The sequence below is a fragment of the Kocuria sp. cx-455 genome, assembly GCF_057707085.1.
Map to the genome: position 1 here is coordinate 1 of NZ_JBYIPM010000008.1, position 57,322 is coordinate 57,322.

Consider the following 57,322-nt stretch of genomic DNA (forward strand, 5'->3'; position numbering starts at 1 on the left):
CACCGGCCGGCCAGTGTTGATCACCAGCTTCACGGCCTCGTCCTTGTACTCAGGAGAGAACTCCCGACGCTGTCTTCCCATGATGAACATCTTCTCTTACAAGGTGTCCACCGCCCGGGGTCAAGCCAGTGCGGGTGAGGAGCCTCGCGGCGACGCGGGAGTAGACGCCGGGGATGGTTCTGCCGCCGTGTTCTTCCAAGGTGAGTTGGCCCTTCAGTGTGTCGAACGCGGACTCGACTCACCGTCGGATACCGCCGAGTTTGCCAAAGCGCGGCTTCTTGTCTTGGCTGACGCGCCCTGGGTTTGTTGGAGACTCCTGACCTTGGAAACGAGGATGGGGTTATGTCGAAGGAACTGGCGAACGGGAAGCCGACGACGCGTCGCTACTCGGTCGAGGAGAAGGCCGCCGCGGTGCGGATGGTGAGGACGCTGCGCGCGGAGCGTCGAAAGCGGCAAGCCCGTGGCGGCGATCTGTCACGGGCCGTGGACGCTGATCGAGGCCGGTGTGGTCGAAGGCCGCACCTTGACGTCCTTCCCGAGCGTCCGCACGGACCTGCGCAACGCCGGTGCTGTCGTCGTCGACCAGGACGTCGTGGTGGACGGGGACCTGATCACCAGCCGCTCGCCCGACGACCTGCCTACGTTCTGCGATACGATGGGGGCGAAATTTGCGAGCAATTCGACCCAGGAAAAGGTGATGTCATGAGCGTGACTAAGGGACTGCTTGTCAGGCTGGAGGCCCTGCCCGGCAAAGAAGACGAGGTCCAGGAATTCCTCGGCATCGGGCGAGGGCTCGTCGAGGAGGAACCGGCCACCGTCGCGTGGTTTGCGATCCGTCTCGGCCCGTCCTCCTTTGGGATCTTCGACGTGTTCCCCGATGACGCTGGCCGCGACGCGCACCTGTCCGGCGCGGTTGCCACCGCTCTCGGCGAGCAGACCGGCAAACTGTTCAGCGAGCCCACGATCGAGAAGTTGGACGTCCTGGGCTCCAAACTTCCCGCCTGACACCACAGACCGGGAGTACTGGCCCAGAGAGGAGGGGTCGTTGCGCGCGGTGACTTCGGGCTTACACAGCCCGCTGACGTCGTGGCAGCGGCCCCTTCTCTTGTGGCCTATCGCTAATCACCAACAGATCGAGGAACCGCGATGACAGGAACTGACAACGGCGTTGCCACGACGCGTTCACCCGAGGTAGCAGTGATCGGGGGCGGGATCGTCGGTCTGTCGACGGCGTACGCGCTGCAGGAGCAGGGCGTGCCGGTGCGCTTGTACGAGGCTGGTCTGCCCGGGACGGGTCAGTCCGCAGGCGAGTCGCGGATCTTCCGGCATGCCCACGACGACCCGCGACTCGTCGCTTTCGCGCGCGAAAGCCGCGGCGTATGGGATGAGTGGGCCGAACACTTCGACGTCGAGCTGGTCTCATCAGACGGTGTCCTGGCGATCGGAGACAGCGCCCTGGCGCGGCTGCGGGTGCTCGATCAGGTCGGCGGCGTGGAAGCGCACGAGATCGACGCGGCCGAGGTCGCCCAGCGGATGCCGCTGCTCGCTGGGTACTCGGGGCCAGCGGTGCTCGACGAGTCGGGCGGCGCGATCCGCACCCGCGCCGCGATCACGGCACTCACGGGTGCCCTCGCAGACGCGGTCACCATCGGTGAGGTCATCTCCATCGATCCCCGCGCCGACGGGACGGTCGAGGTGCGCAGCGTCACCGACCGGGCTGTCTACTCCAAGGTGGTCGTGTGCGCCGGCCGCGAAACCGCCCGCCTGGCACGCAGCGTCGGCCTGTCGCTGCCGGTTCGCCTCGCCGCACACGTACGGCTGACCTTCGACGTGAAAGCCGCCGCCCCGGCACGAGTCGCGTGCCTGCAGGACAGCAGCGGCGTCTTCGGCGAAGTCGGCGTCTACGCGACGCCGCTACCGGGCAACAGCAGCTATTCGGTCGGACTCAGCGACACCGTCGGCGTCCGCGACGACGGTACTTTCATCGACCCGGCGGCGATTCGAGCGCTGGACGAACGCGCACGCGAATACGTGACACGGGCGCTGCCCGGTCTCCACCCAGAGCCGCGCGACTTCCTCCACTGCTGGGTGACCGACCTCCCGTGGAGTGAGGACGGCGTGGCCGTGTGGGAGGCAGGCTCTGTCTTCTTCGTGGCCGGTCACAATTTGTTCAAGCAGGCACCTGCGCTGGGTCGCGCTCTTGCCCGGGCTGCGACCGGCGGCGGTCTCCGCACCGAGCTCACGCCCGAAGCGCGCCTCGGCGAGGCCCAGGGCTAGCCCCGGTCTTTCATGACGGCGGTCGGGATCGTGTCGGAGCCGTGTAGTCGAGTGCGCCCGTGTGCGGAGTGACTGCGGGTACGACGACGGGCTGGCTGGCGCTGTCGGGCTGCGGTTCTCCGGGTGGTGATGTCGGGGGGGGGCGGACGAGCTAGCTCAGGCCGGTTGCGGGATGGCGGCGATGTTCGTGAAGACCGCGACGATCGCGGCTGCCCAGGGCCACGACTCCGGGATCCTAAGGCGACGTCGGCGTGCGCTGTGAGCGAGTCGGGTGGGCACGTGGAGGAATCGGTAGCGCAGCGCCTTCGGCTCGCAGGTTGCCAACGTGGCGGCGGAGCCGATGCATCCGAGCAGGCGGGTCCACGCGGTTAGGTCGGCCCCAATCTGGGTGATCATCAGCCAGGTCTGGTTGATGTTGAACTCCCGCGACGGAATCCGCCCAGGCCGCTGTCCTTGGCGTGGCGGATGCGGTCCTCGACCCGTGCATGGGCCCGGTGCCGGGCCTCGAGAAAGGCGAGCTGGCCGGCCGTGGTGTTGGTGACGAAGGCTTCGTAGCGCCAGCCGTCGCGTTCCTCGAACAGAGACAGTTGCGCGCCGGGGTGGGGGCGTTCGCGACGCACGATCACCCGTATCCCGGCTGGCCACTTGGCGAGAACCTTCGGGTCGATGAGGCCGGTCAGCTCGGCGACGTCGCCGCCCTCACGAACGCCGCCGTCGGCATCGAATGCTGGGGGGGGGACCAGAAGGGGACCACGAAAAACGACCGCCGGACATGATGAAGCCCAGCTGAGAAACCTGCTCTCACCTGGGCTTTTACGTCGGTCTGAAGCGCCCTGGGTTTGTTGGAGACTCGTGACCTTGGAAACGAGGATGGGGTTATGTCGAAGGAACTGGCGAACGGGAAGCCGACGACGCGTCGCTACTCGGTCGAGGAGAAGGCCGCCGCGGTGCGGATGGTGAGGACGCTGCGCGCGGAGCTCGGTGTCACGCAGGGAGCCGTGCAGCGCGTGGCGACGCAGCTTTGGTTACGGGGTCGAGTCGGTGCGGATGTGGGTCAAGCAAGCCGACATCGACGACGGCGTCACCCCGGGCGTGAGTAGCGCTGAGGCGCAGCGGGTGCGTGAGCTCGAACAAGAGAACCGGGAGTTGCGGCGGGCGAACGAGGTGCTCAAGCGGGCCGCCTCTTTCTTCGGGGCGGAGCTCGACCGCCACTACCGGAAATAGTCGTGTTCATCGACGCGAACAAGGACGACGTCGTGGACGCTCGCCGGCTCGGAGTCGAGCTCATCTGCAGACTGCTGCAGGTGGCCCCGAGCAGCTACTACGCCGCCAAGACCCGTGCGCCCTCGACACGTGCCGTGCGGGACAAGGAGTTGATCCCACTGCTGGTTGAGCTCTGGGAGAGCAACTACCGGGTCTATGGGGTCCGTAAGCTCTGGAAAGCCGCCCGACGCGCCGGGATCATGATCGGCCGAGATCAGACCGCCAGGCTGATGCGCGCCGCAGGGATCGAGGGCGCCAGACGGTCGAATCGAGTGAAGACGACGCGGCCGGATTCGGCGTCGGCGCGGCACCGGGACCTCGTGAAGCGGGAGTTCACCGCGACGGCACCGAACCGGCTCTGGGTGACCGATCTGACGTTCGTGCCGACGTGGGCAGGTGTCGCGTATGTGTGCTTCATCGTCGACGCGTTCTCCCGCATGATCGTGGGGTGGCGGGTCGCGTCGCACATGCGCACCGAGATGGTTCTCGACGCGATCGAGATGGCCCGCTGGTCCAGAGGCCACCATCACGCCGACCTGCGGTGTCACGGCGACGCCGGGTCTCAAGGCGGATTCAACTGGTCGTCGCAACACCTCGTGAGAGGGGTGTGTGATGGGTCGTCGTCAGCAGGCCGCGGACCGGGCTGTTCGTCCGAAGTTGCGGTCGCCGGGGCATCCAAAGTTCCAGCGGCCGGTCGAGGCGGCCTTCTGGAGAGCGATCGCGCAGGGACTGCGGAGGCCTCAGCGGTTGCGGGCGTGGCGCAGGCGGTCGGAGCACGGTGGTTCCACAACGCTGGGGGCATTCCACCGTTGGACCTGGACTTCACCCCGTCGAGCCGCTACCTCAGCTTCGCCGAGCGGGAGGAGATCGCGATCCTGAACGCCCAAGGCAACGGGGTTCGCGACATCGCCCGGGCGCTCGGCCGGGACTCGGGCACGATCAGCCGCGAGCTGCGCCGCAACGCCGCGACTCGGGGCGGGACGGGGGAGTACCGGGCATCGGTGGCGCAATGGAAGGCCAACATGGCCGCCAAGCGTCCCACACAGGCGAAGCTCGTCACCAACCCGCGGCTGCGTGAGTATGTCGAGCAGCGCCTGTCGGGCAAGGTCTCTCGCCCGGACGGCACCGTGGTCGCTGGACCGCAGCCGCCGCGGTTCACGGGCCGCAACAAGCCCCATCGCAAGGACAGGGCCTGGGTGCTGGGCTGGAGCCCGGAGCAGATCAGCAACCGGTTGAGGCTCGACTTCCCCGATGATGAATCCATGCGCATCAGTCACGAGGCGATCTACCAGTCACTGTTCATCGAAGCCAGAGGCGCTTTGAAGAAGGAACTCGTCTGGTGTCTGCCCACGGGCCGGGCGCTGCGGGTCCCTCGAGAACGATCCCGTCGCAAGACCTGGGCCCACGTCACCGAGGGAACGTTGATCAGCGACCGCCCCGCCGAAGCCGACGACCGCGCCGTCCCGGGACATTGGGAGGGCGAGCTGCTCATCGGGCTCGAGCGCTCTGCCATCGGGACCGTGGTGGAACGCACGACCCGGTTCACGATGCTGGTCCACCTGCCCCGCGAGGAGGGCTACCAGTTCAGGGCATCTATCGAGAACGGTCCGGCACTGGCAGGCTACGGCGCGATCACCATGAAGAACGCACTGGTGGACACGATGTCGACTCTGCCAAAACAGTTAGCACGCTCGGTGACCTGGGACCGCGGCAAGGAGATGTCGGCCCACGCCCTGTTCACGGTCGAGACAGGGACCCCGGTCTACTTCGCCGATACCGTCTCACCCTGGCAACGCGGCACGAACGAGAACACCAACGGACTACTGCGCCAGTACTTCCCCAAGGGCACCGACCTGTCCCGCTGGACGGCAGAAGACATCAACGCCGTCGCCCACGCCCTCAACAGCAGGCCCCGCAAGACCCCCGGCTGGAGAACCCCTGCCGAAGCCTTCAACGAGTACCTACAATCAACCCAACAAGCCGGTGTTGCAACCACCGGTTGAACCCCGTCAATTCACGTCCATCCGCTACGGCGAACGCCTCGCGGAGATCGGCGCGACCCCCTCAATCGGGACCGTCAGCGATTCGTATGACAACGCCTTTGCCGAGACGGTGAACGGGTACTACAAGGCCGAACTCGTCCGCGGGCCCGCCCGCACAGGGCAGTGGAAGACGGTCGAGGACCTCGAACTCGCGACGCTCGGCTGGGTGCACTGGCACAATACGCAGCGCCTCCACGGCTAGCTCGGTGACGTCCCGCCCGCCGAGTTCGAGAACGCGTTCTATGCTGTCCCCAACGACCGCAATCTGCTGGTCGGAATCAAATAGCGCGAGTCTCCATCAGACCCAGGGCGCGTCAGGACGCAACTCCGGTGAGATCACCGTCTGCAGTCACCAAGGACTGGGGGCAGCAATCATCCCGGGGCCTTCCGGCCTGCACACCCACATCTCCTATGAAAAAGGTAACGGGGGGAAGTACCGCACTGCGCAGGAGGACATCGGGGGCCAGTTCCTGCCGTTCACCGCCGCGACCGACTGGGACGACACACGCCCCGAGGCTTCGTTCCCCGCCATGAGATCCAGTGACGGCCCTGCAGCTATGTTCAGCAGTTTCCGGGAAATCTTCTTCGGCACCGCCCCGGCCAGGTGTCCGACATCCTCGATGGTCACCGTAGGGAGCCCTTCGAGGCCGAGATGACGTGCTTAGGTCCGATGCTGGGCCACGAGCTCACCGGGCTGCCATGAGTGGCCTTCTCCCTCTCGCTCCTGGGTTTGTCCAGCCGGCAGATTCCTCTTCCGGGCCTCCCCCTCACCGCGGGAAAGAAACTGATCGGACGGGACGCCGCCCTGCGCGCCCTGATGGACATCACAGTTAACCGCGCGATACGACGTCTGCACAACGAGGTACGTCGGGCCGTCGGGCTACCGGCGACCTCCGAGCTGGGCAAGGACCCGGCCCTCGCCCGGCAGCTGGTGCTGTGTCAGGGGATGCCCGAGCTGGAGCCAGCCCGACCGGATCTGCCCGAGCACCTGCACCATGTCGGGGACGCCGCCGCCGGCACGCGCACGGTCGAGCCCGCCCGGGTTGGTTGGAGCAGTCCCAGCCGCCCGGTTGTGCCCGTGTCCGAGGGTACGCTCGGACGTTGTCACGACTCGCTGGTGACCCGCACACTCGCCGGGTACGCGATCCGCTCGGGCTGGGTAGCGGCTGATATGAGCTTGACCGCCACCTCGGGCCCGACCAGAGCCAGGGAGCAGCTCAGTCCGTATCGGGATCGGTGAGCGGCGCGTGCCTGGCGCGGTCCGAGGTTCTGGTGGGTGCGACCGCACATGTGGCACAGCGGCCGGCCATCCACGACGGAGAGCATCCCGTAGAAGCCGACACCGTCGGAGTCTCCGAGACCGGACGAACTGAGCGCCACTGTCGTGCACCCGTACATCCAATTTCAAGCTTTATTTTTGGAGTCCGGTCTAAGTGCAGCCTTTGTGACTGATCCGGAAGCCACGTCGGCAAGAGCGTCGTTGACGTCGTGCAGGGGGTAAACGGAGAGAATAGAGGCCAAATCGTGGTTCTTAGCAAGCAGGGGAAGCGACTTAACGTATTTAACGTAATGGGCCGGAGCAAACCCCCATGATCCGAACATCTTTAGCTGCTTTCTGGTAATCAAATGCGGGTTGATGGGCGTAGCCCCATGGTCTGTGTATTGGCCCAACACCAATAGCTGCCCATTCGGACGTGCCAGGTCGATGGACTCGGCCACAGCTGACGGAACACCGGCACACTCGATGACCACATCGGCCCCTCTGCCATTTGGGGTGAGCTTTAGGAACGCGTCCAAACGTTCCGAAGCCGTTGGGTAAGCATCCATATCAACACCCGCATCTGCAGCCGCTATTTGTAGCGCCATCTCAATGCGAGAGGTGGGCCCGCCGAGTATCACGACGAGTGCAGCACCCATAGCTTTGGCATACATGGCTGATGCCAAACCAACGGGTCCAGCGCCCTGAACGGCCACGACAGACCCCGGTTCAATCTTAAGGTTCTCGACCACTCCATGGATTGCCGTTGGGCCGGCGCACCCCAAGGTGATGACTTCCTCGAAACTTACCGATTCCGGGATCTTGATGATCGTTGTCCCGGCCTCCAGCGCCATCATTTCGGCCCAGCCGCCCTTCAGGTGAGGGGCGTCTGAAGCGCGACGATTGATGCCATAGATCTTCCGGTTCAAGCACAGAGTAGGTTCCTTCAGTACTAGACACTCATGACAGGAGCCACAGGGGATATTATTCGCCCATGCAACCCGGTCGCCTACCGCAAGGGATTGTCCTTCAACGTCTGTTGTGAGGTCATCGCCTAGGTTCCGAATCCAGCCCACGGCTTCATGCCCCATCGCCAGGGGCAACGGGACGTTTAGGTGTCCCGTTCGCAGATGAACGTCCGTTCCACAGATTCCTCCTAGGGCCACCTCGACGATGGCGCCTCCAGGAGAAGGACGGGGTTCCGGAAAGTCCTGCAAGGTGAGGGGTCCGTTGATTTCTTCAAGAACAGCAACTTTGGGCAAAGGATTTTCCTTACGATTAGGCATGGGTCTGATCTTTCCTAATGGGCAGGAAGGACTCATGTGCATGGCTTTGTATGATGCTGGAATTTGTAAGTGTAGATACTGCTAGCGTCCGCCGCTACTTTTAATGGATGAGTCGGTAGATATCTGAGGGCTCGGCTCCTGATGCTTTCTGCTCAATGCGATTGCCACGAACCCCACAAGTGCCGCAATGGAGACATAAAGTGCGATTGATATCCACGATCCTGTGTTCTGAAGTAAGGATGCGGCGATTAGGGGAGCTGGCGCCGAGGTCACGATGCCTCCGATCTGATATGCCAGCGAAGAACCGGTAAAACGGACCTCCGGTTGGAAGAGTTCAGGGATGAAGCTGGCGACAACGGCATAGGCTGTGGCGTGTGCAATCGGCAACGCCAGAATCATCGCCGCGAGAACACCCAAAGGCTGTCCGGTGTTCACCAACCAGAAGACGGGAAAAACAAGGACCGCAACCATAACGGCGCCGGTCAGCATGATCTTCTTTTTACCTATCCGATCCGCGATGACGGCCACCAGTGGGATGGTGAAAACCGCAATGGTCGACGCAACAATCAGGGCCACAAACACGGCATTCCGCGACAGTCCGACATGTCCTGGCCCATAACTTAGCAGATAGACCGAAGAAATATAGAAGATGATGTTCGGGGAGGCCAGTGTAAAGATACCGAGGATCAGAGGCCACCAAGCTGTTCGCAGAAGTTCGAACAAAGGGATACGAACTTCACGCTTGTCGGCTTTCATTTGCAAGAACTCAGGGGATTCTGTAATGCGCAGACGAATGAACAGACCCACCACGATTAGCGCGGCCGAGATCCAGAACGGAACGCGCCAGCCCCAGGAGTGAAAGGCAGCCTCGTCCATCATCTGCACGAACAGGAAAATTGTCGAGGACAGGACAAGGGCCGCAGGCACACCTGACTGTGTCCAGGACGCGTAGAAGGCTCGCTTGTTTTGCGGAGCATGTTCAAGGGCCATGAGGACGGCCCCGCCCCATTCGCCGCCCACGGCTAGTCCCTGAAGAAAACGTAGGGTCACGAGAAGAATAGGTGCCCAAATACCGATGGTGGCATAGTTTGGCAGGAAGCCCACTAGGAACGTCGAAATACCCATGAGCATTAGCGACCAAATGAGAATTGTCTTGCGACTCACCTTGTCCCCGAAGTGGCCGAAAATAATGCCACCGAAGGGACGGGCGATAAAAGCCACGGAGAATGTGGCAAGCGAAGCAAGCGTCCCCGCTGCAGGGGACAGGGCGGGGAAGAATTGCGCGTTGAGAACCAACACCGCGGCCGTGCCGAAAATATAGTAGTCGTACCACTCGATGGTGGTTCCGATCATGGAGGCGCCGGCTACGCGCCTCATCCGAGCACGCTCGGATTGCTTAGTCGTTGTCATCGGTCTCTCCGCATCCGTAACGTGATGTAACTCACCATGCCGTGTAGCTTGGATCACATGTATGATGACTTGCATGTAACGTGTAAGTCAACCTTCGTGCACTAAGTTACTAGTACCGGTTCGTGCCTCTGACGTCTTGGAAGGATCCGTTCCTCATGAAGCCATCAACTTGGACAAGCTTGTCCGCGCCCCACGGTCAGATCGAGGTCCCGACGGGGCTCTTCATCGGCGGAGAATGGCGCGTTGCGTCGAACAACAACACCTTCGAAGTTCAGAATCCGGCCGATGAGACGGTCATCGCTGCAGTGGCAGACGCGTCACCGGAGGATGCGTTGGAGGCCCTGAGCGTGGCTACCAGCGTCCAGAAAGAGTGGGGGGCGACAACCACCCGTCACCGCTCGAACATATTGCGTCGCGCCTACGATCTGCTGATCGAGCGCAAGGAAGACATCGCCTGGGTCATGTCCTCGGAGATGGGTAAGCCCCTGGCTGAGGCCCGCGGTGAAGTACAGGTTTCTGCCGACTACATCCAGTGGTATTCCGAGCAGGTCCCGCAGCAACGGGGTGGATATAGCGACGCCCCAAACGGTGGCTACAAAATCATCACCACACACCAGCCAGTGGGCCCGTCCTATCTCGTCACGCCGTGGAACTTCCCGCTGTCGATGGGTGCGCGTAAAGCTGGTGCTGCCCTGGCCGCTGGTTGCACCGTCCTCATCAAGCCCGCAGCACTCACGCCGCTCTCGACCCATATGTTTGTTCAGCTCCTCCATGAGGCGGGAGTTCCCGAGGGCGCTCTTAACCTCATCACGACCAGCTCTGCCTCCCGACAGTCGAAGGCCCTTATGTCTAGGCCGACGTTGCGTAAAATCAGCTTCACGGGATCGACGGCAGTCGGCACGACATTACTCAAGCAGGCTGCAGACCACGTGATGGCCTCATCCATGGAGCTCGGCGGAAATGGACCCTTTGTCGTACTCTCGGATGCTGATCCAGTCGAAGCCGCGAGTGGGGCAGTAGTAGCGAAATTCCGAAACGCAGGTCAAGTGTGCGTCGCGGCGAACCGAATCATCGTGGAGAAGTCGGTGGCCCCGGCATTTCGAGAGGCTTTCTTGGCCAAGGTTGCCCAACTTAAGATCGGCCCGGGCACCGAAGAGGGTGTTGATATAGGCCCCCTTGTTGATGAAAACCAGCGCAACAATGTACGGAAGTTGCTCGAAGATGCCATCGGTCAGGGTGCGGTGGTCTTAGCAGGCGGCGAGACTGCACCCGGGGCCGGCTACTTTTTACCACCAACCGTAGTCGCTAATGCCTCCCTGGATTCTGCGATTGCCACCAACGAAATATTCGGGCCGATCGCGTCTATCTACGAAGCGGAAAGCGACGATCAGGCGATCGAGATCGCGAACGGTACGCCGTTTGGGCTGATTTCTTACCTCTACACCCGCGATATTAATAAGGCGATTCAGGCAGCGGAACGCCTCGAAAGCGGAATGGTTGGCATTAATCGTCCCGTAGTCGCAGACCCAGCCGCACCGTTCGGTGGCATCAAAGCCTCCGGGCTTGGAAAAGAAGGCGGTCACAGCGGCATCGAGGAGTACCAAATTGAAAAATATATCGCTCTTACAGTGTGACCTGCTAAGCAGCGAAGGTGTCTACGAGGGGTCGCTCAAGGGCAGGTTGAGTTGTAGTCAGCTTCGCTCCGTCAGCCAAGCGATGGCTTCGTCGGCGTCGACCTCACCAAATTCGGGACGATCCCGCGTTTCCTGCCGAATCAAGATTCGGGCAGTATTCGCTATGTGCCGCGATACCGCACGGCTGACGTCGTCGGCGTCGTCTCGGCGGTATGCGGCAATGATGTCCGCGTGGTCGTCAAAGCACTCCATCGCGGTGCGCGAGGTGGGGACTGTACCCACTCCTGTACTGAGCACGAAGTCGCGCTGTTCCTGGAGCAACTCCCGCGCCTTATCGTTCCCAGCGCCAGCCATTAAAGCACGATGGAAGTCACGATCAGCGCGCAGGACGGCTCCGGGGTCGCCCGACTCCGCCGCTGCACGAAACAACTCTACGGCAGCCTCGAACTGCGCCGCAGAAATGTCTGTCTTCAACTGTGTCGCACGACGAGACATCGGAACCTCGAGCATTAATCGCACTTGGAACACCTCAATCAATGACTTGACTGAGGTGTTGAGCACGCGCACCCCGCGGTTTTTCTCGATGACAACCATGCCGCGCCGCGAGAGGACCTGCAACGCCTCACGGATGGGCGTACGAGACACCCCTAGCTGACGGGCCAATTCCGAACCGGTGTACAGCCGGTCAGGGATCAAGTCGCCCGCGATGATGGCACCTCTGATCGATTCCACAGCCTGTTCGGTCAGGCTCACACCACGACTCACCGTATCCATTCCGCCAGTATCTCAAATCCAGCACCAGAGTCAGTTTCGAAGGAGCGATTCAACAATGTCCACACTTTCGTTCGGAGTGATCGGCGCAGGGATCGTCGGCGCAGCAGTCGCACGCGAAATCACCCATCGGTTTCCGGGCGCGGAAATCACCGTCCTTGACAAGGCAGACGCTGCGGCCGCCCACCAGACTGGGCACAACTCAGGTGTCGTCCATGCCGGGCTGTACTACCAACCCGGTAGCCTCAAGGCGCGCCTGTGCCGCCGCGGCGTCCACTTATTGCACGCCTACGCGAATGAAAAGAATTTGCCGTTCGACAAATGCGGCAAGATCGTGGTGGCACTAACACCGGTGGAGGAAGCCCGACTGCGTGACATCAAAGAGAAAGCCCTGGCCAACGGTGTACCCGACGTCGAACTTCTGGGTCCCGAGGGTATTCGAAGTGTTGAACCCAACGCAGTGGGTCGAATAGCGCTGCACTCTCCTCACACAGCAATTATTGATTATGCCGCGGTCACGCGTGCGCTCATTGATGATGTTCAGCGGGCTGGGGGGCGGGTGATACTGGGGGCTGAGGTCGTTTCCATCGCTAACGGAGAACGGGGGTGTGCAGTAACTGTGGAGCGTGGCGGTGAGCAAACTACCCATACCTTTGATCACCTCATTGCCTGCGCAGGACTGCAGTCCGACAGAGTCGCGCGCCTGGCGGGAGGAGCCACCTACCCCAAGATCGTACCATTCTTCGGCCAATACTCACTGCTGGCCCCAGAACATCGAGACATCCTGAATGGCCTGGTGTACCCGGTGCCGGATCCGGCATATCCATTCTTGGGAGTTCACCTCACTAAGCGGGTGGACGGGGAGATGCTTGTCGGCCCCAATGCGTTTTTATCCTTTGGCCGGGAGAACTACAACGGTTGGCACGTTGGGCTCAAGGACAGTATTGACGTCGCGGCCAGCCCGGGCTTCTGGAAGTTTGCCGGGCAAAACATGCAGGCGGCTGTTCAAGAGTTCGGTGCTGTTATTTCCCGGCAGAAGTTCCTAGCCGGCGCTGCTGCGTATGTGCCCAGCCTGGAAGGGGCCGCATCCACACCCATTACCCGCGGCATCCGCGCCCAGGCCATGGATCGAGACGGCCAACTCCTCGATGACTTCGTCATAGAGGACATCGGTAGCGCGACATTATTACGCAATGCGCCCTCACCCGGCGCAACTTCGTCTCTTGCAATCGCCGAACACCTCGTCGACAAAATCGGCCACCATCTCCGCCTTACTAAGCACACTTTCCGTAAAGATGGTGACCGCGCCCTAGATGAGTGAGTCCTATTAGCGTTTGACCGCGTGGAGGCTGTTCATAGGAAGCGGAGGGGGCTAAACCCTGCTTGTGAAGACAGATCTGAACATCCTCCTGAGCGCACCTCACGTGCATCTTGAGGATCGGGTCATGCCCAGGTTCGACTTTTCTCGTGATCGGCATCCGGGGCGCAAGCCTGCTTTGAACGACGTCGAACTGCTGTGCCTGCTCGTGGCGCAGCACCTGATCGGCATCGCCTCGGACCGCAGAGGGATCCGCTACGCCCGCAAGCACTTGACCGGGATGTTCCCGAACCTGCCCCAGCAATCGGGATGGGGCAAACGCGTGCGCCAAGCACTGTGGCTGATCTCCGCAGTGATCACCGAGCTGGCTCGCGATACCCCGACCTGGGGCGAAGCCAAGAGACTGATCGACTCGACGCCGCTGCCCTGTGGAAAGTCTCGAGAGACGGTGAAACGATCCGACCGCGCCGGGCAAGGCGGCTATGGCTACTGCGCCTCGCACTCTCGATTCTTCTGGGGATTCCGGCTCTACCTGACCTGCACGCCCGGGGAAATGCCTATCATCTGGGGGCTGGCCAATCCGAAAATCGGCGAGCGAGAAGCCGCCGAAGCCATGCTCCGCCACGACCGGCATCTTCTTCAGCCCGGGCAAGTGATCGTGGGCAACAAGGGCTTCGCCGGACGCGAATTCGAAAGTTTCATCACCGACGAACTCGGCGCGCAACTGATCCGCCCTGGCCGCCAAGACGAGAAGCCGCGCTTTGGCAAACTCGGCGGTATCCGACGGTGAGTCGAGTCCGCGTTCGACACGCTGAAGGGCCAACTCACCTTGGAAGAACACGGCGGCAGAACCATCCCCGGCGTCTACTCCCGCGTCGCCGCGAGGCTCCTCACCCGCGCCGCCGGAATCTGGCACAACTGGCTCATCGGCACACCAAACAAGCGACTCCTCATCGCCTACGACCACTAAACCTAAACGGACTCACTCATCTAGGGGAAGACCCACGGCCGGTACTCCCGGAGGATATGACGGCGTTCCTCTGGGTACTGAACATGTACCAGGACGCACTAGGCAAGCCGCTCAAGGTACTCCCAAACGAGGACCGCATCCCTCGCTTTCCCCCCTGATTGGGCCCGTTGACGCCGTCAACTTACCTCCTAGTTTCCAAACACTTACGGTTAGGTTAGTTCCGCACAGAACCGGCGTAAGCCAATTCCGAAGCAGTTCGTGAGTGGTTTTCACATCCCCGTCTCCGCCCAATGCGAGACCCCTTCTTCCCCGCAACCGCGGGGAGGAAGGGGTCTTTTTCATGCCCTGGCGCGGGCAACCACAACCCACCAAGATACCGGTTTGATAACTTCCATGGCCGCACGTATTTACGATGGTAAACTCCGACCACTCGCAGTTCGCACTTCCTGCCAACGGACAATCAGCCCATGAACGACCGCGCTGATCACAGCGACAGGTTGCTGTTTCCCAGGGAGAGACCATGAAGACCAGCGCCGCACGAACATTCCTGATGATCTCGCTAGCGACGCTGCTGGTGGCGACTGCCGCGCCCGCGGTGGCGGCCCCGCCGGAAGGGCCGGCCCCGGAACAGCAGGCGCAAGTGCAGCCGCCCACCGTGGGAGGCATCGGTTCTTTGGGGAGGGGAACCGGCACCCAGGGCACGGTGCTACCGGAAACGGACCGGATCGTCGTGAAGTTCAAGGACGAGATTTCCGAGGGACAGAAGGAAAATGTCCTGGCGGAAGTTGAAGAGACCACGCAGATCGAAGATCCCGAAATCGTCAAGACCACCGGCAACGCGGAAGATGTCGTGGAGTCCGACGCGATGCTTGACAAGGCCGAACAGCAAGCGGTGGTAGAGACCATCGAGGAAGACCCGGCTGTGGAATCTGCCGAGCCGGACCAGATCGTGGTCAACGCCCTTGCGGGCTTTGCGGGAACCACTCCGAATGACCGGTACTGGGGTTACCAGTGGGGCCCCAGAAACATCGGTGCCCCCGGTGCATGGTGGCACGGGACCGGTGACGGAGTAGTGATCGGCATTGCGGACACGGGCCAGACCAACCACCCCGACCTGAACGGCAAAACGGTTCGGGGCTACGACTTCCTGTCCGACCTGTACCACTCCCGAGATGGCAATGGTCGGGACGGCAACCCCCAGGACATGGGCGACTGGAGTCCAGGGCGGGCCAGCTGGTGGCATGGATCTCATGTGGCGGGTATTGCCGCGGCGCAGACGAACAACCGCGCGGGGATTGCGGGCGTGGCACCCAGCGCCCGAATTCAACATGCGCGCGTACTCGGGGCTGACGGCAGGGGTTACGTCTCCGATATCGCGGACGGTGTGATGTGGACGGCGGGTATTGCCATTCCCGGGGTCCCCAAGAACACCACCCCGGCCAAGGTCGTGAACTTGTCCGAGGCCTGGGACGCGACAAGCTGCGCACCGGTCATGCAGAACGCCATCAACCGAATGCATCAAATCAATGTTCCGCTCGTGGTGGCGGCGGGTAACGCCGCCAAGAGCGCAAATCTCGCGTCCCCGGCCAATTGCCCCGGCGCGATCGTGGTGGGCGCCACGACGTCGCGCAATACGATCACCGGATATTCCAACTGGGGCCCCATGGTTGATGTCGTGGCACCCGGTGGCGACAACAACGCGCCGATCTGGTCAACGGTCAACACCGGGAAGTTCTCGCTGGGATCACCCACCTACGGGGACCTCAGCGGCACGTCCATGGCGGCCCCGCATGTTGCGGGCGTCGTGGCAATGATGAAGGAACGCGACCCCAACCTGGGGGTGGAAGCTATCAGGAACACCCTGCGGACCACGGGAACCACCGTGAGCGGGTATCGAAAGGTCGACGCCGTTCGGGCCGCGCGCGCGGTCAAGCCCACGGTCCGCGGCGCCATTGCGCAGTACTACAACGCACGGGGAGGCGCCGCGGTCTTCGGCGCCCCGACCACGGGTGAGTTGAGTACCGGAGTGGGCGGGGTGTCGCAATCGTTCGTGCGCAACGGCAGGACCACCAAAATCTTCTGGTCATCCCGTACCGGCGCGCAGGAACTCAAGATGTGGACGGGAATCGGCACCCGGTACACGTCCCTGGGCGGGCCCGGTGGCGTGGGTATTCCGTTCAACAGGGAACGCCCCACCGCCACGGGCGGCGTTTACCAGGGGTTCGTGAATCCCCGAACGGGCCGGACGGTCAAGATCCTGTGGAGTTCCAGGTCCGGGGCTCACCCGATCGAGGAAAAAACCGCCATCGGCCAGAAGTGGTCGCGTAGCGGGTACGAGACCGCGGTGGGTTACCCCACGATCGCGGAGACCCGGACCCCGGCCGGGGCCTATCAGCGTTTCATCAACATCAAGACCGGGGTGCGAACCCAGTACACGTGGACCCCGCGCGGCGGAATCGTAGTGAGTCGGGTGGGGTGAGCGCGCCGCCGGGGCCACTCTCGATCAGGGGGTTACCGGTTCGGAACCCTCCATCGTCACGTGAGTGTTCTCAGGGGTGGACTTGCGCATGAACAGCGTCAGCACGAACGCCGCGCCGCCCAGCACGGTGGCTGTGAGGAAGGCCGCGTGAACGCCCGGGATTGCGTCGGTGGTTGTGGAACCGTCCGGGTTCTGGAGCACCGTGGTGCCTGCCTGCAGGATGCCCACCAATAACGCGGTGCCTGCCGCGCCGGCCACCTGCTGCAGGGTGGAGAGGGTCGCGGAGCCGTGCGAGTACAGCGACGGCGGCAGCGGGTTCAAACCGGCGGTGAACGCCGGGGTGAAGATCATGGCCAGACCCACGGACATCGCGATCTGGAGCACGACGATCCACCACACAGCGGTGTCCGGCTGCAGCCGCGAGAAGTTGAACATCACGAACGTCAGCAGGACCGCACCGGGCACGGCCAGCGGGCGGGGGCCGTAGGCGTCGAACAGGCGGCCGATCACAGGGCCCAGGAGGCCCATGATCAGGCCACCGGGCAGCAGGATCAGACCGGTCTGGAGCGTGTCCAGGCCGCGGATGGTCTGTAGGTACAGGGGCAGCACGATCACGCCGCCGAACAAGGTCATCATGGCGAGCGCCAACAGCGCCACGGACACCGTGAAGTCACGGTGTCTGAAGGTGCGCAGGTCCAGGAAGGGGTTGCCCTTGCGCTGCAAATTCAGCTGGCGCAGGGCAAAGGCTGCGACGAGCAGAGCACCCACCAAAAGAATCACGGCGCCGCCGGCGGCAGAGGTCGCCCAGCCCATGAAGGAATTGGAATCTCCGCCCTGCGTGCCGCCGGCACCCACCGTGGAGAGGCCGTGCACCAGCAGCCCGAAGCCGAACACGGACAGCGCCACCGAGAGCACGTCCAACCGTAGGTCGCCGCGTGAACCGACGTCTCGGAGGCGGGTCACCCCGATGATCAAGGCGAGCACGGCAATGGGGAGAACGAACCAGAAGATACTGCGCCACGGGAAGTGCGCCAGGATGACCCCGGAAATCGTGGGGCCCAGGGCCGGGGCCACGGAGATCACAATGGACACGTTGCCCATCACCAGGCCGCGGCGTTGCTTGGGAATCAACGTGAGGATAGTGGTCATCAGCAGCGGCAACATGATGGCGGAACCGAAGGCCTGGATGACGCGCGCCACCAGCAGAATCGCGAAGCTGGGGGCCAGAGCGGCCAGCAATGTGCCCAGCGCGAAGGACCCCATGGCCAGGCCGAAAACGGCGCGCGTGGAAAACTTCTGCAATAGGAATCCGGTGGTCGGAATGACCACGGCCATGGTCAGCATGAACGCGGTGGCGACCCACTGCACGGTGGCCGCATCCACGTGAAGGTCCGCCATCAAGTGGGGCAGCGCCACGTTCAAAATGGTTTCGTTCAGGATGACCACGAAAGCCGCGATCAGCAGAACGGCAATGGTTCCCATCGCGCCCGGGGCGGTCTGCGGGGAATGCTCCGCCGTGCCGCCCGATACGGGTTGAGAGGGTGAAGAAGGCAAGAGTGATCTCCAACGTTTAAGTGTCTTGAGGATGTGCCCGTTGGCAGATCCGTACCAGGGCCGTCAGCCAGAATAGCCACGGTGCCTTGCCGGTGACTAACGGCCCGTGCGACCCGAGAGCATCTGCCACATGAACTGGTGGGACCGCGCGTGCAGCGCAGCAGCCTGCCGGTTGTCCGAAGCCCCGGCGTGACCGCCGTCCGTGGCCTCGTGGAACCACATGTTCTGGTGCCCCTGCTCGATCATCTTGGCCGCCATCTTGCGCGCTTGCACCGGTCCCACGCGGTCATCCGAGGTGGCGGTCCAGATCAGCGTGGGCGGGTAACTCGTTGTCTCGGACAGTAAATGATAGGGCGAGAACGTGCGCATGTACTCCCATTGTTCCGGCTGGTCCGGATCGCCGTATTCCGCGATCCATGATGCCCCGGCCGAGAGTTTGGTGTATCGGCGCATGTCCAACAGCGGCACACCGCATGAGATCGCACCGAACAGCTTGGGATAGGTGGTCAACATGTTCCCGACCAACAACCCGCCGTTCGAGCCGCCGGCGCACGCGAGTTTCGGGGCGCTGCACACGCCACGTCGCTGCAGGTCCTCCGCGACCGCCGCGAAATCCTCGTACGCACGGTGCCGGTTCTCCTTGAGCGCGGCGGTGTGCCACGACGGTCCGTACTCACCGCCGCCGCGAATGTTCGCGACCACGTACACGCCCGTGCGGCCGTTCTCGTCCCTGCGGGTCAGCCATGAGATGCCGGTGGCCCCCGAATACCCCGGGGTGCGGGAGACCTCGAAGCCCCCGTAGCCGCTGAGCAACGTGGGATTCAGTCCGTCGAGTTCCAGCTCGCGCGGGCCCACTTGGAAGTACGGAACGCGCGTACCGTCCGCGGACACGGCGAAATGCTGGGTCACCTCGAGTCCTTGCGCGTCGAAGAACGATGGCGCTCGCTTCAGGATAGTGGGTGCGCCCGCCTCGCGCGCGGCGGCGTCGGCTTCGGCGCCGAGCACCGAGGGGTTGGGGAGGGAGCCGCGGCCCAAGGATGAGGGTATGAGGAAGCCGGTGACCGAGAAGAAATAGTCGTTGCCCACCTCGGGATCCTCGTTGTCCACGGCCCAGGCGGAGGCGCTGTGCAGCGGGGGGATGCCGGGCAGGGGAGTGAGCTCCCAGACGCCGGGCACCGTGGAGTAGAGCGCGGAGGAGACATCGTGCAGGGTGTTAAGGATCAGGTGATCGCGGGTCCAGGACCAGCCCTCCAAGCTGGTGTGCGCGTCCGGGGTGAAGACCGGGCGCACGCTACGATCGCCGCGCATGAACGCATCAACACGGGCAGCAAGTAGGGAGCCGGCGGGGTACTCGGTGCCGTTCAATTCCAGCGTGTGGCGCGGGCGCATCAGGAGCCATTGCTTGTGCAGATCCACGCTCACGGTGGGGTCCAGGTCCAGCTCGACCCACTGCTCCCCGCTCCACACGTGCGTGCGCGCCGTGAAGAAGTCCGCCAGGTCCATCGCGATCACGCGCTCGAAGCCGGGTGTGTGGTCCTTGTAGACCGCTGCCTGTGCGTGGGTCACGGGAACCTCGAAAATCACGGGCGCGTCCTTGACCCGCTGGCCGCGGCAAACACGGCGCACCTGGCGCGGATACGAGGACTCCGTCATGGAGCCCGGGCCGGTGTCGGTTGCCACAAACACTGTGTCCGCGTCCACCCAGGAGACCGAGGACTTGGCCGTGGGCACGTCGAAGCCGCCGGTCACGAACTCCCGGATTTCGAGGTCGAACTCGCGTGTGCGCACGGCATCCCCGCCATCGGGGGACAGCCGGACCAGAGCGCGCTGCCACTGCCCGTCCGTGTACTGCGGGCGCAGCAGGCGCGCGCCGGAGAACACCCACTCCACGCTCTCGGTTCGGGCCAGGTGGTCGATGTCCAACAGCACGTCCCACTCGGGGTTGTCGCCGAGCCACGACTCCCACGTGGTGCGCCGCCACACCCCGCGCGGGTGCTGGGCATCGCGCCAGAAGTTGTAGTAATGCGGTCCGTGTTTGGTCACGGCCGGTATGCGCGAGGGGCTGTCCAGCGCGTCCAGGACGCGTTCGGTCATGGATTCCAGGTCCGGTCCGTCCAGCAGGGTGTCGGTGCGCCGGTTCTGCTCCCGCACCCACTCCATGGGTTGTTCCCCGTGGATCTCCTCGAGCCACAAGAACTCATCAGCGGGCTCGGTCAGTGGGCGGGCGGACGCGGTGGGAGGAGTGGCCATGGGCCCATGCTACGGGCGGGGTAAGACATGCACGGCTGGCTCGTTATCCTGGTGGTCATGGTGAGTCAGCGACGAGTGGTAGTGGTGGGTGCGGGTCCCCGGGGGCTCTCCGCGGTGGAACGGCTGACGGCACGAGCGGCTCGAACCCGCGCCCGGGTGCACATCGACCTGGTGGACCCCTTTCCTCCCGGCGCGGGCCACGTATGGCGCACCGATCAATCGCTGTTGTTCCTGATGAACACCCCCTCGTTGTTCCCCACCGTGATTGCGTCGGACGGCGCATTGGACGTGGACCCGCTGGCCGAGGTGCGGAACATGAGCTTCGACAGGTGGCGCCGCGGCGTCGTCGACGGCGACATCACACCCGAGAACCCCCTGAACGAGGCCGAACGCGCAGCGCTGGCCGGGTTGACCGCGCAGGATTATCCGCCCCGGGCCTTGTACGGGCGGTATCTCGAATGGATTTTCGCCACGCTCAACCGCCACTTGCCGACCAACGTGACGCTGGCCGTGCACCGGGCCGAGGCCGTGGACGCGTGGGTCCAGGAAGAGGCCCGGCACCGCTACGCCGTGGAACTCGCCGGTGGTCAGTCGATCCCGGCGGACGCCGTGGTGCTCGCCCTCGGCCACTTGGACGCGCACCTGCGCCCCGATCAAAAGGAACTGGTGGACGGCGCGGCCGAACACGATCTCACGTACTGGCCGCCCACCGTGCCCGCCGATGCGCGGTGGAGTGAGGTGCCCGCGCAGGAAACCGTGCTCGTGCGCGGCATGGGCCTGAATTTCTGTGACGCGCTCGCGCAACTCACCGAGGGTCGCGGCGGCACCTTCGAACCCGATGAGAACAACCCGGAACGCTTGATTTACCGGCCCTCCGGCCGGGAACCGCACATTGTCGCGGGTTCCCGCCGGGGCACCCCGTATCGCGCCAAGCCGCAACTTGAGGGGTACTACGCGCACACCCTGCAGACTCGGTTCTTCACGCTCGAGGCCGTCCAGCAGCTGCTGGACGGCAGCGCCGAACAACTCTCGTTCGAGCGTGACTTGTGGCCCCTGATGCGCAAGGACGCCCACTGGAACTACTACCGTGTCCTGGCGCGCACCTCCCCGGATGCGTTCACCCAGCCCGCGGGTGACTTCCTGCGCCGGCTGGACGCCATTCTTCTCGACGACGACGGCGCTCGCTGGTCCCAGCGGGTCGAGGCGTTGGTCTCCGCCTCCGTGGTACCGGGCCGGCAGCTGCAGCAAGAACGGTTGGCGCGACCCTTCGAGGACATCAATTTCGACAGCCACGACGAGTACGCCGCTGCGGTGGTGCATTACCTGGACCGGGATGTGCACGGTTCGCTGCGGGGCGAGGATGATCCCATCAAACTGGCCATCGCGTCCCTCAATGCCGCCCGCACCGTGCTCAAGTGCGTGCTGGCGGAGGCAGGGGTTTCGGATTCCTCGTGGGTCAACGAGCTGCGCAGGGAATTCGAGCCGTTCGTCGAGGGCCTGGCCTCAGGCCCACCCGTGCTGCGCATCCAGCAGGTGGCCGCTCTCACGCGGGCGGGCGTGCTCCGTTTCCTCGGTCCCGAACCGCGTTTCGTGGTGGACCGCAATGATGGTTGCTTCGTGGCGGCCTCACCGTGGGTCAGTGACGCGCCCGTCCGGGCCCGCTGGCTCATCGAGGCCATGTCACCCGCCAACGACGTGCACCGCAACATCTCCCCGTTGCTGTCCAACATGCACGAGCGGGGCCTGGTGCGCGGCAAGCTCATGGAAACACGCGACGGCGCCAGCCCCGTCACGAGCACGGGGCTGGACGTCAGCGCGAGCGCTCTCCGCGCTGGCACCGCGCTGGGCGGTCTCACACTCGGTACTGGGGCGTTCGCCTACCGGGTGGTGGGTCAGAAGGACGCCGTGGAACCTGGGATTTTCGTGCTGGGCCTGCAATTGTCATCGGTGCAGTGGGGAGTCTCGATTGCCGCGGAAGCGGATTCCCCGGCGCATCTGGGTGCGCGCACGCTCGCGGACGCGGACCAGGTGGCGCAGGCGATCCTGGCGGGTTAACCGGCTCGGGCCACCCAACCCGGACTGCACCTCACCGAGCCGTCCGGACCTCGGCCGGTCTTCTGCCCGCGGGCACTACTCGGCGTCCACCAACGCGTAGACGCGGGACGGGCTGCCGGTCCCGCCCGCAATGGGAAGAGGCGACACCACGAGAAGCGCACCGGTGGGCGGCAACTCACCCAGGTTCTGTAGGGACGTGATGCCGTACTTGTCGTTGCCTAGCAGGTAGTGGTGCATGGGGAAGGCCGGATCCAGTGTGCCGGCGGCTCCGGCGTCGATGCCGACTGTCTCGACACCCACACCCGAGATCGCCCGCTCCTCACCGAGCCATCGTGCGCATTCCACCGTGAACCCGGGGCTGTGGGGTCCGTTCTCGTCCTTGTTCAGGAACGCTTCCCGATCCTGGGCGAAACAGTCCCAGCCGGTACGGAACAGGACCCAGGCGTTGGGCGGGATAGCACCGTGTCCGGCTTCCCAGGTCTGAATGTGGGAGACATCCACCAGAAAGTCCGCGTCCCGTCCGGCCTCGGTGGTGAAGTCCAGCACCACAGCGGGCCCGATCAGCCGGGCGGGTTCGATCTGCGAGACGTCCTTGCCGTCGCGGCCGGTGGCCCAGTGAACAGGAGCGTCAATGTGCGTTCCGATGTGCTCACCCGTGTGGATGTTGTAGTGCTTCCAGAATGGCCCGGGTTCGTTGTAGGCCGACACTTCCTCGAGGGAGAAGTCGATGAGATTGGAAAACGGCGCCGGCAGCTCCAGCGTGGGGGTGGCTGAGCTGAGTTTATTGGTGAGGTCGATCACTCGAACCTGCTGATCGGTCAGTGCGCGGGTGAGTTGTGAGATGACGCCCACGGCGTGCTCCTTGTCCGTAAATGTCTGTGGGTGGAAGGGATCGGTTGATGTCATGGTGTGGTCAATGTCCCTTGAACGCCTCGGCGAGCCACCACGCCCCACCGTCCGAGGCAATGCGCGCGTCCACGACCAAGGGGACCTCGCGCGGTCCGTCGAGCCAGTGCGTGACACCGGGCAGGTCGGCCAGGGACCTCACCGTTATTCCGTGCGCGCCATAGCCTCGGGCAATGGCGGCGATGTCCGTCTCCGGGAAAGTCACCGTCTCAAGATCCTCTTCCGAGGCCCGATCGAAGTGATGGATCTCAGCCCCGTACGCGGAGTCGTTGTAGACGAGCACCACCAGAGGCAGCCCCAGTCGGACAGCCGTTTCCAGTTCGGAGATGGCCATGAAAAAACCGCCGTCACCGGTCGCGAGTACGGGCAAGCGGTCGGGTCGAGCCAGCGCCGCTCCGATCGCGGTTCCCAGTCCCAGGCCAATGGATTGGAAAGCCTGGGTGAAGCAGAAACCGAATTCGTCCGGCACGTCCAGGTAGGCGCTTGGATAGCCCATGAAGTTGCCCGAATCCACGGAGACGACGCGCTCAACCGGCAGCAGTGTGTTGACCTCACGCGAGAACACGCGCGGGTCGAGGTGGGTATCCGTGGAGAGGTCCTCGATCTCCTCGCTGGCCCACCGCGCATGCGACTCGATCCGCTGCGCCATCTCCGGGGTTCGCCACGTTTCGCCGCCGACGCCGCTCAGACCCTCTGTCACGTCCGTGGCGGTTTCCGCGCAGTCACCGAGCACGCCGAGGTCGACGGGGCGGTGGGCGCCCAGGGCATCCAGGTCCACATCCACCTGCACCACCTTTGCGTCCGGGCCGATCAGAGATCCGTGCCTCATGGTCCACATGTTCAGGGCGCACCCCCATCCGACGATCAGATCCGCGTCAGCAACGGTGGCGGCCGTGAAGGGGGATGAGAAACCACCCGAGATGCCCAGGTTGAACGGGTCATCGTGGAACAGTCCGTGAGCCACAGCAGACGTGGCCAATAACGCGCCGGATACTTCAGCCAGCTCCCTGAGTTCGCGAGAGGCGTGGCGCCCGCCTCGACCGGCCACGAACACGGGCTTCTTGGCCTGGCTCAAGTGCCTCGCGAGTTCGGCCACGGCCTGTTGTGAGGGGCGAACCGGTTGCGCCGCGGACACTGCCGGAAGTGCCGAGGAATCGAAGTCGACCAGTGCCTGTTGAATGTCCGTGGGCACGGACAGCACCACGGCCCGCCGTTCGGTCAGGGCCGTTCGGTAAGCCCTCACCACGTCGGCGACGGCGCTCGCGGGGGAGTGCACACGCTCGGCGATGGCACCCACGCTGCGGGACAAGGAATCCTGGTCCACGTTGAAGTTCGAACGCACCGCCGCGCTCGCGGTGTCTGCGGTGAGAACGATCATCGGAGTGCGGCTCTTCGCTGCCTCGGCAAGGCCCGTGAGCGCGTTGGTCAGCCCGCACCCCTGGTGAGTGCACACCAGTGCCACCCGAACGGACATGCGTGCGTATCCGTCGGCCATCATGGCCGCTCCGCCCTCGTGGCGCGCGGCGGTGAACGGTACACCCGCTCGGCGCAGTGCCGCGGTCATTTCGAAGTTCCCGCTGCCCACCACGCCAAAGCAGTGACCTGCCCCGAGCTCGGCCAGTACGGTGCCCACCACGTGGGCCACGGTGCGGTTTTCAGAGGGGGCCACGGGTCTCCTTGTGCGTCATGACCCGCGCGTCATTGCGGGGTCTTGAGCCCAATATGGCACATGCTTCTGACGTGCAGAAGCAGCCGCGCAACGGTGTCGGGTTAGGCGAGAACCGCCCGGGCGGTGTCCTCGTCGGTGACCAGGTGGGATACATAGCCGGCACCCAGGGCGGCCTTCAGCGGGCGAACCTTCTGCTGCCCGCCGGCCACGCAGATTCGCGTCTGCTTGGCCTTCAGATTCTGCAAGGACACTGCCACGGTGCGTTCTTCGAGGTCGGGCAGGCACGGTTCTCCGTGCTCGTCAATGAAACGCGAGCAGATGTCCCCCACGGCGTGTTCGAGCAGCGTTGCTTGTTCGGCGGCGGAGAGATAGCCGAGTTTCAACAGTGTGGAGTCCGGGCTCATGGTTCCCACCGTGAAGATGGCAGTTTGGGCGTCGCGACCCAGATCCAGGATGTGTTTGATGTGCCGATCTTCCTCAACCACCCGTTTGACCTGTGCATTGTCGAAGATGACCGGAAGCGGCAAGGTCTGGGGATAGGCGTTGAACGCCTCGCAGAACAACCGGATGGTTTCGTAGTGACTCGCGGAACGTGAGGTCAGCGTGGCCCCGCCCTTGAGCTGGACCACCTGCACGCCATGGCAATCGGCCGGTTGGAGCGAACGGGCCACCGCGTGCATGGTGCGGCCCCAGGAGATTCCGAGCAGATCGCCGTCGGCAACGTTTTCCTCGAGCATGAGGGCGCCCGCGGCACCCAACTCGCGGACGAGGTCATCGTCGGTGGGCTGGTTCGTGATCACCCGCGCCTGCGCCAATCCGAAGCGCGCACGCAGCTGATCCGCCACCGCAGTGGAGACCTGGCGCGGATCGTGGATCTCAATGGTGACGAATCCGCGATCCTTGGCGTGTTGGATCAGCTTGGACACGGTGGGACGAGAGACCCCCAGTTCACGGGCCACGTCTCCCTGGGACAGGCCGCGCTCGTAGTAGAGGCGAGCGGCGCTCAGTCCCTGGAGATCTCGGGGGCTCAATGACATGGGAGTCTCTCGTTCGTGAAAGGTGGTGATGGAGAAGGGTCAGAGACCCAGAATGACACCCACCAGTGCGGCGTTGAGCATGTTGGTCAGGAAGCCGCCCAGCAGGGCGAACAAACCCATCTGGGCCACGTCGCCGCGGCGATCGGGTGCCAGGCCGCCGATGGAACCGATTTGAATGGCGATCGAGGACAGGTTGGCGAACCCGGCCAGGGCGAACGTGGTGATCAGCACGGACTGCGGATCCAGGTTGGGGATTTCCGGGCCGAAGGACGTGTAGCCCACGAATTCGTTGAGCACGGTCTTCTGGCCGATGAAGTTACCGACCATGGCGGCGTCGTTCCAGGGCACCCCCAGCGCCCACGCGAGCGGGGCGAAGATGATGCCGAACAGGCCTTCCAGGGACCAGCCTTCGAAGCCGAACAGGCCGCCGAACCACCCGAGTATCGCGGACACCAGGCCAATCAGGGCAATGAACGCGATGAGCAGGGCACCCACGATCACGGCGATCCTGCCACCGCTCATGGCGCCGGTGCCGATCGCGTCAATGAGGTTCTTGGATTCGGTGTCGCGCACTTCCAGCACGTTCACGGAGGCCACGGACTTCTCGGTCTCGGGCATCAGGGCCTTGGCCACGAGCAACGAACCGGGGGCATTCATCACCGCGGCCGCCAGCAGATAGGGCAGTGGCGCGCCCAGCAGCGAGTATCCCACCAGGGTGGAACCGGCCACGGCCGCGAATCCGCCGGTCATGCACGCGAAGAGCTCGGAACGGGTGAGTTTGCTCAGATACGGCTTGATCATCAGCGGGGCTTCACTTTGCCCTAGGAAGATCACGGTGGAGGCGAACACGGACTCGATCTTGGACGTGCCCATGATCTTGTTCAGCGCCGTGCCCAGCAGGTGCACGAAGAGCTGGATCACGCGCAGGTAGTACAGGGCACCGATGAGCGCACCCAGGAAAATGATCACGGGAAGCACGTTCAGCGCAAAGACGAAGCCGTTGTTCTCGCCCAGGAGCCCGCCGAAGACAAAGGATGTTCCCTGGTCCGTGAACCCGATCACTCCCTGAACCAGTCCCGAGAACCATTTCAGGGCTTCGAAGCCCGGCCCCCATTTCAGGATCAACAGCGCCACACCCACCTGCAGGGCCAGGCCCACGGCCAGGGTCCGCCACCGGATGGAACGGCGATGTCTGGAGAGAAGAACGATGAGGCCCAAAATGAGCACAATGCCAATGAGGCCTTGGAAGCGATCCACGATGATCCTGCCTTCGCATGGGGCGCCGTACCGGCGCGAACATTTGTCAAAAGTCCAGTTGACAAAATTTCTCATGAGCAGCTTAGGATGTGAGCACCGGTTCCACAAGCCAGGAACGGGTGTTCTCAAACCGCTATCCCGAGGGAGTGATCGCGATGGTCGAGGCCTACGACGCCGTGGATGTCATCCGAATCAAGCGAGACCGTCAGAAGTTGCCCATGGACGCCATTGATTGGGTGATTGATGCCTACACCCGCGGCGTGGTTGCCGATGAGCAGATGTCCGCGCTGGCCATGGCCATTTTCCTCAACGGGATGGACCGCGAGGAGATCGCCCGCTGGACTCGGGCAATGATCGACTCCGGCGAGACCATGAACTTCAAGGCCCTCTCCAAAGCCACCACCGACAAGCACTCCACCGGTGGCGTGGGTGACAAGATCACCCTGCCGCTGGCACCCCTGGTCGCCTCCTACGGCGTGGCCGTTCCGCAGCTTTCCGGCCGCGGGTTGGGCCACACCGGCGGCACCCTGGACAAGCTCGAGGCCATCCCGGGCTGGCAGGCGGATCTCTCCAATGACCGCATGATGTCCATCCTGGAGGACGTGGGTGCCGTGATCTGCGCGGCCGGCTCCGGCCTGGCCCCCGCGGACAAGAAGCTCTACGCCCTGCGCGACATCACTTCCACCGTGGACTGCATTCCGCTGATCGCGTCCTCGATCATGTCCAAGAAGATCGCCGAGGGCACCGGCGCCCTGGTGCTGGACGTCAAGGTGGGTCCCGGTGCGTTCATGAAGAAGGAAGCGGACGCCCGCGAGCTCGCGCGCACCATGGTCGACCTCGGCACCGACGCCGGTGTGAACACCGTGGCGCTGCTGACCGACATGTCCCGCCCGCTGGGCCTGACCGTGGGCAACGCCCTGGAGGTCCGCGAGTCCGTGGAGGTCCTGGCAGGTGGCGGCCCGAGCGACGTCGTTCGCCTGACCGTTGCCCTGGCCCGGGAAATGCTCGAGGCAGCGGGCGTCAAGAACCCGGACGTGGCGGAGGCCCTCAAGGACGGCCGCGCCATGGACACCTGGAAGCGCATGATCTCCGCCCAGGGCGGCGACCCGGACGCCCCGCTGCCGGTGGCCACCGACACCCACGAGGTCACGGCCGACGAGGACGGCGTCATGACCGAGATGGACGCGCTTTCCGTGGGTGTGGCGTCGTGGCGCCTGGGTGCCGGCCGCGCTCGCCAGCAGGATCCCGTGCAGGCCGGTGCCGGTATCGAGATCCACGCGGTTCCCGGCGACAAGATCACCAAGGGCCAGAAACTGTTCACCCTCCACACGGACACCCCGGACCGTTTCGACCGCGCGCTGGATTCCCTGCGCGGCGGCTACACCATTGATCCCGGGGCGGCCGAGGGCACCGGCGCACGCGACGACGTCGTGCTCGACCGGATCTCCTGACCCCACATCCCGCCCGGCTCACAGAACCAAGGAGTTAATGTCATGACCACCCGCGCCGAACTGGCCACGATGATCGATCACACGCTGCTCAAGCCCGAGGCCACCGCGGAGCAGGTGAACGAGCTGGCCCGCGAGGCCGGTGAGCTGGGCACCTTCTCCATTTGCGTCTCCCCGTCGCGGCTGAACGTCGAGCTGCCCGAGGGCGTCAAGCTGGCCACCGTGTGCGGTTTCCCCTCCGGAGCCCATGAAGCAACCGTTAAGGCCGCCGAAGCCGCGGATTCCGTGGCCGCCGGCGTGGATGAAGTGGACATGGTCATTAATCTGGGTCTGGCCAAGGCCGGGGCCTGGGACGCGGTGCAGGCGGAAATCGCGGCGGTCCGTGGATCCTGCCCCGCAAACGTGGTGCTGAAGGTCATCATCGAATCCGCGGCCCTGACCGATGGCGAGATCGTGGCCGCATGCAAGGCCGCCGAGGCGGCGGGCGCGGACTTCGTGAAGACGTCCACGGGTTTCCACCCCGCCGGAGGGGCATCGGTCGAGGCCGTGCGCCTCATGGCGGACACCGTGGGCGGTCGCCTGGGCATCAAGGCCTCCGGCGGGATCCGCAGCACCGAGGCCGCGCTGGCCATGGTCGAGGCCGGGGCCACCCGATTGGGCCTGTCCGGCTCCCGCGCCGTGCTCGACGGCCTGTCCGACTAATTCACCCGCTCACCCTGCGGAGGTACGCATGACTGCTGAACTCTTATCGACTGTCCGCAACTGGATCGCGCAGGATCCCGATCCGATCACGCGCGCCGAGCTCGAAGCACTCGTGGGCGGTGTCGAGTCCAACGATCAAGCCGCCCTGGAGGATCTGGCGACTCGGTTCGCGGGTCCGCTCGTGTTCGGCACGGCCGGGTTGCGTGCCGCCGTGGGTGCGGGCGAATCCCGGATGAACCGCGCGGTGGTCATTCGCGCGACCGCCGGTCTCGCGGCGTTCCTCACCGAGCGTGTGGGGGAACGGCCCGTGGTGGTCGTCGGTTGCGACGCTCGCCACGGTTCCGAGGATTTCGCCGCCGACGCCGCCGCCGTCCTCGCTGCCGCCGGCTGCCGAGCCATTCGATTGCCCGCGCAGTTACCCACCCCCGTGGTGGCCTATGCCGTGCGGGAACTGGGAGCGGACGCGGGCGTGATGGTCACGGCCTCCCACAACCCTCCGGCCGACAACGGGTACAAGGTGTACCTGGGTGGCCGGGCGGTGAATGCGGACGACGAGCGCGGCGTGCAGATCGTGCCCCCGGATGACGCTCACATTGCCGAACGCATTGCGGCCGCGCCACCCGCCAATGAGGTGCCCCGGAACCGTGAGTCCGTGGAGTGGGCGGGCGAGTCGTTGCTCGACGGATACATCTCCCGCGCGGCCTCCCTGCGCGGCACCGATGAGCAATCGGACGTGCGCATAGTCCTGACCCCCATGCACGGCGTGGGCGGGGAGACCGCGGTGCGCGTGTTGGAACGCGCCGGATTCCCGAACGTCACGGTGGTTCCGGAGCAGGCGCGGCCGGATCCGGCGTTCCCCACGGTGGTCTTCCCCAACCCCGAGGAACCGGGGGCCATGGACCTGGCGCTTGCGCTGGGGTCGGAAGAAGACGCGGACGTGGTCGTTGCATTGGACCCGGATGCTGATCGCTGCGCCATTGCGATTCCGAGCGTCTCGCACGCCGGGGACACCACGTGGCGGCGGCTCACCGGTGACGAGCTGGGCGCGCTGTTGGGTGAGCATGCGGCGTCGGACCCCGAACGCAGCGGTGACACCCTGGCCTGCTCGATCGTCTCCGGACGGTTGCTCGGACGGATCGCCGAGCATCACGGTCTGAAGTTCCGGCAAACCCTAACCGGCTTCAAATGGATCGCCCGCACGCCCGGGCTGCGGTTCGGTTACGAGGAAGCCATTGGCTACTGCACCGACCCGCTGGCCGTGCGCGACAAGGACGGCATCACCACCGCGGTGCGGGTGGCCTCCTACGTGCACCGGCTCAAGCACTCGAACGCCACGGTGCAGGGCGAACTGGACCGGCTGGCGCGTTTGCACGGGCTCTACGCCACCGCACCGTTGACGTTCCGCGTGGCCGATCTCGAGCTGATCCCGCAGGGCATGCAGCGGCTGCGTGAGAACCCTCCCGCGGAACTGGCCGGTTCCCCGGTGGTCGAGTACACGGACCTGTCCAAGGGCGGACCCGAACTGTTGCCCACCGAGGGCGTGGTGCTGCGTACCGAGGCCGACGACCGCGTGATCGTGCGCCCCTCCGGCACGGAGCCCAAGCTCAAGTGCTACCTGGAAGTGGTTCTGCCGGTCGACGACAACGCCGAGATCCCACGCGGGCAGGCGGAGGCCCGCCTCGAGCGAATCAGCGAGGAGATCCGCCGGGCCGTGGGCTTCTGACGCCACCGCTTCTCACGGTGCGACGAGCTTGGCGTACACCACCAGGTTGTCGTTGAACGCACCGCTGTGTGGGTCGTAGCCGTCGCAGGTGATGAGCCGCAGTTCGGGGCCGGCCGTGTTGCCGTAGACGCGCAGCGTGGGAAAGGTGTCCTTGGCATACCGTTCCACGGCTTCCACCACGAACATGGCGTGCGACCCGTCCTCACGGTCCACGCGAATGCCGTCACCGGGCACCAACGCATGCAAGTCCGCGAAGACCTCTGGCCCGCCTCCGGTGGCATTCACATGCCCGAGCAGCATAGCCGGCCCAGGCTGCCCTGGTGCCGGGGAATCCCGGTACCATCCGGCGGGGGAGCCGGGACCTTCCGGGGGGACCTCGAGGGTGCGATCGGGACGACGTCCCAGCTGCATCAGGTCATTGTTGAGCCCGATCCGATCCACCACGAGTCGCGCGGGCTCGGAAACGGGCTCGTCATCCGAGGGTGGCACGCCGGTGGGTCTCGGGGTGTTCGTCGAGCTGGAGGGTGGGGGCGCCGGGATCGCTGACGCGCCCGCCGCGCCGGTGGCACTCACGTGCAGAGAAGCCGCGGTCGTGTCCGTGGGCGGTGCCGACGCCGCGGGGCCGGTGCCGTCCCCGGTGCACCACAGGGCAAGCACCACGGCAAGTCCCGCCACCCCCAGCGGGAGGTGGCGGGACTCAACGCGGTGCTTGGGCACGGGACGGTTCCGCCGGTCAGCGGCGGCTCACGGCGCGCCGGCGCAGACCCAGCGCCGCAGCCCCCGCGGCGAGGATCCCGAGCACGCTTATCCCGGCCAGAGCGTTGGCGCCGGCTCCGCCGGCGGTCTCCACTCCGGTGTCTGCCGGGCCCTCGGGTACCTGCATCTGCGCGGCCACGAACTCACCGCATGCAATCGGGATGTCAGTGGCCAACGGCAGGGCAGGATTCATCGGGTTCACGGCATTTTGCGCCGGGGCCGACAGCGCCGCCGGATCCGCGCCGTGGATGTTGATCACCGCGTTGCCCGCCTGCAGGGCATTCAGCGTTGCGGCGTCCAGAGTGACGGTGCGCTGATAGGAGTAGCTGCCCCCGGTCGGATACCGGTCCGCCGCAGCGCCCGATGCGGGGCTGACGTCGCCGGCGCTGGTCAGGGAGACGGCAATGGCGCCGGTGAAGGGTTGCCCCTCCATGGAGTCCACCGCGCCGTCTGCGTTGGCGTCCGCAGTGGGCGGGGCACACACGCCCTGGCCACCGATGTGGATGTGCTGGGCGTGGGCGTAAGGCATGCCCTGCATCAGTGCGGGAGCGCCGGTCACATTCACGGTGATCCTGGCTTGATCACCGGTGACATCGACCATGGCGGTACCGGCGGCGGTGCTGTTGTTGGCGGGCGCCAGCTGCGCCTGGAAGGACCAGGTGTCAGCTGCGGCGGCCGGACGGGCCGCCAGAGCCAGTACCCCGATGGCGAGGGTTGGAACGGCGAACAAGGATTGCTTCTTCACGGCAACGGCCTCTCGGCTGGAGGTGTGAAAGCTGGGGCGTGACGCAATTCACAGTCTACTTATTAATTGCCGGGAGGATAGGCCCTGTACAGGGTAGGGGTGAGATGACAAAAGCCCCCGCTCCTCCGTGGTCACGGGGGCGGGGGCCCTTGTCAAAGGCGGAAGGTAAGGGATTTGAACCCTTGGTACGGGGTTACCGCACACTGGTTTTCAAGACCAGCTCCTTAGGCCGCTCGGACAACCTTCCTGAGCGTTCGCGGCCGCCCGCGGGGGCGGTCGCGAACGACACGTCATTATTCCACGGCGCCAGGCGCAGGGCCAATACGACGCCGCTCGGGCCGGTGATGCGCGTGGCGAACCCGCCGCGCGGCGTCGTCGGCTAGCCGCGCCCCGCAATCCGCGCCAGGATGGAAACGGCAGGAGAACAACCAGCGAGAGGGAGAAATCATGCGCGCGGTACGAGATAGTGAATCGGGTGGTCCCGAGGTCCTGAAGGTCACGGAAGTAGACGATCCCTTAGCCACGGGGGACGGGGTGCTGATCGAGGTGGCAGCCGCGGGTCTCAACCGTGCGGATGTGCTGCAGCGGCAGGGCAATTACCCCGTGCCGCCGGATGCGACAGACATATTCGGGTTGGAAGTCTCCGGAACGATTGCCGAACTCGGTCCCGAGGTGCCGGCAGAAGCGGGACTCACCGTGGGCGACAAGGTGGTGGCGCTGCTGGATTCCGGTGGTTACGCGGACAAGGTCGTGGCGCCATGGCCGCAGGTGCTCCCCGCGCCGGAGGGAATGGATCTCGTCGAGGCGGCAGGCCTGCCCGAGGTGGCGGCCACCGTGTTCTCCAACGTGTTCATGGCAGCGAACGCGCGGGAGGGGGAGACCTTGCTAGTGCACGGGGGCACCGGTGGAATCGGAACCCATGCCATCCAGGTGGCCACGGCACTGGGGCTGACCGTGCTGGCCACGGTCGGCAGCCAGGAGAAGGCCGATTTCGTGAGCGAGCTCGGTGCCACGGCCATCAAGTACAAGGACCAAGACTTCGTGGAACGGGTCATGGAACTCACCGACGGCCACGGTGCGGACGTGATCCTGGACGTCGTGGGCGCCAAATACCTGGAGCCCAACGTCAAGGCGTTGGCGACCAACGGTCGTATCACCATCATCGGGATGCAGGGCGGGGTCAAGGGAGAGTTGAACATTGGGCGCCTGATGAACAAGCGAGGCGCGGTCATCGGTACCACGCTGCGCTCGCGTCCCCTGAGCGAGAAGGCCCAAATCATGGGCGCGGTGCGCCAGATCGTGTGGCCGCACGTGAAGTCCGGTGAAGTCCGACCCATCACGGCCAAAACCTTCCCCCTGCAGCGGGTGCGCGAAGCACATGAATACTTCGATTCCGGGTCGCACATTGGCAAGGTACTCCTGACCATGTGAGCGCCATTTCTTGCTGGCGGTAGCCGCAATGGTTTGTGATGTGCCTCATCTGGAATAGAATCCCGCTTGCGGAATCCCCCTGGATTCTGAGTGAATTCACACAAGATTCGGAGCTTCCCCATGAGCACCACCCATCGCGGCAGCGCCGCAGGTTCTCCGGGCCCGGGCGGAACCCCGGCCACCGAGTTACCACCCAGCCACGTGGATCCCGAGGTCCTCGAGGCCGAACAAACCCGCTGGACGCCCTTGCGCATCGCGCTCTGGATCGGTATTGCCCTGTTGGGCGGCGTGGCCTGGGTCATGATTGCGTTTGCCCGCGGCGAATCCGTCAACGCCATTTGGTTCGTCTTCGCCGCGGTGTGCAGTTACTTCATTGCGTACCGGTTCTACGCCAAGTTCATCGAGGCCAAACTCACGCGCCCGGATGACAGCAGGGCAACACCGGCCGAGTACATGGCCAACGGCAAGGACTACATGCCCACGGATCGTCGCGTACTGTACGGTCACCACTTCGCCGCGATTGCCGGTGCCGGTCCGCTGGTCGGACCCGTGCTCGCGGCCCAGATGGGTTATCTGCCCGGCACCATCTGGATCATCGTGGGTGTGATTCTGGCCGGTGCGGTCCAGGACTACCTGGTGCTGTTCTTCTCCATGCGCCGCGGTGGCCGTTCCCTGGGCCAGATGGCCCGCGAGGAACTGGGCACCGTGGGCGGTTACGCCGCCATCATTGCAACCCTGGCCATCATGATCATCATCGTGGCCATCCTGGCCCTTGTGGTCGTCAATGCGCTGGGTGAGTCCCCGTGGGGCGTGTTCTCCGTGGGGATGACCATCCCGATCGCCCTGTTCATGGGCGTGTACCTGCGCTACCTGCGCCCGGGCAAGGTCATGGAGATCTCCGTGATCGGTTTCATCCTGCTCATGGCGGCCATTGTGGCCGGCGGGTGGGTTGCGGACACCGAGCTGGGTGCACAGCTGTTCACGCTGGACCGCATCACGCTGGCATGGTGCGTGATCATTTACGGTTTCATCGCCGCGGTGCTGCCGGTGTGGCTGTTGCTGTCCCCTCGTGACTACCTCTCCACCTTCATGAAGATCGGCACCATTGTGCTCCTGGCCGCCGCCATTGTGGTGGTGCGTCCGGAGATCACCGTTCCGGCGGTCTCCGAGTTCGCGGGACGCTCCGACGGCCCCGTGTTCACCGGTTCGCTCTTCCCGTTCCTGTTCGTGACCATCGCGTGCGGTGCGCTGTCCGGGTTCCACGCGCTCATCGCCTCGGGTACCACCCCCAAGATGATCGAGAAGGAACGTCAGACCCGGTTCATCGGCTACGGCGGCATGCTCATGGAGTCCTTCGTGGCGATCATGGCGCTGGTTGCCGCGGTCTCGATCGACCGTGGGATTTACTTCGCCATGAACTCCTCCCCGGCCGTGACCATGGGAACCGTTGAGGGCGCCGCCGCCTTCGTGAACTCGCTGGGCTTGTCCGGCGTGCACGTCACACCCGAACTGCTGCAGGGCACCGCGGACGCCGTGGGTGAGGAATCCATTGTGTCCCGCACCGGTGGCGCACCCACCCTGGCCGTGGGCCTGGCCCACATCATGAATCAGTGGCTCGGCGGCGCATCCATGATGAGCTTCTGGTATCACTTCGCGATCATGTTCGAGGCGCTGTTCATCCTCACCGCCGTGGACGCCGGTACCCGCGTGGCACGCTTCATGCTCACCGACACCCTGGGCAACTTCATTCCCAAGTTCAGGGACACCGATTGGCGACTCGGGGCCTGGCTCACCACGGCCGTCATGGTGGCCGGCTGGGGATCCATCCTGATCCTGGGCGTGACCGACCCGCTGGGCGGTATCAACACGTTCTTCCCGCTGTTCGGCATCTCCAACCAGCTGCTGGCGGCCATTGCGCTCGCGGTGTGCCTGGCGATCGCGGCGAACCTCAAACGCTTCAAGTACCTGTGGATCATCATGATCCCGCTCTTGTTCGACGTAGTGGTCACCATGACGGGTTCGTGGCACAAGATCTTCTCCTCGGACCCCACCGTGGGCTATTGGGCCAACCACTTGCGCTTCAAGGAGGCATTGGCCAACGGCGAGACCAGCCTGGGCACCGCCCAGAATGTCGAGGCCATGGAAGCCGTGGTGCGCAACACTCTGGTGCAGGGCACGCTGTCCATCGTGTTCGCGGTCCTCACGATCATCGTGGTGGCCATGGCGTTCGTGGAAATGGTCAAGGCCCTGCGCGGTCATCAGCGCGCCTCCCACGAAGATCCGGTGGTGGAATCGCGCTACTACGCGCCGTCGGCAATGATCTCCATGCCCTCCGAGAAGGCGCTGGCCAAGGAATGGGAGGCCGTGCCCTACGAGCAGCGGGTCCCCACGGGCCACGGTCACCACTGATGTCGGATTCACGGACCGCTCCGCTCCGGGAGCTTGTACGGTCTTGGGCCCGTTCCGCACTCCGGTTCGGCAACGGGGTGCTGGGCGCGGACAAGTACGAGAAGTACCTGGACTACCACCGAGCAAGTGGACAACCCGGCCGGCCCATGACGGAACGCGAGTTCTGGAGGGATTACCAGGACTGGCAGGACCATAACCCGCAGGGTCGGTGCTGCTGAAGCGATACCATGAACCGCCGCGTCTTGGACGCGGCGGTTCATGTATGAAAGGGGCACCGTGTGGGTTTCTTGCGCGATTACGTGGCGACCCGCCGCGACGACCACGAACTGGGTCGCGGCGTGTGGCGGCGTGCTCACGACCGTTTCCAGCGAGGCCTGGACCGGTACCACCAAATATTGGAGGGCGTGACGGACCCCGATCTGCGTGCCGGAGCGATCCCGATCGCCAATGACCTCGCGGATCTGTTGCCCCGGGTGCGCGAGGTATGCATGGAGGCCCATCGCCGCGCGCCGTCCGAAACTCAGGACATCCCCGCGTCCAAGGGCGGTTATCTCTCGGACGCCCACCGTCAACTGTCCCGCAGCGGCAATGCCATGGCGCAAACGGCGGAGGCGCTGACCATGGCGCGCTTCACGGCGGCGTCGGCACAGCAACCGGACGGGAGCCGCGAAGCTGACCCGCGCGTTCAAGGAATTCAACGCCGGGCCGACAGCGTGCATGAATGCGTGGCTCAAGCCGAGGCCCTACTGCGGGATTGAACGGCACAGCGTCGGTTCAAATGATCCGTTGCTGCCTGGCGCGGTTGATGGCGGCCGTCCGATTGTCGACACCGAGTTTGTTGTAGACGTGCACCAAGTGCGTCTTCACGGTGGCCTCGGAAATGAATAATTGTTTCGCCATGTTCCGGTTGCTCGCCCCGGTGGCCGCCAATTTGAGTATTTCGATTTCTCGCGGAGACAAAGCGGATGCGGGTTGCGTGGTGCGCATCACGAGTTGCGCGGTCACCTGCGGGGAGAGTACCGACCGGTTGGCAGCCGCATCGAGTATTGCCTCGCGGAGGGCTTCTTCCGGCGCGTCTTTCAAGAGGTACCCCGTGGCCCCGGCCTCCAGCGCAGAAAGAATGTCCGATTGCGTGTCATACGTGGTCAGGATGAGCACGGGAGGCCCGTCCGCGGCCCGAATCGCGCGCGTGGCATCGATTCCCGTGGGACCGGACCCCATCTGGATGTCCATGACCACAACGTCGATGTCGTCGGGGCGGGCTCGTTGTTGCGCACCCACGGCGTCCTGGGCTTCCGCCACCACTGTGATCTCCGGCATGCCCTCCAACAGGGCGCGCAGGCCGGCCCGCACCACGGGGTGATCGTCGACGAGTAGAACCCGTGTGCTCATGCTCGTTCTCCTGAGAATTTATCGGGCGCGGATCGTTGCGGTGCGTTTGTCTGGCGGCTGGAGATCTCACTCGTGCTCCGGGTTCCCGGGCCGGGAGGTTTCAACGGTAACCGTACCGTGACCGCCGTGCCGTCGCCCGGGGCGGATTCCACCGTGACCGTCCCGCCGGCGGCGGAGACCCGCTCGCGCAGACCGGGCAGGCCGAAGCCGTGGTCGTCGTGGCCCAACGGCACCCTGCCCGGGTGGAAACCCACACCGTCGTCGACCACGTCCATGCTCACCTCGCGATCCCACCAGGACAGACTGACCATGGCTTGTTGGGCATGGGCATGACGACTCACATTGGACAGTAAGGACTGCGCGGCGCGCAGTATCACCGTTTGTTGAACCGGCGCCGCGACACCCTCGCCATCGCACTGGAAGTCGACGCGCAACGGTTCTCTGCGTGCCCGGGCTTCCGATGAGGTCTGCTCCGTGAGGTGCCGCAAGCCGTCCTCGAGTGAGATGTTGAGCGCGGGGGACGACAAGTCCTTGACGAAGCGCCGCGCCTCGGAAAGATTCTCGCTGGCGGTCGTTTCGATGATCGTCAACTGCTCTTCGGTCACCGAGACTGCACCGGCGGCAAGTGACTCGCGTGCCGCGCGAGACATCAACACGATGGAGGACAGGCCCTGAGCCAGGGTGTCGTGGATATCGCGGGACAATCGCTCCCGCTCGGCAGCTTGCCCCGCTGCGCGTTCGGTCCGTGCCAGTTCACTGCGGGTGGCTTCGAGGTTTTGCAGGATGTGCCGGTAGGCCTGGACGTCCCGGTACATGGCCCGGTAGGAGGAGGCCACGACCAATGCGAACACCATACCCAGTACGGGTCCGAAGACCATGGCCGGGACGAAACTCCGTGGCCCGGCGTGCAACCACTGTGACAACACCACGAAACCGGTGAGTGCTACTACGCTCAGCACACCGATCGAGCGTGGCAACAGGTGCGCGTACAAGAAGAAGAGCGGGAACGCTACGGCGGAGAAATCCGCGCTGAGCAGGACCAGTGCGGCCCATAAGACAAAGATCACGCTCAGCCACGGCAGAGCATAAGGGCGGGGATCCCGGGACCGCCCGTGGGCATGTCGGTTCTCCCACACGGTGCCCATCAGGTACACGCCGGCGAGAACCGCGGCAATGAAACAGGCCAGAGCAGCTTTGTCAGTGTCTGAGGTCAGGACGCGCAAAACACCGAAGGCCAACAACCCCGCGAAACTCACGTGCAGGGATACGCGCAGCACCCGCAGCATCCCCACGGCGGACGGTGTGGGTGTCATGGTCTCTTCCCCTGGGGCGTGGATCCCGTCCGATCTGCACCGGCTTCCGACAAGCCTACGCGGGAGGTCATTCACCGCATCAACCGTTCGATTGATGAGCCCCCCAACCGGATGGTGTCCCGGTATCAACTGCCCGCGCGATGTATGGAGCGGGGCCACTGAGGAGACTGAAGTACAACAAATATTTCATCGGACGGAAGGCGTCGACATGTTCGTCTCACTCCGCGACATCGCCTTCGCCAAGGGCAGGGTGGCCCTCGTGGCCACCGTTGTCGCCATGATCACGATCCTGCTCATCATGCTCACGGGCCTCACGAACGGGCTCGGCAAACAAAACACTGCCGCGCTTGAGAGCTTCGGAGCCGACCGAGTGGTGCTCGCCGGGGGTTCGAGTAACGGGCAGGATCCCACCTTCACCACTTCTCGTATCGACCAGGAGCAGCTCAATGCCTGGCGCCAGGACGAGTCAGTGACCCATGCGGAGCCCCTCGTGGTCTCCCAAACCCAACTGGATGTAGGCGGAGTCGCTGCCAGCACCGCCATCATGGGTCTACCCGCCAACTCGTATTTCACCCGTGACCTCGCTGCCGTGGACGGCGCTTCCCAGCCCCAAGACGGCGAGCTGGTGGTCTCGCAGTCACTCGCGGAGGAACTCGGAGCGGCTGTGGGGGACCCCGTGACGGTGGCGGGGCAGTACCTGACCGTGGCCGGCATCACGGAGGATGAGTACTACAGCCACACATCTGTGGCCTGGGCCACGAACACCGACGCGTTGAACGTGTCACATCAGCCGCGGGAGACTCTGGCCACCGCGATCCTCGCAGACTTCGCCAACGGGGCGCAGGCCTCAGCGGTGGCCGAACAGGTGGACATCCGGGCGGACACCGTGTCGTCGACCACCCGGGGTGCGTTCAACGCTCTGCCCGCCTATTCATCCGAACACGGGTCGCTGGTGAGCATGCAGGCTTTCCTGTATGTGATTTCGGCGCTGGTCACGGTGTCGTTCATCACCGTGTGGACCGTGCAGCGCACGCGGGACATTGCGGTGCTGGGTGCCCTGGGTGCCTCCCGTGGTTACTTGTTCAAAGATGCCCTGGGCCAGGCGGCCGTGGTGGTCACCGCGGGAGCAGTGCTGGGCCTTCTCATCGGGGCTGGGGGCGGACTGTTGCTTTCCGCCCTGGTCTCCGCCGTTCCGTTCCATTTGAGCGCATTCTCCGCGCTCGCCCCCGCGGCGGGGGTGGTGGTGCTCGGTGTTCTCGGCTCCGTCATCGCCGTCCGCCGTGTCACGTCCATCGATCCGATGATCGCCTTGGGAGGCAACTGATCATGACAACCACACCTCTTTCCTGCGCGACCGCAGAGTGCGAGCATCGGGACACCATGCCGTCCCTCCAGGTCTCCAACGTGTCGTTGACCTATCCGGATGGCAAGAACGCGGACGGTTCCCCCCGGACCATCACGGCGCTAGACAGCGTGGACTTCGAGGCCATGCCGGGTGTCATGACGGCTTTGACGGGTCCGTCCGGTTCCGGTAAGTCTTCCTTGCTGGCGGTGGCCTCCACGCTTCTCGTCCCCACCTCCGGCGAGATCCGTATCGAGGGTGACGTCATCACCGGTCTGAAGTCCAAAGAACGGGCCGAACTACGTCGCACGGCGGTGGGCACCGTCTTTCAGCAACCCAACCTGATCCCCTCCCTCAAGGCCGAGGACCAATTGGTCGTCACCGCTCACATTCGCGGGGCCAACGGGAAGGAGCGCAAACACGCCAGAGAGCGCGCCCGGGAACTGTTGACCATGGTGGGACTGGACAAAGCAGCCGGACGCAGGCCTCACGAGCTCTCAGGCGGTCAGCGACAACGAGTGAACATTGCCCGGGCGCTGATGGGCCAGCCTCGACTATTGCTCGTGGACGAGCCGACCTCCGCGCTGGACCAGGAACGCTCGGCCGAAATCATGCACTTGCTGCGCACGATCACTAGGAAGTTCGACCTGGCCTCCGTGGTGGTCACGCACGATCTCGAATTCGTGGACATCGCTGACCGTGAGGTCACCATGGTGGACGGCCGGTTGACCGAGTAACGACACTTCTCACATGCGTGCATGCACGGGGTGAGCGCCGGAAGCCGAACCTCCGCTGCACCCGACGGTAGTTCTGGTCATGAAAAAACCCCCGGGAACCTCAAGCGGGTTCTCGGGGGGTTTCCTCTCGTTCGGAGCCACCTGCCGGAATCGAACCGGCGACCTATTCTTTACGAGGGAATTGCTCTACCGACTGAGCTAAGGTGGCGCAGCAGAACCGAGCATGGTTCAGATGCACCCAAGACAGTAGCAGAAAACGCCGCTCGGGCTACAATCGGCGGGGCCCTGGCTCCCTCAGTCGTGTGCGTAGCGGTTCTGGGCCGGTGGCAGTCCCAGGCGCTCGCGCAGGGTGGGAACGTCCGTGGGTGCCGCGTCAGTGCCGACCAGCTCCGGAACCGCCCCGGCGGCGGCGCGCACGGCCAATTCCACGTCGTAGGGCCCGGTGTCCAGCACCACGCCACTCACGCCGACCTGAACCCAGCTCGCCACGAGTTCCGGATCGAGGGCGTCCGAGTCCGCGTCGATCACCACGAACACGCGGGCGGACGGGTTCCACTCGAGAACCGTGAGAGTGTCGGGACCCACGGACTCCACGGGGACCAATACGGCGTCCGCGTGCTCCACTGCGGCGCGCAGATACTCGAGGCGAACGTCCGCGGTGCGTTCCACGAAGACCGGAAGGTGTCCCTGCGTGGGGCGGGGAACGATCGACGGCCCCTTCACGGTGAACTCCTCACCCGCGGAATCGGTTCCGCTGAAGTCCACGTAGTGCAGCTTGGAGCGGTTCACGAACCGGCCGGTGGCCCGGTCACGGATCTCCGCATCCGCTTCCCAGGAGTCCCACAACCTGCGGACCACGTCGATGACGTCCGCGGTTTCCGCCCAGGCGGCCTCCGGGGAAGGTGCGGCGCGTCGACCCACGTTGGCGGCGGCGTCGGCGCCCAGCGAGGGGGCGAAGACGACACCGGCGCGGCCATGTGTGGCCCAATCCAAGGATGCGCTCTCGGTGCCCATGAGGAACGGCTCGGTGTGGGTCGTGCGCAGGGTGGGGGCCAGACCCACGGAGGTGGTCTGGGGACCCAACCACGCGGCGGTTTGCAACGCGGACAACCGGCCCGCCGCGGGGCCTGAGGCGGGCGCGGTGGCCAGCTCGTCATCGAGTAGTACGAACGCGGCGCCGGCGGTCTCCGCGTCGCGGGCGGCCTGCCGAACGGCGGCACCGGAGAAGTACTCCGTGGGCGCCACACGGTCGATTCCCGGCCGGGGTGTGATGCGCGCGGCGATCACGAACGTGGGGGTGCTCATATCAGGCCTCCTGAGCGTTGGTAGCTGCGGCGCGGGCGGTGGAGCGTGCGCGCGACCATTCGGTGGCCGGACGGTAGCCGCCCAGCTCCATGGTGGTGCGCAGCGTGGGGCCCTCCTCCGCATAGGAATCGGGGTACACACCCATTTCCTGCAACCGGGGGACCACGGAGTCCACGAATTCATCGAGGCCACCCGGCACCACGGTGGGGATCAGGATGAAACCGTCCGCGGCCCGCTCCTGGATGTACTGGTTCATCTGCCGGGCCACGGTGTCCGCCGAACCGACGAAGGCGACACCGGGAGCTTCCCGCACCACCAGGTCGCGGATGGACAGGTTCTCGGCCCGAGCGATCTCGCGCCAGCGCTGGGCCGTGGCCACGGGGTCCTTGACGTGCTTGACGCGACCCTGGGAGACCTCGGGCCCGTCCAGCACGGGGTCGAAGTCGGGAAGTGGGCCCTCCGGATCGAACGCTGAGAGGTCCGTGTTCCACACGCGTTCCAGGGTGGCGATCGCGGTGGCACCGGAGTGCTGGGCGTACGCCTGCTCCCGGGCGCGCTCGGCGGCGTCGGCGTCCGTGTCACCCAGGACGTAGGAGACGCCCGGGTAGATGCGCAGGTCGTCCTCGGCGCGGTTGTACTTGGCGAGGCGGCCCTTGGTGTCCTTGTAGAAGGCCTTGCCGTCCTCCAACTCGGAGTGGCGCGTGAAGATCACGTCCGCGGAACCTGCGGCGAACTCACGGCCCGAATCCGAATCCCCGGCCTGGAAGATCACCGGGTGCACCTGAGGACTGCGGGGTACATCGAAACGACCGGAAATATCGAAGAAGTCGCTGCGGTGTTCGTACGCGCCCGCGGTCTCGTCCGCGTTCTGTGCGGAGGCCGGCCAGGACTCCCACAACTGCCGGGCGGTGTCGATGAAATCCTCGGCGCGTTGGTAGCGCTGGGGGTAGGGGAGGTAGCCGCCGCGGCGGAAGTTCTCACCCGTGAATGCATCGGGGCTGGTCACTACGTTCCACGCGGCACGGCCGCCGGAAAGGTGATCCAGGGTCGCGAATTGCCGCGCCAGCTCGTACGGCTCATGGAAGGTGGCGGTCAGCGTTCCGGCCAGACCGATGCGCTCGGTGGCCGCGGCCACGGCCGAGAGCACCGTGAGGGTGTCCGGGCGGCCCATGACATCGAGGTCATAGATCTTGCCGTTCATCTCACGCAGCCGCAGGCCCTCGGCCAGGAACAAGAAGTCCATGAGACCGCGCTCGGCGGTCTGCGCCATGCGAATGAACGAATCCACCGCAATGTGACTTTCACTGCGCGGATCCGACCAGATCGTGGTGTTGTTGACGCCCGGAAAATGCGCCGCCAGGTGAACTCTGCGCGGTGAGCTGCTCATGACCTACCTTCTGTCGACAACGGTCCCGGGCGCGGCTGAGCGCCCGGGCACTCTTATCCATGGTGCCGCCGCCACCGCGGTCGATTCCAGCCGGCTGACTTGATTCTTCACATGCTGTCACAGTGCGTCACACCGACCTGCGCCCTCACTGCACACGGCGATAGCCTGAAGGATACTGTCCGCAGTGCCCGCCCGTATGGGGAGCACGCAACGTTCTGGAGGTCACCGGTGGACTCACGCAGCGTCACGTTCGTGGGCGGGGGTCCGCGTGCGGCCATGCTCTTGGAGCGCATCACCGCCAATTATCCGCACGACGCCGCGCCACTCACCGTCCACGTAGTGGAACCGTTCGAGCCGGGATCGGGTCGGATCTGGCGTTTCGACCAGTCACCCCTGTTGAAACTCAACTCGATGGCGCAGGACATCACCATGTTCACTGACCAGTCCGTGCAGTGCGCGGGCCCCGCGCGTGAGGGGCCCACACTGCTGGAGTGGTGCCGGGCTGTGCTCGCGGGGGAGATCACCGACCACGGGATCACCGCCCCCGACATCATGGCCCAGGTGCGTGAGCTGGGCCCGGAGAGCTTTCCCACCAGGCAACTGCAATCGTTTTATCTGGGCTGGTTCTACCGCCTGACCGTTGCACAGGCGGCCGCGAACGTGCGCGTGGAAACCCACCGGGCCACGGTCACTGCCGTGACGGACACCGAGCTCGGGCACACCGTGACCCTGGATTCGGGTGAGACGATCACCTCGGACGCCGTGGTCTACACCGTGGGCCACACGGACAGCATAGGCTCCAACACCCAACTGACCCGCGAACGCACGGCACGTGCCCGCGGGGGTTTCTACGCCCCGCCCGCCTACACCAACGACGTCGACTACTCGCCCGTGCGCGCGGGGGACCGCGTGATCGTGACCGGTATGGGGTTGGCCTTCATCGACCTCATGGTGCTGCTGTACGAGGGCCGCGGGGGCCGCTTCCAGATCTCCGGGGAGCGGGTGGACGGACAAGCCCGCGAAGGGATTCGCGACGGCGGTCCACTCACCTACGTGGCGTGCGGCCGGGAACCCCGGCTCTTCGTGGGATCCCGCCACGGGGTTCCGTACCACAGCAAGATCACCTCGGTGCTCTCCGCTGATCCTGAGCCCCTGCGCTTCATCACCACGGACACCGTGAGCCGGTTATTGGAGCAGCACAGCACCCTCAACTTCCACGAGCACTTATGGCCGCTCATCAACCAGGAACTCGGTTACCACGTGTACCGGGAGCTGATCGTGGGGCACCCCGAACGCGCGCGGATGAGCTGGGAGGAGTTCGCACCCGCCTACCGCGCGGCCTCCTGGGGCAGTAACGAGCTGCAGCGGCTCGTGCGCACCGCCATCCCCGATTCCCTTTATCGCGTTGACCTGGCGTCGATCGATCGGCCCTTCGAGGACATGTTCTTCGAGGACCCCCAGCAGGTCCAGGACGCCCTGGTGCGCTACATCGAGCGTGACCTGGCCCTGCGGACCCATCCGGATCATTCCGAGACCCAAGCGCTCTTCCTGGCACTCCTACGCACCTACATGGAAGTGGGCCGGCTGGTCCCTCTCGAGCACCTGGACGACGAATCCCAGCGACTCGTCCCGGGATGGTGGCACGGCTTCTTCAGCTTTGTGGACTCGGGCCCGCCCGCTCATCGCCTGCAAGAGCTGCTGGCCCTGCACCGAGCGGGTTTCATCTCGTTCCTGGGCCCCGATGTGGAGGTCACCACGGCACACCAGGACGCGCCCGAGGGAACTCCGGCGTTCAGGGCGCGCTCGCGGGCCGGCGGTGCGGATGTCTCCGCAAACAGCTGGATCGAAGCGCGATTGCCCGCGCCCACGGTGGTCTCGTCCGCTGATCCGGCGCTGCACCACGTGCATTCCAGCGGTGCGGGAGTCGAGCAGAACTTCGAAACCGATGACGGCGCCACTGTCAGTACCGGCAAGCTCGTGGTTGACTCCACTGCCCAGGTGGTGGATCGTACCGGAGCCGTGCAGCCCGGGGTGTTCGCGGCGGGGAACTTCACCTCCGCCTGGAATGTGGGCGCGTTCGCACGCCCGAACGCCAACTCCGCCCCTTTCAGGCAGTGCGATGAGCTGGCCCGCACCGTGCTGGGCGCCCTGGGGCTACCGGTGGTACCGGAGAGCTAACCGCACGTGGTGCCCTGCTCCGGTACGGCGCCCGAGACCAGGTAGTTGTCCACGGTGTCCTTGATGCACGAGTTCCCGGACACGTACGCGGTGTGACCCCAGCCCTCATGGGTCAGAAGTCGCGCATTGCCAAGTTCCGCCACGAGCGACTCCGACCACGCGTAGGGGGTGGCGGGGTCGTGGGTCGTGCCCACCACCAAAAGTGTCTGATCGGTGTCCGCCGTATAGGATTCGAGGGGCTCCACGGGCTCGTCCGGCCAGCCCTGGCATGCGGCGTCACCGTAGCTGAGATACGGCCCGAAGGTGGGAGCCTCCTGGGTCATGGTCTCTGCGGCTCGCGCCATGTCCTGATCGGAAATCTCACGCGAGACGGTGTCCAGGCAATTGACGGCCGTGAAAGCCTCGGACACGTTCGAGGTGTACTCGCCGGAGGAGTTCCGGCCGTGGTTGGAGTCCGAGTAGTCCATGAGCTCGTCGAAGTCCCCGTCGAAGGCCTTCTCGAGTGCGGAGTTCAACTGCGAATAGGAGGCCGTGGAGTACAGGGGGACCAGAATGCCCTCCACCGCGTTCACGGCGGTGATCCGGCGCCCGTCGGACACGGTGATGTTCTCCTCGGACACCTTGGCCAGGAGATCCTGGATCTGCGCCATGCCGTCAGCCACGCCGTTCTGACCCACGGCACAACGGTTGTTCGAATCTTGGCAGTCCTGGACCCAGTGACGTAGGTTGTCCTCGAAACCCTTGGCCTGGTCCAGCGTCACAGCCCGTTCGTCCATGGTGGGGTCCACGCCGCCGTCCAGAACGACGCGCCCCGTGCGCTGGGAGAACAAGCGCGCATAGGTGGCCCCGATCTCGGTGCCGTAGGAGAAACCCAGGTAGTGGGTGGCCGGCTGGTCGAAGACCGCGCGCATCACGTCCAGGTCCTTGGCCACGGACTGGGTATCCATGTGGGCCACCACCGGGGACGAGTTCTCGTGGCACTTGGCTCCGATCGCCGCGTACGTGGCCCGCATGTCATCCAGCGTTTCGGTGCCGGGTTCGAACGCGGGCTCTGCTCGCCACTCGTCCATTTCTTGGTCGGTGAGGCAGTCAATGCCGTCCGAGCGCTCCACGCCGCGGGGATCGAAACCCACGATGTCGTAGTTGTCCCGTACCGATTCCGAGGCGAAGAAACTGGCGGACAGCACCATGTCCACCCCGGACCCGCCGGGACCTCCGGGGTTCAGGAACAGGGTGCCCTGGGGGTCGTTCTCGGAGGAGGACAACCGGGAGACCTCCACGAACGTGTCTCCGGCGTCGGGATTCGCGTAGTCCACGGGAACGCTCACGCGGGCGCAGTCAAGGTTCTTGGCGGCGTCCTGATCCTCTTGGGGGTAGTCGCAATCACCCCATGAGAGCTCCTGGGTGTAGTACGCGGCCAACGCGGAATCGGTGCCCGCGGTGACGTCCGGATCGGCCTGGGACGTTGCCCCCGGTCCGGAGTCTTGAGTGGACTGCGGGCTGCAGCCGGTCAGCGCCAGAGCTGCCACGACAAGGGTGGCGGCCACAGAACGGGCCGTGGGAGTACGAGTCACAAGATTCCCTTCGGTGCCGCTCACACGAGCGAGACCATCATGGCTTCGAAGGCCAGTTGCGCACTGACGTTGGTGCGGATCCGGTCCCTGGTCTCACTGATCACATCAATGCGTTCCAGGGTCTGTTCCGCGGCGCTGTTGACGGCGTAGTCCTGGATGTCACGCGTGAGGTGCTGGTTGATCAATTCGGTTCCGGTGTGCAGCTGCACGCTGAGCACATCGCGGTAGAACGTGGTCAGGTCGATCAGGAAGCGGTCCAGGGTGTCCGTCTGAATCCGGCGGGAGCGCCGTTTTTGATCCGCTTCCAAGCGGTTGAGCGCACCGCGGATCGCGGGCGGCATCCGACCGGATTCGGGTGCGCCGAGGGCCACGAGCAACTGCGCGCGTTCCTCGTCATTACGGGCCTCCGCGTTCGCGGCGGACTCGTCCACCGCGAGCCGGTGCAGCCGGTCTGCCGCGCGGACGGCCTGGGTCACACCGCGCATGTTCAACGGCAGGGACACCACTTCTTGGCGGCGTGTGCGGGCGTCATCGTAAAGGGCCAGGCGGGTGGCGATTCCCACGTGGCACTGAGCCAGCCGTGCGCATTCAAAGGCGCGTTCCTGACTCACGCTGTGCCGACTGACGAGCAGCTGGGCCACGTCCCGGGCCGACGGGACCTTCAGGGTGACGGGGCGGCACCGCGAACGGATGGTCACCAGCACATCCATCGGGGAGGGCGCGCACAGCAACCAAATGGTGTGCGGCGGGGGCTCTTCGATGGCCTTGAGCATCACATTGGAGGTGCGCTCGGTCATCCGGTCAGCGTCCTCCACGATCATCACGCGCCACTGACCCACCGACGGGCGATCCTGGGCCTTGACCACGAGCTCGCGGGCTTCCTCGATGCTGATCTGGGGGTTTTCCGTGACGAAGTGCATGACGTCCGCGTGCGAACCCGCAAAGGCCGTGCGGCACGCGTGGCACTCACCGCAGCCGGTGCCGCGTTCGCACAACAGTGCCGCGGCCAGTGCTCGCGCGGCGGTGGAACGGCCAGAACCCGGCGGGCCGGTGAACAGCCAGGCGTGAGTGGGGTTGTTGTCCCGGGCAGCGCGTTCGAGCTGTTCCACCACGTGATGCTGCCCCACGAGCTGATCCCACACGGTCATGGCAGCACCTCCGTAAGACGGCTGAGAATCTGGTCGGTGATGGCCTGAGCGGGTTGATCCGCACTCAACACCAGGTACCGCTCCGGAGCGGCGGCGGCGAGTTCACGGAAGGCCTGATTGACCACCGTGTGGAAGTCACGGTCCTCGCCCTCCATGCGATCGGCCACGCGGCCGCGGCCGGTGCGGCGACTCTCGGCCACGGAGGTCTCCACATCCAGCAACACGGTCAGATCGGGCGTCAAACCCCGCAGCGCCCACTCATTGAGTTTCTGTACATTACCCAGCCCCAGGCCGCGGGCGGCTCCCTGGTACGCCACGGAGGAGTCCACGAACCGGTCGGAAATCACCACCTCACCGCGCTCGATGGCGGGGCGGATGAACCGGTTGACGTGATCCGCACGGGCGGAGGCGAACAACAGGGCCTCCGTGTGGGGATCCACCGGCGCATGGGCGGGATCGAGCACGAGCCCGCGCACGGATTCGGCCAGCGGAGTGCCTCCGGGCTCGCGGGTGCGGGCCACGGTGCGCCCTTGGGATTCGAGGGCGCGCGCCACCGCCCGGACCTGGGTGGATTTCCCGGCCCCGTCCCCGCCTTCGAAGACGAGCAGTGCACCGCGCGCAGTCTCATTCACGCGCTCAACTGTACCGAGTGCCACCGACAGGCTGGGCGCCCACCTGCCCGAGTGCAGTGCGCACCGCACGGCGCTCGCGCATTACCCTGGAACCATGCGTAAAGACACCGTGGCCGTTTCCGGCGGCCGGCCCGCCCACGAGCACGACGCTCCCGTGAACCCGTCCGTGGTCCTCACCTCCACCTATCGCGGTGCCGGTGACCTCAATGACCGGGACCGCACCTATGCGAGGTTCACCAACCCCACGTGGGAGGCGTTCGAGGACGTTCTCGCCGATCTCGAGGACGCTCCCGTTCCCGCGCTCTGCTACGCCTCCGGCATGGCCGCCGTCGCGTCCGTGCTGACGCTGGTTCCCGTGGGCGGCACCCTGGTCATGCCTCAGCACTGCTACCAGGGGACCCTCCAGTTGGCGCACCGGCTCGAGGAACGAGGGATTCTCGCCGTGCGCACCGTGGACATCGCCGATACCGACGCCACGATCGCGGCCCTCCAGGGCGCGGACGTCCTGTGGCTGGAAAGCCCCACCAACCCCATGCTCGAGGTGGCGGATCTGCCCACCGTACTTGCCGCGGCTCGCGAGGCCGGCGTGCTCTCCTGCGTGGACAACACGTTCGCGACTCCTCTGCTGCAGCGACCGCTCACCCTCGGTGCGGATCTCGTGGTGCATTCGGTCACCAAGTACCTGGCCGGCCATTCCGACGTCGTTTTGGGCGCCGTGGTCTGCGCCACACCCGAGCTGCGGGCGAACCTCAAGAAACAGCGCTCGCTCGAAGGTGCCATTCCCGGGCCGTTCGAGGCGTGGCTCGCCCTGCGTGGCGTGCGCACGCTGTCCGTGCGGCTCGAACGCTCCATGGCCAGCGCCGCAGAGTTGGCTCGCCGGCTCAGCGAGCACCCCGGGGCCCGCGAGGTTCGGTACCCGGGATTACCGGGCGACCCTGGTCACGAACGCGCCGCGGCGCAGATGGACGGCGGTTTCGGCTCGATCATCTCCGTCGTTCCGCGCGCCGACGTCGCCGCGACGCAGGCGCTCGTGGAAGGTCTTCGCGTATGGACCCCGGCCACGTCCCTGGGCGGCGTGGAATCCTTGGTGGAGCGGCGGCGTCGTCACCACGACGAACCGGACACCGTGCCGGACACCCTGTTGCGGCTGTCCGTGGGAATTGAGAACGTGGATGACTTGTGGGAAGACCTGAAAGCGGGTCTGGACGAACTGGTAGATCGGTAGACTGAACAACGTGACCTCAATCCCCTGGGCCATTGCACTGGCCAGTTACCTGGACTACGCCATCACGCTGGTGGTGGCCGCGCTGAGTCTCATGGCCGCGCTGGACTGCGTGCGCCGTTCCGCGCCACAGTTCGAGCGCGCCTGGAAGCGGACCAAGACCTTCTGGCTGGCGTTGACCGCCGGCGCCGCCGTGGTGAGCATCCTGAGCGCAGCGTTTTCCACCATGTCGCTGATCAGCAGTGGCTATCCGGGCCAGGGGTCACTGATTCTCATGCTGATTGCCGCCACCATTGCCGGGGTCTACCTGGCCGATGTGAAGCCCGCGGTTTCCAGCGAGTCCGGCAACCCCGGTTACTGGTAGGCCATCCAACGGATGCCAGGGGAGCGAGGGCCGGCCACGCGGCCGGGACCGGAATCTCATGGCCGCCACGCCGGAAACTCAACCCGGGACCGGAAAAGCCTTGCGCCGCCACACACGCACAACACGTGCCAACGGCTCACGCGGGTGGAAGAATGAGGCCATGGCTAATGATTCAGCAACACACAAGCTCATTCTCCTGCGCCATGGGCAATCGGAGTGGAACGAGAAGAACCTGTTCACCGGCTGGGTGGATGTGCCGCTGACCGAGAAGGGCAGGGCTGAGGCCAAGCGCGGTGGCGAGTTGATCAAGGACAATGATCTCGCACCGGACGTGGTGCACACTTCGCTGCTGCGCCGGGCCATCAACACGGCCAACATCGCCCTGGACGCCGCAGACCGGCACTGGATCCCCGTCAAGCGTTCGTGGCGCCTGAACGAGCGCCACTACGGCGATCTGCAGGGCAAGGACAAGACGCAGGTACGCGATCAGTACGGTGAGGACCAGTTCATGGTGTGGCGCCGTTCCTACGACACCCCGCCTCCTGTACTTGATGACTCCTCCGAGTTCTCACAGGCCGGCGACCCCCGCTACGCGGACGTGGCGGACCTGCCCCGTACCGAGTGCCTCAAGGACGTACTCGAGCGCTTCCTGCCGTACTGGGAGGAGCAGATCGTCCCGGACCTGAAGGCCGGTAAAACCGTACTGGTGGCCGCGCACGGTAACTCGTTGCGGGCACTCGTGAAGCACCTGGACGATATTTCCGACGAGGACATCGCCGGGTTGAACATCCCCACCGGTATCCCGCTGTACTTTGAGCTGGATCACAACTTCAAGCCGGTCACGATCGGCGGGACGTACCTGGATCCCGAGGCAGCCGCCGAATCGATCAAGGCCGTGGCCAACCAGGGCAAGAAGTAGCTCGTAGTCCCACCGCATGAAGATCGCCTCCACCACGTGGTGGGGGCGATCTTCATGCGGTGTGCCGGTCGGATCGGGAACGCGGCCGCGCGTCACCATCGGGCGAGCGCGGCCGGGTTCTTTCGAACCCCCCCGATTATTCGCCGGTGTCGCTTCCGATGTGACCGTGGCCGGTGGGGTGGGCGTCGGAGACGGGAGCCCAGTCACCGGTGACCAAGTAGGAGACCTTGCGAGCCACGGACACGCAGTGATCACCGATGCGCTCGAGGTAGCGGGAGGCCAGAGTGACGTCCACCGCGGTGGGCACCGAGGAATCCCAATTGGGATCGGCCAGCATGTCGAAGACTCCTTGGTGCTTGTGATTGAGCTCGGACTTGAGGGCGTAGATCTCGTCCGCAACCGTCATGTCGCGGTCCTCCAAGACAGAGATGACCCGTTCGATCAACTGGAGATCGAGATCGAACATCGCCGCGAAGTGATCGTTGAGCGCCTCGGGGAGCACGGGCTCCGGGAATCGCATGCGTGCCAACTGGGACAGGTGGCGAGCCAGATCACCCATGCGTTCGAGCGAGGCGCTCATGCGCAGTGCACCAACGATCATGCGGAGGTCGGAGGCAACGGGGGACTGCAGCGCCAGGATGTCGATGGCGCGCTCGTCCAAGTCGTTCTGGAGGAAGTCGATTCGGGCATCGTTGGAGATGACCTCCTCGGCCACCTGCACGTCCGCTTCGAGGAAAGCGACCTTGGAGCTCTTCAGCGCCTGCTGCACAAGAGTGGCGATCTGAATCAGCTCTTCACCTACCTGGTGAAGTTCAGCCTGAAAAACCTTGCGCACAGAAAGCGTCCTTTCGTTCAGAGCATTCGTTGGTCACGTAGTTTACGCGATACTGCTGCCCAGCCGGCAGCTCGAACCCGGCGGGGCACGATGCATACGCATGAGCGCTCCTACAGTCGCAGGGTCGAATGAACTACGACTCACCCTGAGATGAACGTTGGTTGAACCCGGCGCCCAACGCCCGGAATGCGCGCTGAGCACTCGATCCGTCCGTCTAAGCTGGGCAGGGTGAGCATGACCTCCGTTGCCCTCCTCGCGGGCTTTGTCGGTTTCCTGCTCGGCATCAGTGGATTGATCGCCGTGCGGGTCAGCCAGCGACGCCGCGGTTCCGCGGTGACCGTGGAAGAACCCACCCTGCCTGAGGGGACCGCCGAGATCCTGGCCGCGCTCGGCCTGGCCTACGTGGTGGTCGACGGGGTGGACGGCGTGATCAGGGCGTCACCGGCCGCCTACGCGTACGGGATCGTCCGGGGCCACACCGTGGTTCACCCGGAATTGCTGCAGATGATCAGACGGACCAGGCGCAATGGCGCGGTCGAGGAAAAGCGTTTGGAAATCACGCGCGGCACACTGGAGAAGAGCGCTCTCGTGCTGGACATCCGCGTGGTCACCATTGCGGAGGAGTACATTCTTCTGCTCGCTGACGACGAAACCGATATCGTTCGCGCGCAGTCCATCCGTAACGACTTCGTGGCGAACGTGTCCCACGAGCTCAAAACGCCCGTGGGCGCCATCAGTTTGCTGTCCGAGGCTCTCGCCGACGCCGCCGAGGACCAGAAGGCCGTGCGGCACTTCGCCAACAGCCTGCACAAGGAGGCGGTGCGGTTGACCGCACTGGTCCAGGACATCATCGAGCTGTCCCGGCTGCAGGGCGCCGATGTGGTGTCGAAGGGGACCGTGGTGGACTTGAACACGGTGGTCAGTGAAGCGGTGGATCGCACCCGCCTGGCCGCCGAGGCCAAGGGCATTTCCATCAAGGTGGGGGGCACGATCAAGACCCCGGTGTACGGGGATCCGGACCTCCTTGTGACGGCCACGCGCAATCTCATAGACAACGCCGTGCGGTATTCACCGGAGAACACTCGCGTGGGTGTTGGGCTGCGGGAACGGGACGGCATGGCCCAACTCATGGTCACGGACCAGGGGCCGGGTATACCCGACGCAGAGCAGGACCGGATCTTCGAGCGCTTCTACCGTGTGGACGGTGCGCGCTCACGCCAGACCGGTGGCACAGGACTGGGGTTGAGCATTGTCAAACATGTGATGGCCCAGCACGGCGGAGAGGTATCCGTGTGGTCGCAGTCCGGGCGAGGATCCACCTTCACACTGGTGATTCCCCAGGCGGAGGACCTGGACGAACACAACAGCCCGGTGGCCGCCGCCTCTAACGAACGCATGCACCTAGAGAAGGAGCGTAAGTGACCCGCATTCTGATGGTCGAGGACGAAGAGTCTCTCAGCGATCCCCTGGCGTATTTGCTGGGCAAAGAGGGCTTCGAAGTGACCGTGGTGGCAGACGGCCTCACGGCGGTCAGCGAGTTCGATCGGTCCGGAGCGGATCTTGTCCTCCTGGACCTGATGCTGCCCGGGCAATCGGGCACGGAGGTCTGCAAGCAGATCCGTCAGCGGTCCACCGTTCCCATCATCATGCTCACCGCCAAGGACGCCGAGATCGACAAGGTCCTGGGACTCGAACTGGGCGCGGACGATTACGTGACCAAACCGTATTCCGCCCGCGAACTCGTGGCTCGGATCCGGGCCGTGCTGCGACGTCGGGCGGAACCCGACGAGCTGATCACCGCGACCGTCGCTGCGGGCCCGGTCCGCATGGACGTGGAGCGCCACGTGGTGAGCGTTGCCGGTGAGGCCGTGACCATGCCGCTCAAGGAGTTCGAGCTCCTGGAGATGTTGCTCCGCAACGCGGGTCGGGTGTTGACCCGCGGGCAGCTCATCGACAGGGTCTGGGGATCCGACTACGTGGGTGACACCAAGACCCTGGACGTGCACATCAAGCGTTTGCGTTCCAAGGTCGAACCGGATCCTTCGCAGCCCCGTCACATCGTGACGGTGCGTGGTTTGGGATACAAGTTCGAGGCCTGAGAAGGGTCTGACACGGTGTGAGGGCCTCATCCCGGCGGGATGAGGCCCTCACGCAAACATCAGGGCTGGCTGTTCGGTCAGTGACCGCCCTCTTCGGACTCTGCCTTGGGCGTGTTGGAAGGGTTGCCGGGAGTGGACGGTGCGCCGCCGGGCATCAACGATGCATAGCGCGGGTAGGTGTGGTCCAGCACGGGTACCGACTGGGTGGAGGACTGGCCATCCGCCTCGAGTTCGGTTTCCACCATGAGGCCGGGCTCGGCACCGGCCCGGTCAATCGTCACGGGGTCCGACTTCTCGAGCATCACCGCGTCGTTGGCGGGCACCTGGACCTCCGCCGTGGCGCCGTCCGCGTCAATCGACAAGGTGGCGGGCTCGGAGCCCTCGTTGATCACGGAACCGATCACTCGGCCCTCGGAGTTCGCATCCTCCGCGAGGATCATGAAGTTGCGCACCTTCACATCGCCCAGGTCGGCCTGGATGCCGTCCGAGGGTGCATACTCGTCCGCTGTGGCCTGAGGGCTCACGTACCCGCAACCGGTTGCGGTCAACAATGCGGCGGCCGCAGCAGCACCCAAACCAAAGTGCTGCAGCTTCTTGCGGGCGGCGTTCTTCACGGCACGAACTCCTCGGGCTCTAAGACGATGTGTCGAATATCTGCGGCAAGTCTAACGTTTTGGCGACGCAACGTCTGCATCCGGGCGCGGGGGACACGTTCGCGGCGTCGTCCATGACGACCACGGCACCGAGCCGCAGCATCGGACATCTCGCGCGGGATCGCGGGGGAACTGAGCCGAGCGCGGCAAATAATACACCGTGGTAGAATTGAAAGGCTGAAAGGGGTTTGTGTACATGGTTTTTGAGGTTGGCGAGACGGTTGTCTACCCCCACCACGGTGCCGCAACGATCGAAGAGATCAAGACGCGCACCATCAAGGGCGAAGAGAAAATGTATCTGCGTCTTAAGGTCACGCAGGGCGATCTGATGATCGAGGTGCCCGCTGACAACGTGGACCTCGTGGGAGTGCGGGACGTCGTGGACGAGGAGGGGCTCAAAGAGGTCATCTCCGTTCTGCAGGCCAAGGATGCTGAAGAGGCATCCAATTGGTCCCGCCGCTACAAGGCGAACCTGGAGAAGCTCGCTTCCGGCGACGTCCTCAAGGTGGCTGAGGTCGTTCGCGATCTGTGGCGCCGCGATCAGGGTCGTGGCTTGTCTGCCGGTGAGAAACGCATGTTGGCCAAGGCCCGTCAGATCCTCACGTCGGAGCTCGCTCTGGCCAAGGAGATCGACGAGGAAGAGGCCGAGAAGCGCCTCGATGACATCCTGGCCGATTGATTCAGGCTCACTCCTACTCGCATGGCAATGACTGAACTTTCTGCGAGCCCGTCCGTTGCGGACGGGCTCGCTGTCATTGTGGTGGCCGCCGGTTCGGGCACGCGCCTGGGCCACGGCATGCCCAAGGCGTTGGTGCCCCTTGCCGGGCGCCCCCTTCTCGACATCGCTCTCGAGTCCGTGACCCGCGCCCTGCCCTCGGCCCGGATCATCGTCACCGTGCCCGCAGGGGACCGCGCGCTGAGTGACATCGCGGCGGCCCACGGTGCACGTGCGGTTACCGGGGGAGCGACCCGGGCGCAGTCCGTCGCCTGCGCGCTCGCGGCCTTGGATGCCGCGCCGAAATACGTTCTGGTCCACGACGCCGCTCGCTGCCTCGTTCCCCCGCAGGTCACCACCGCCGTGGTGGCCGCTCTCGAGGCCGGAGAGCGTGCCGTGGTCCCCGTCCTTGCCGTCAACGACACGGTTCGTGGCGTGGACGCGCAGGGCCACAGCACCGGAACCGTGGACCGTTCCGGGTTGCGTGCGGTGCAGACCCCGCAAGGCTTCGATGCCGAGCTTCTGGTGAGCGTGAACCGTCAGGCAGGGCTGCTCGAACTCAACGACCACGGGGCACTGACCCCGGTGAACCGCAGTGCGGACCCCGAGGGCATCACGGACGACGCGTCCTTGATCGAGCGCTTTGCTCGCCACGTTCCCGTGACGCTCGTGGCCGGCCACGACGAGTCCTTCAAAATCACGCGTCCCTTCGACCTGATTACTGCGCGTGCCGTTCTCGAAGAACGCGCCCACTGGGCCGTTGCCGATCACGCGGCTGAATGACCACCATGGACCGGCCCAGCCATGGGAGATGATGAACCCATGACCGAACAGCCACAAACCCCGTTGCCGCACTC

48 protein-coding genes, 2 tRNA genes, 5 pseudogenes and 1 other annotated feature (1 of these 56 cut by a window edge) are annotated in these 57,322 nt (G+C 64.8%); of the genes and pseudogenes, 31 read left to right on the forward strand and 24 right to left on the reverse strand.

The window, feature by feature from the left end; all coding sequences use genetic code 11:
* Positions 1–136: 136 nt before the first annotated feature.
* Positions 137–286, reverse strand: a pseudogene (locus AC3ENJ_RS12130) (IS982 family transposase); the annotation flags it as partial.
* 174 nt (positions 287–460) lie between these two features.
* On the opposite strand from AC3ENJ_RS12130, the gene AC3ENJ_RS12135 reads away from it, so the two are divergent.
* From AC3ENJ_RS12135 to AC3ENJ_RS12145, 3 genes are all read left to right on the forward strand, one after another.
* Positions 461–706, forward strand: coding sequence for a DJ-1/PfpI family protein (locus AC3ENJ_RS12135; protein WP_431814262.1), 246 nt, complete (start codon positions 461–463; stop codon positions 704–706).
* Positions 703–1,005, forward strand: a complete 303-nt coding sequence (locus AC3ENJ_RS12140) for a putative quinol monooxygenase (protein ID WP_012397129.1) — start codon at positions 703–705, stop codon at positions 1,003–1,005. Before AC3ENJ_RS12135 ends, AC3ENJ_RS12140 begins: the two co-directional genes overlap by 4 nt.
* A 141-nt stretch (positions 1,006–1,146) precedes the next feature.
* Positions 1,147–2,277: an NAD(P)/FAD-dependent oxidoreductase gene (locus AC3ENJ_RS12145; RefSeq protein WP_190782458.1), complete on the forward strand. Its 1,131-nt coding sequence runs from the start codon at positions 1,147–1,149 to the stop codon at positions 2,275–2,277.
* 156 nt (positions 2,278–2,433) lie between these two features.
* Here AC3ENJ_RS12145 and AC3ENJ_RS12150 read toward each other — a convergent pair whose 3' ends face one another.
* Entirely contained in the window at positions 2,434–2,838 is a 405-nt protein-coding gene (locus AC3ENJ_RS12150) for a transposase (protein ID WP_431814263.1), read from the reverse strand.
* Here AC3ENJ_RS12150 and AC3ENJ_RS12155 point away from each other — a divergent pair.
* From AC3ENJ_RS12155 to AC3ENJ_RS12175, 5 genes and pseudogenes are all read left to right on the forward strand, one after another.
* The gene (locus tag AC3ENJ_RS12155) at positions 2,736–3,053 is read left to right on the forward strand and encodes a hypothetical protein (protein WP_431814264.1); all 318 of its coding nucleotides are present in this window, start codon (positions 2,736–2,738) and stop codon (positions 3,051–3,053) included. The two genes, AC3ENJ_RS12150 and AC3ENJ_RS12155, sit on opposite strands and share 103 nt — an antisense overlap.
* Positions 3,054–3,155: 102 nt before the next feature.
* A pseudogene (locus AC3ENJ_RS12160) lies at positions 3,156–4,106 on the forward strand (IS3 family transposase); the annotation flags it as partial.
* Positions 3,456–3,590 (forward strand) — a sequence feature (AL1L pseudoknot). It overlaps the preceding pseudogene by 135 nt.
* 46 nt (positions 4,107–4,152) lie before the next feature.
* Positions 4,153–5,543, forward strand: a pseudogene (locus AC3ENJ_RS12165) (IS30 family transposase).
* Positions 5,544–5,550: 7 nt separating this feature from the next.
* Positions 5,551–5,868: pseudogene (locus tag AC3ENJ_RS12170) on the forward strand (integrase core domain-containing protein); the annotation flags it as partial.
* Between the two features lie 531 nt (positions 5,869–6,399).
* Positions 6,400–6,822, forward strand: a complete 423-nt coding sequence (locus tag AC3ENJ_RS12175; RefSeq protein ID WP_431814232.1) for a hypothetical protein — start codon at positions 6,400–6,402, stop codon at positions 6,820–6,822.
* A gap of 164 nt (positions 6,823–6,986) precedes the next feature.
* Here the strand turns inward: AC3ENJ_RS12175 and AC3ENJ_RS12180 are convergent, their stop codons facing one another.
* Positions 6,987–8,126 (reverse strand): zinc-binding dehydrogenase, encoded by a 1,140-nt coding sequence (locus tag AC3ENJ_RS12180; protein ID WP_431814233.1) that lies wholly within the window; start codon positions 8,124–8,126, stop codon positions 6,987–6,989.
* An 81-nt stretch (positions 8,127–8,207) separates the two neighbouring features.
* A complete protein-coding gene (locus AC3ENJ_RS12185; RefSeq protein ID WP_223841528.1) occupies positions 8,208–9,479 on the reverse strand; it encodes an MFS transporter in 1,272 nt (423 codons plus the stop codon).
* A 212-nt stretch (positions 9,480–9,691) separates the two neighbouring features.
* Between AC3ENJ_RS12185 and AC3ENJ_RS12190 the strand changes: the two genes are divergently transcribed.
* Positions 9,692–11,170: an NAD-dependent succinate-semialdehyde dehydrogenase gene (locus AC3ENJ_RS12190; protein ID WP_431814234.1), complete on the forward strand. Its 1,479-nt coding sequence runs from the start codon at positions 9,692–9,694 to the stop codon at positions 11,168–11,170.
* A 57-nt stretch (positions 11,171–11,227) separates the two neighbouring features.
* Here the strand turns inward: AC3ENJ_RS12190 and AC3ENJ_RS12195 are convergent, their stop codons facing one another.
* A complete protein-coding gene (locus AC3ENJ_RS12195) occupies positions 11,228–11,944 on the reverse strand; it encodes a GntR family transcriptional regulator (RefSeq protein WP_431814235.1) in 717 nt (238 codons plus the stop codon).
* A 55-nt stretch (positions 11,945–11,999) separates the two neighbouring features.
* Here AC3ENJ_RS12195 and lhgO point away from each other — a divergent pair, with 55 nt between their 5' ends.
* The 3 genes and pseudogenes from lhgO (at position 12,000) to AC3ENJ_RS12210 (ending at position 16,708) form a co-directional block, all read left to right on the forward strand.
* Complete coding sequence (gene lhgO / locus AC3ENJ_RS12200; protein WP_431814236.1) at positions 12,000–13,262, forward strand: L-2-hydroxyglutarate dehydrogenase; 1,263 nt, start codon at positions 12,000–12,002, stop codon at positions 13,260–13,262.
* Between the two features lie 64 nt (positions 13,263–13,326).
* Positions 13,327–14,229 (forward strand): annotated as a pseudogene (locus AC3ENJ_RS12205) (IS982 family transposase).
* A 520-nt stretch (positions 14,230–14,749) separates the two neighbouring features.
* Entirely contained in the window at positions 14,750–16,708 is a 1,959-nt protein-coding gene (locus AC3ENJ_RS12210) for a S8 family serine peptidase (protein ID WP_431814237.1), read from the forward strand.
* Between the two features lie 24 nt (positions 16,709–16,732).
* Here the strand turns inward: AC3ENJ_RS12210 and AC3ENJ_RS12215 are convergent, their stop codons facing one another.
* The gene (locus AC3ENJ_RS12215; RefSeq protein ID WP_431814238.1) at positions 16,733–18,262 is read right to left on the reverse strand and encodes an MDR family MFS transporter; all 1,530 of its coding nucleotides are present in this window, start codon (positions 18,260–18,262) and stop codon (positions 16,733–16,735) included.
* A gap of 96 nt (positions 18,263–18,358) precedes the next feature.
* Positions 18,359–20,512, reverse strand: a complete 2,154-nt coding sequence (locus AC3ENJ_RS12220) for a prolyl oligopeptidase family serine peptidase (protein ID WP_190808108.1) — start codon at positions 20,510–20,512, stop codon at positions 18,359–18,361.
* A 57-nt stretch (positions 20,513–20,569) separates the two neighbouring features.
* Between AC3ENJ_RS12220 and AC3ENJ_RS12225 the strand changes: the two genes are divergently transcribed.
* Positions 20,570–22,567, forward strand: coding sequence for an FAD/NAD(P)-binding protein (locus AC3ENJ_RS12225; protein ID WP_190808107.1), 1,998 nt, complete (start codon positions 20,570–20,572; stop codon positions 22,565–22,567).
* Between the two features lie 75 nt (positions 22,568–22,642).
* Here AC3ENJ_RS12225 and AC3ENJ_RS12230 read toward each other — a convergent pair whose 3' ends face one another.
* From AC3ENJ_RS12230 to AC3ENJ_RS12245, 4 genes are all read right to left on the reverse strand, one after another.
* Positions 22,643–23,473 (reverse strand): cyclase family protein, encoded by an 831-nt coding sequence (locus AC3ENJ_RS12230; RefSeq protein ID WP_223842211.1) that lies wholly within the window; start codon positions 23,471–23,473, stop codon positions 22,643–22,645.
* 7 nt (positions 23,474–23,480) lie between these two features.
* Complete coding sequence (locus tag AC3ENJ_RS12235; RefSeq protein ID WP_431814239.1) at positions 23,481–25,142, reverse strand: thiamine pyrophosphate-binding protein; 1,662 nt, start codon at positions 25,140–25,142, stop codon at positions 23,481–23,483.
* A 101-nt stretch (positions 25,143–25,243) separates the two neighbouring features.
* Positions 25,244–26,179, reverse strand: a complete 936-nt coding sequence (locus tag AC3ENJ_RS12240) for a sugar-binding transcriptional regulator (protein WP_190808106.1) — start codon at positions 26,177–26,179, stop codon at positions 25,244–25,246.
* Between the two features lie 39 nt (positions 26,180–26,218).
* On the reverse strand, positions 26,219–27,436 hold the full coding sequence (locus AC3ENJ_RS12245; RefSeq protein WP_190782469.1) for a NupC/NupG family nucleoside CNT transporter: 1,218 nt from the start codon (positions 27,434–27,436) through the stop codon (positions 26,219–26,221).
* Positions 27,437–27,525: 89 nt separating this feature from the next.
* Between AC3ENJ_RS12245 and AC3ENJ_RS12250 the strand changes: the two genes are divergently transcribed.
* Genes AC3ENJ_RS12250 through AC3ENJ_RS12260 form a run of 3 tightly spaced genes read left to right on the forward strand, consistent with a single transcriptional unit; the run spans position 27,526 to position 31,309 of the window.
* Positions 27,526–28,887 (forward strand): thymidine phosphorylase, encoded by a 1,362-nt coding sequence (locus AC3ENJ_RS12250; RefSeq protein WP_308495973.1) that lies wholly within the window; start codon positions 27,526–27,528, stop codon positions 28,885–28,887.
* A gap of 42 nt (positions 28,888–28,929) precedes the next feature.
* Positions 28,930–29,586, forward strand: coding sequence for a deoxyribose-phosphate aldolase (gene deoC, locus AC3ENJ_RS12255; RefSeq protein ID WP_190808105.1), 657 nt, complete (start codon positions 28,930–28,932; stop codon positions 29,584–29,586).
* 28 nt (positions 29,587–29,614) lie between these two features.
* Positions 29,615–31,309 carry a phospho-sugar mutase gene (locus AC3ENJ_RS12260; protein WP_431814240.1) on the forward strand — a complete coding sequence of 565 codons (1,695 nt, stop codon included), beginning with the start codon at positions 29,615–29,617 and terminating at the stop codon, positions 31,307–31,309.
* A gap of 12 nt (positions 31,310–31,321) precedes the next feature.
* Here AC3ENJ_RS12260 and AC3ENJ_RS12265 read toward each other — a convergent pair whose 3' ends face one another.
* The 3 genes from AC3ENJ_RS12265 to AC3ENJ_RS12275 all read right to left on the reverse strand — a co-directional run bounded on the left by AC3ENJ_RS12265 (position 31,322) and on the right by AC3ENJ_RS12275 (position 33,057).
* A complete protein-coding gene (locus AC3ENJ_RS12265) occupies positions 31,322–32,026 on the reverse strand; it encodes a class F sortase (RefSeq protein WP_431814241.1) in 705 nt (234 codons plus the stop codon).
* A gap of 16 nt (positions 32,027–32,042) precedes the next feature.
* A complete protein-coding gene (locus AC3ENJ_RS12270) occupies positions 32,043–32,810 on the reverse strand; it encodes a hypothetical protein (protein WP_431814242.1) in 768 nt (255 codons plus the stop codon).
* Positions 32,811–32,969: 159 nt separating this feature from the next.
* Positions 32,970–33,057: transfer RNA gene (locus AC3ENJ_RS12275), tRNA-Ser, on the reverse strand.
* A gap of 200 nt (positions 33,058–33,257) precedes the next feature.
* Between AC3ENJ_RS12275 and AC3ENJ_RS12280 the strand changes: the two genes are divergently transcribed.
* The 4 genes from AC3ENJ_RS12280 to AC3ENJ_RS12295 all read left to right on the forward strand — a co-directional run bounded on the left by AC3ENJ_RS12280 (position 33,258) and on the right by AC3ENJ_RS12295 (position 37,408).
* Positions 33,258–34,241, forward strand: coding sequence for an NAD(P)H-quinone oxidoreductase (locus AC3ENJ_RS12280; RefSeq protein ID WP_431814243.1), 984 nt, complete (start codon positions 33,258–33,260; stop codon positions 34,239–34,241).
* Between the two features lie 120 nt (positions 34,242–34,361).
* Entirely contained in the window at positions 34,362–36,650 is a 2,289-nt protein-coding gene (locus tag AC3ENJ_RS12285) for a carbon starvation CstA family protein (RefSeq protein ID WP_431814244.1), read from the forward strand.
* Entirely contained in the window at positions 36,650–36,868 is a 219-nt protein-coding gene (locus AC3ENJ_RS12290; protein WP_223841532.1) for a YbdD/YjiX family protein, read from the forward strand. Before AC3ENJ_RS12285 ends, AC3ENJ_RS12290 begins: the two co-directional genes overlap by 1 nt.
* A 60-nt stretch (positions 36,869–36,928) precedes the next feature.
* Complete coding sequence (locus tag AC3ENJ_RS12295; RefSeq protein WP_431814245.1) at positions 36,929–37,408, forward strand: hypothetical protein; 480 nt, start codon at positions 36,929–36,931, stop codon at positions 37,406–37,408.
* A gap of 16 nt (positions 37,409–37,424) precedes the next feature.
* Here AC3ENJ_RS12295 and AC3ENJ_RS12300 read toward each other — a convergent pair whose 3' ends face one another.
* Both AC3ENJ_RS12300 and AC3ENJ_RS12305 read right to left on the reverse strand, forming a co-directional pair.
* The gene (locus tag AC3ENJ_RS12300; protein ID WP_190782477.1) at positions 37,425–38,042 is read right to left on the reverse strand and encodes a response regulator; all 618 of its coding nucleotides are present in this window, start codon (positions 38,040–38,042) and stop codon (positions 37,425–37,427) included.
* Positions 38,039–39,355, reverse strand: coding sequence for a sensor histidine kinase (locus AC3ENJ_RS12305; RefSeq protein ID WP_431814246.1), 1,317 nt, complete (start codon positions 39,353–39,355; stop codon positions 38,039–38,041). Before AC3ENJ_RS12305 ends, AC3ENJ_RS12300 begins: the two co-directional genes overlap by 4 nt.
* A gap of 208 nt (positions 39,356–39,563) precedes the next feature.
* Between AC3ENJ_RS12305 and AC3ENJ_RS12310 the strand changes: the two genes are divergently transcribed.
* Positions 39,564–40,679 carry an ABC transporter permease gene (locus tag AC3ENJ_RS12310; RefSeq protein WP_431814247.1) on the forward strand — a complete coding sequence of 372 codons (1,116 nt, stop codon included), beginning with the start codon at positions 39,564–39,566 and terminating at the stop codon, positions 40,677–40,679.
* A 2-nt stretch (positions 40,680–40,681) separates the two neighbouring features.
* Entirely contained in the window at positions 40,682–41,434 is a 753-nt protein-coding gene (locus AC3ENJ_RS12315; protein WP_431814248.1) for an ABC transporter ATP-binding protein, read from the forward strand.
* 135 nt (positions 41,435–41,569) lie between these two features.
* On the opposite strand, the gene AC3ENJ_RS12320 is transcribed toward AC3ENJ_RS12315, so the two are convergent.
* The 3 genes from AC3ENJ_RS12320 to AC3ENJ_RS12330 form a co-directional block, all read right to left on the reverse strand.
* Positions 41,570–41,642 (reverse strand) — tRNA-Thr (locus AC3ENJ_RS12320).
* Between the two features lie 86 nt (positions 41,643–41,728).
* On the reverse strand, positions 41,729–42,739 hold the full coding sequence (locus AC3ENJ_RS12325; protein ID WP_431814249.1) for an LLM class flavin-dependent oxidoreductase: 1,011 nt from the start codon (positions 42,737–42,739) through the stop codon (positions 41,729–41,731).
* 1 nt (position 42,740) lies between these two features.
* On the reverse strand, positions 42,741–44,126 hold the full coding sequence (locus tag AC3ENJ_RS12330) for an NtaA/DmoA family FMN-dependent monooxygenase (protein ID WP_431814250.1): 1,386 nt from the start codon (positions 44,124–44,126) through the stop codon (positions 42,741–42,743).
* A 228-nt stretch (positions 44,127–44,354) separates the two neighbouring features.
* On the opposite strand from AC3ENJ_RS12330, the gene AC3ENJ_RS12335 reads away from it, so the two are divergent.
* A complete protein-coding gene (locus AC3ENJ_RS12335) occupies positions 44,355–46,304 on the forward strand; it encodes an FAD/NAD(P)-binding protein (RefSeq protein WP_431814251.1) in 1,950 nt (649 codons plus the stop codon).
* Here the strand turns inward: AC3ENJ_RS12335 and AC3ENJ_RS12340 are convergent.
* From AC3ENJ_RS12340 to tmk, 3 genes are read right to left on the reverse strand one after another with little or no spacing between them, the layout of a single operon-like run.
* Positions 46,301–47,878: an alpha/beta hydrolase gene (locus tag AC3ENJ_RS12340; protein WP_431814252.1), complete on the reverse strand. Its 1,578-nt coding sequence runs from the start codon at positions 47,876–47,878 to the stop codon at positions 46,301–46,303. The two genes, AC3ENJ_RS12335 and AC3ENJ_RS12340, sit on opposite strands and share 4 nt — an antisense overlap.
* A gap of 20 nt (positions 47,879–47,898) precedes the next feature.
* On the reverse strand, positions 47,899–49,026 hold the full coding sequence (locus AC3ENJ_RS12345) for a DNA polymerase III subunit delta' (RefSeq protein ID WP_431814253.1): 1,128 nt from the start codon (positions 49,024–49,026) through the stop codon (positions 47,899–47,901).
* Positions 49,023–49,658, reverse strand: a complete 636-nt coding sequence (gene tmk / locus AC3ENJ_RS12350) for a dTMP kinase (RefSeq protein WP_190782486.1) — start codon at positions 49,656–49,658, stop codon at positions 49,023–49,025. The genes AC3ENJ_RS12345 and tmk overlap by 4 nt, the downstream gene beginning before the upstream one ends.
* Before the next feature lie 94 nt (positions 49,659–49,752).
* On the opposite strand from tmk, the gene AC3ENJ_RS12355 reads away from it, so the two are divergent.
* The 3 genes from AC3ENJ_RS12355 (at position 49,753) to AC3ENJ_RS12365 (ending at position 52,163) form a co-directional block, all read left to right on the forward strand.
* A complete protein-coding gene (locus AC3ENJ_RS12355) occupies positions 49,753–50,883 on the forward strand; it encodes a trans-sulfuration enzyme family protein (protein WP_431814254.1) in 1,131 nt (376 codons plus the stop codon).
* Positions 50,884–50,893: 10 nt separating this feature from the next.
* Positions 50,894–51,244: a DUF2516 family protein gene (locus AC3ENJ_RS12360; RefSeq protein WP_190808093.1), complete on the forward strand. Its 351-nt coding sequence runs from the start codon at positions 50,894–50,896 to the stop codon at positions 51,242–51,244.
* A 160-nt stretch (positions 51,245–51,404) separates the two neighbouring features.
* Positions 51,405–52,163 (forward strand): phosphoglyceromutase, encoded by a 759-nt coding sequence (locus AC3ENJ_RS12365; protein ID WP_190782489.1) that lies wholly within the window; start codon positions 51,405–51,407, stop codon positions 52,161–52,163.
* Between the two features lie 136 nt (positions 52,164–52,299).
* On the opposite strand, the gene phoU is transcribed toward AC3ENJ_RS12365, so the two are convergent.
* Positions 52,300–52,998 (reverse strand): phosphate signaling complex protein PhoU, encoded by a 699-nt coding sequence (phoU, locus tag AC3ENJ_RS12370; protein ID WP_190782490.1) that lies wholly within the window; start codon positions 52,996–52,998, stop codon positions 52,300–52,302.
* A gap of 234 nt (positions 52,999–53,232) precedes the next feature.
* Between phoU and AC3ENJ_RS12375 the strand changes: the two genes are divergently transcribed.
* Together AC3ENJ_RS12375 and AC3ENJ_RS12380 are read left to right on the forward strand one after the other, a co-directional pair.
* Positions 53,233–54,420, forward strand: coding sequence for a sensor histidine kinase (locus AC3ENJ_RS12375; protein WP_223842218.1), 1,188 nt, complete (start codon positions 53,233–53,235; stop codon positions 54,418–54,420).
* On the forward strand, positions 54,417–55,097 hold the full coding sequence (locus AC3ENJ_RS12380; RefSeq protein WP_190782492.1) for a winged helix-turn-helix domain-containing protein: 681 nt from the start codon (positions 54,417–54,419) through the stop codon (positions 55,095–55,097). The genes AC3ENJ_RS12375 and AC3ENJ_RS12380 overlap by 4 nt, the downstream gene beginning before the upstream one ends.
* Before the next feature lie 77 nt (positions 55,098–55,174).
* Here AC3ENJ_RS12380 and AC3ENJ_RS12385 read toward each other — a convergent pair whose 3' ends face one another.
* The gene (locus AC3ENJ_RS12385; protein WP_190782493.1) at positions 55,175–55,711 is read right to left on the reverse strand and encodes a hypothetical protein; all 537 of its coding nucleotides are present in this window, start codon (positions 55,709–55,711) and stop codon (positions 55,175–55,177) included.
* 235 nt (positions 55,712–55,946) lie between these two features.
* On the opposite strand from AC3ENJ_RS12385, the gene AC3ENJ_RS12390 reads away from it, so the two are divergent.
* The 3 genes in view from AC3ENJ_RS12390 to ispF are tightly spaced (at most 39 nt apart) and all read left to right on the forward strand, a layout consistent with a single transcriptional unit that may run on beyond the window.
* Positions 55,947–56,429 (forward strand): CarD family transcriptional regulator, encoded by a 483-nt coding sequence (locus AC3ENJ_RS12390; RefSeq protein WP_190782494.1) that lies wholly within the window; start codon positions 55,947–55,949, stop codon positions 56,427–56,429.
* Positions 56,430–56,456: 27 nt separating this feature from the next.
* Positions 56,457–57,248, forward strand: a complete 792-nt coding sequence (locus AC3ENJ_RS12395; RefSeq protein WP_190782495.1) for an IspD/TarI family cytidylyltransferase — start codon at positions 56,457–56,459, stop codon at positions 57,246–57,248.
* Between the two features lie 39 nt (positions 57,249–57,287).
* Positions 57,288–57,322 carry the start of a 2-C-methyl-D-erythritol 2,4-cyclodiphosphate synthase gene (gene ispF / locus AC3ENJ_RS12400; RefSeq protein WP_431814255.1) on the forward strand. Its footprint extends 481 nt past the window's final position, so 35 of the gene's 516 nt are visible here — the first part of the coding sequence; its start codon is at positions 57,288–57,290; its stop codon lies off the right edge, out of view.

Excerpts from the sequence above, each read along its gene's own strand:
- AC3ENJ_RS12140 (WP_012397129.1), top strand. The coding sequence starts at position 703 with ATGAGCGTGACTAAGGGACTGCTTGTCAGGCTGGAGGCCCTGCCCGGC.
- AC3ENJ_RS12145 (WP_190782458.1), top strand. The coding sequence starts at position 1,147 with ATGACAGGAACTGACAACGGCGTTGCCACGACGCGTTCACCCGAGGTA.
- AC3ENJ_RS12175 (WP_431814232.1), top strand. The coding sequence starts at position 6,400 with ATGGACATCACAGTTAACCGCGCGATACGACGTCTGCACAACGAGGTA.
- AC3ENJ_RS12180 (WP_431814233.1), bottom strand. The coding sequence starts at position 8,126 with ATGCCTAATCGTAAGGAAAATCCTTTGCCCAAAGTTGCTGTTCTTGAA.
- AC3ENJ_RS12185 (WP_223841528.1), bottom strand. The coding sequence starts at position 9,479 with ATGATCGGAACCACCATCGAGTGGTACGACTACTATATTTTCGGCACG.
- AC3ENJ_RS12190 (WP_431814234.1), top strand. The coding sequence starts at position 9,692 with ATGAAGCCATCAACTTGGACAAGCTTGTCCGCGCCCCACGGTCAGATC.
- AC3ENJ_RS12195 (WP_431814235.1), bottom strand. The coding sequence starts at position 11,944 with ATGGATACGGTGAGTCGTGGTGTGAGCCTGACCGAACAGGCTGTGGAA.
- lhgO (WP_431814236.1), top strand. The coding sequence starts at position 12,000 with ATGTCCACACTTTCGTTCGGAGTGATCGGCGCAGGGATCGTCGGCGCA.
- AC3ENJ_RS12210 (WP_431814237.1), top strand. The coding sequence starts at position 14,750 with ATGAAGACCAGCGCCGCACGAACATTCCTGATGATCTCGCTAGCGACG.
- AC3ENJ_RS12220 (WP_190808108.1), bottom strand. The coding sequence starts at position 20,512 with ATGGCCACTCCTCCCACCGCGTCCGCCCGCCCACTGACCGAGCCCGCT.
- AC3ENJ_RS12225 (WP_190808107.1), top strand. The coding sequence starts at position 20,570 with ATGGTGAGTCAGCGACGAGTGGTAGTGGTGGGTGCGGGTCCCCGGGGG.
- AC3ENJ_RS12230 (WP_223842211.1), bottom strand. The coding sequence starts at position 23,473 with ATGACATCAACCGATCCCTTCCACCCACAGACATTTACGGACAAGGAG.
- AC3ENJ_RS12240 (WP_190808106.1), bottom strand. The coding sequence starts at position 26,179 with ATGTCATTGAGCCCCCGAGATCTCCAGGGACTGAGCGCCGCTCGCCTC.
- deoC (WP_190808105.1), top strand. The coding sequence starts at position 28,930 with ATGACCACCCGCGCCGAACTGGCCACGATGATCGATCACACGCTGCTC.
- AC3ENJ_RS12260 (WP_431814240.1), top strand. The coding sequence starts at position 29,615 with ATGACTGCTGAACTCTTATCGACTGTCCGCAACTGGATCGCGCAGGAT.
- AC3ENJ_RS12280 (WP_431814243.1), top strand. The coding sequence starts at position 33,258 with ATGCGCGCGGTACGAGATAGTGAATCGGGTGGTCCCGAGGTCCTGAAG.
- AC3ENJ_RS12285 (WP_431814244.1), top strand. The coding sequence starts at position 34,362 with ATGAGCACCACCCATCGCGGCAGCGCCGCAGGTTCTCCGGGCCCGGGC.
- AC3ENJ_RS12290 (WP_223841532.1), top strand. The coding sequence starts at position 36,650 with ATGTCGGATTCACGGACCGCTCCGCTCCGGGAGCTTGTACGGTCTTGG.
- AC3ENJ_RS12300 (WP_190782477.1), bottom strand. The coding sequence starts at position 38,042 with ATGAGCACACGGGTTCTACTCGTCGACGATCACCCCGTGGTGCGGGCC.
- AC3ENJ_RS12305 (WP_431814246.1), bottom strand. The coding sequence starts at position 39,355 with ATGACACCCACACCGTCCGCCGTGGGGATGCTGCGGGTGCTGCGCGTA.
- AC3ENJ_RS12310 (WP_431814247.1), top strand. The coding sequence starts at position 39,564 with ATGTTCGTCTCACTCCGCGACATCGCCTTCGCCAAGGGCAGGGTGGCC.
- AC3ENJ_RS12315 (WP_431814248.1), top strand. The coding sequence starts at position 40,682 with ATGACAACCACACCTCTTTCCTGCGCGACCGCAGAGTGCGAGCATCGG.
- AC3ENJ_RS12325 (WP_431814249.1), bottom strand. The coding sequence starts at position 42,739 with ATGAGCACCCCCACGTTCGTGATCGCCGCGCGCATCACACCCCGGCCG.
- AC3ENJ_RS12330 (WP_431814250.1), bottom strand. The coding sequence starts at position 44,126 with ATGAGCAGCTCACCGCGCAGAGTTCACCTGGCGGCGCATTTTCCGGGC.
- AC3ENJ_RS12345 (WP_431814253.1), bottom strand. The coding sequence starts at position 49,026 with ATGACCGTGTGGGATCAGCTCGTGGGGCAGCATCACGTGGTGGAACAG.
- AC3ENJ_RS12355 (WP_431814254.1), top strand. The coding sequence starts at position 49,753 with ATGCGTAAAGACACCGTGGCCGTTTCCGGCGGCCGGCCCGCCCACGAG.
- AC3ENJ_RS12365 (WP_190782489.1), top strand. The coding sequence starts at position 51,405 with ATGGCTAATGATTCAGCAACACACAAGCTCATTCTCCTGCGCCATGGG.
- AC3ENJ_RS12375 (WP_223842218.1), top strand. The coding sequence starts at position 53,233 with ATGACCTCCGTTGCCCTCCTCGCGGGCTTTGTCGGTTTCCTGCTCGGC.
- AC3ENJ_RS12390 (WP_190782494.1), top strand. The coding sequence starts at position 55,947 with ATGGTTTTTGAGGTTGGCGAGACGGTTGTCTACCCCCACCACGGTGCC.
- AC3ENJ_RS12395 (WP_190782495.1), top strand. The coding sequence starts at position 56,457 with ATGACTGAACTTTCTGCGAGCCCGTCCGTTGCGGACGGGCTCGCTGTC.